This window comes from Cypionkella psychrotolerans, assembly GCF_001294535.1.
GTDB lineage: Bacteria > Pseudomonadota > Alphaproteobacteria > Rhodobacterales > Rhodobacteraceae > Cypionkella > Cypionkella psychrotolerans.
Map to the genome: position 1 here is coordinate 1 of NZ_LGIC01000006.1, position 55,580 is coordinate 55,580.

The window sequence follows — 55,580 nt, forward strand, 5'->3', positions numbered from 1 at the left end:
ACCTAGGATTGCAGCAGAAAATTGACCGCTGTTACCTGCGGTTGCAACGCGGACAGGCACCACAATGATGCCGTTATTTCGCCGGGTTCCTGTCCGCAGTTACTGCAAATTGACCGTTTTGCCGGGCTAGCGCTGCTGCTTGAAAGCCTTGGTTTCTAACCTTTCGTGGGTTGGGATCGAGGCTTTCATTTGTCGAGTCTTGTCTGTTCTTGGGTCAGCCCGCTCAGTCTTCCGTGCAGATCAGGCGCTGATCTTGTTGCTTTCTGGCGTCAGGGCGGCGTCGGAAGTTGCTTCACTTTGTACCAGTAAAGCCCTGATTGTATCATCAGACGCGGGGTTTCGAGATTGAAAACAGTGGGCATCTTGAAAAACGCAGGCTTATCAGGCGTTAGGATCCGAAAGTTGCGACGCTTCGTCGCCCGCAAGCCGCTCCGCTGTTTCCAGAACGGAAACCAGCCAAAACTCCTATACTACCTTAACCATCAGAGAGATTATTTGCCATTCTTTCACCACAATCTCCAAACGCTGTTGCCGAGACGGCGTCAATTCTGCGGTTTGGCGGGAACTGTTCAGGATGACGCTAGGTCAACCGGGGCGATCCTGCGAATCGGCTGCTGATTTTCGCCAGTAAGATGCTCAAAATTAACTATAAAACCGGGTGAACTGCGGGGTGATTCTTGATGTTAACGATGAATCGCCCTAGCTTTGCCACAATCTGAGCGTGCGCAGGGTGGCGATGGCTATTTATAAAGGGAAGTTTGATGGTACGGGCGGCCGGACTCGAACCGGCACTCCTTGCGAAAACAGATTTTGAGTCTGTCGCGTCTACCATTCCGCCACGCCCGCACAGTTCACACTTCTTGGTAGGGGCCGCAGAGCGATCCGAAGTGTCAGGACCAGTGCTTCACTGATCCGAGGCGCGGTTTAGCCGCGCCTCTTGTCCGCGTCAACAGGATTTGCGCAAGCAAATCATCGCTAAAGGTTATTCGTTCTGAACGTGTCACACGCGCTCAGCTGGCCAGAGTTCAGCCCGGTGATAAACCATTTCGAGCGTTGCGCTGAGGTGCCGTGCGTGAAGCTTTCCGGCATCGGCACCTGTCCCGCGTTGCGCTGCAGGGTGTCGTCGCCAATCTGCTTGGCAGCGTTGACGGCTTCTTCAAAATCGCCCTTCTCGATGGTGCCATAAGTCTGCTGCACTTCACGCGCCCAAATCCCGGCCAGACAATCCGCCTGCAATTCGATCCGCACCGAAATCTCATTGCTGTCAGCCTCGGAAGATTGCGCACGAACTTCATTGGCTTTGCTAAGAATCCCCAACTCGTCTTGCACATGATGGCCGATTTCATGCGCCACCACATAGGCCATCGCAAAATCGCCGCCCGCGCCCAACTGGCGCGACATCGTGGTGAAAAAATCTGTGTCTAGGTAGACCTTCTTGTCACCGGGGCAATAAAACGGCCCCGTCGCCCCCGAAGCATCACCGCAGGGCGAGTTTGTCACACCCTTAAAAAGCACCAGCTTGGCAGGCACATAAGTCTCTCCCAACTGCTGCTTGAACACCGTCGCCCAAATATCTTCCGTATCTGCCAGCACCACCGAGACGAATTGTCCGGCCTGCTTGTCGGCATCGCTCATCTCAGCCGGAGCGCCCGTCTGCTGCGTTTGCGTCTGGTTGTCGTTGAGCAGCGGGGTCAGATCGAAGCCCAGAAAATAGCCGATCACCACCACCGCGATCACACCGATCCCGCCCGCACCACCGATGCTGGCCCCACGCGTGCCCCGGACGCCGCGCCGGTCTTCGATATTGCCGCTGCCTCTGCGTCCACGCCATTCCATGACTTCACTCCACCCTGTTTTGGTCAATCTAACTCTCAACGCGTGAAGTGCAATCGGGTTGCGCCGATCCGCCCTCTTGACCCCGAGCCCCGCGCGTGGCCATTGGGCGCAAAAGCGCGGAGAGCCTTGATGTTTCGCAAGCTGTATAATTGGACGCTGCACTGGGCAGGCTCGCGCTATGCCGAACCTGCGATGGGGGCGGTGTCCTTTGTGGAAAGCTCGGTGTTTCCGATCCCGGCGGATGTGCTGTTCATTCCGATGTGCCTGGCGCGGCCGGATCGAGTGTGGCGTTACGCGTTGATCGCCACGATCACCTCGGTTCTGGGCGGCATCTTTGGCTGGATGATTGGGCATTATGCCTTCGATCTTCTCGCCCGCCCGGCGCTGGAATTCTACGGCAAACTTGGCGCGTTTGAGGCGTTGAAGGCGCAGACCGGGGATACCGCCATTTTGGTGATGCTGGTCACCTCCGGGCTGTCGCATTTGCCGCCGATGAAGGTGGTCACGATTCTGTCAGGTGTGGTGTCATTCGATCTGAAATGGTTCATCTTGTCGGCGATTGTGGCGCGGGGGGGGCGGTTTTATCTGCTGGCCTATCTGTTGCAGCGCTACGGGGCGGCAATGGCGGGCTTTATTGAGCGGCGGTTGGCGCTGATTGTGGGCGGCTTGGTGGTGGTTGGCGGGCTGATCTGGCTTGCGACCCGGATGATGTGAGGCTTTGATGACGCGGACTTCTTTGATCTGGATTGCCACGCTGGGCTCGGTGGGTTTGCTGGGCGGGGCGTTTGCGTTCCAGTATTTCGGCGGGTTGATCCCCTGCGTGCTGTGTATCTATCAGCGTTGGCCGCATGGGGTGGCGATCTTGATCGGGCTGCTGGCGCTGCGGGGTCGAGGGGGGGCGCTGCCACTGCTCGGGATGGTTGCCCTGCTGGTCACGGCAGGGATCGGGTTTTATCATGCCGGGGTCGAGCTGGGCTGGTTCGCGGGGCTGGCGACCTGCACGGTCGATACTTTGCAGGGGATCGGCGGCGGCGATCTTTTGAACATGGATATTTCGGTCGGAAAACCGGTGCGTTGCGATGCGGTGCCGTGGGCGATGCTGGGGATCTCGATGGCAGGGTGGAACGCGATTATTTCCGCTGGACTGGCGGGGGTCTGGGGCCTGGCTGCGCGGAAAAGCTGAGTGTCCACGCGCGGACAGGGTTTGCGTGACGTGAAATCAATGACTTACAGATGCCTATTCAGGATTTGTTAAGTTTTGATACGCGTGGCAAGGTGTGATCATGCCTGAACATCCGCCCTCATTTTCTGCCCGATTCCGCGCTTGGCGGGCCCGTTTGGGCTTTTTCGCGCGGCTGGCTTGGCGGATTGCTGGGCGGGCTTTGGCCCTGCTATCACGGCGGAAAGCCCCTGCCCCTGTGACGGCTGATGCGGCGGTGGTCGCGGACTACGATCAGATTATTGAGGCGCTGCAAACCGGGAATACCGGATTTTTGGCGCGGTTGGGGCCGGGATTTGCCGCGAGTTCAGACAGATTTGTCGGCCAGTCTTGGTTGTTCAATGCGGTTGATCTGGGCAATCTCGCTAGCCTGCGCTGGTTTCTGGTGCAGGGCGTGGCGCTGGACGGCACCGACAAGGACGGACGATCCGTGTTGCAGGCGGCGGTCGAGCGTGCCGCTGTACTGGATGAATATGACGATACGCCCGAAGACCCGCTGCCGCTGATTGTGGCTTTGCTTGATGCTGGGGCTGCAATCAACGCGCCATCGGCCCAAGGACTGACGCCGCTGCATGTGGCGGCGGCTTTGGGGTTGGGCGAGGTCGTAGAGGTGCTGCTGTCGCGTGGGGCAGATGCGACTTTGCGCGATGAAGGTTTTGCCCATGCCACGCCGCTTAATTACGCGGTGCAGGCGGGACATCAGGCGGTTGCAGACCTGCTGCGGTAGGATTGGAGCTTTAGCTTTCACATTGGCTTAAATATCCCCGCCGGAGGCATTCGAGGCTGGCCTGAGATGCCTCCGGCGGGGATATTTGAGCACAGAGGATGACCTAAGTGTAGGCTTAGCCCAGCAGTCGTTGCCCCTCTTGTAGGGCGAACCGGTCAGTCATGCCTGCGACGTAATCGGCCACAAGGCGGGCGAGTTCGGTCTCTGTTTGGGCGGCAGTGATGTCGGTGCGCCATTCCTCGGGCAGCATTTCGGGCTGGGCGAGGTACAGCGGGAACAAGCCGTTGACGACTTCGGTGACTTGTTTGCGCATCACGATCACCGAGGGCGCACGATACATCCGGTGGAACAGGAAGCTGCGGATGGCTTTGAGTTCTTGGTAGAGCGGCTTGGAGAACCGGATCACCGTCATTCCAAGGCCTCGGATGTCTTCGACCGACTTCGGTTGGGCAGCATCGAGGCGGTTTTTGGCGACGGCGATCACGTCTTCGACCATGCGGCCAAACACCCGGCGCAGGGCTTCGTGGCGGCGACGCATTTTATCAAGTCCGGGGTAAAGCGCATCAACTTCGGCGAAAGCCGGGCCGGTGACGGGGAGTTGCATCAGGTCGTTTTCATCGAACAGACCCGAGCGCAACCCGTCGTGCAGATCGTGATGCGAATAGGCGACGTCATCGGCGATGGCGGCGACTTGCGCCTCGGCTGAGGCATGGGTGTGCAACTCCAGATCCCACTGGGCGTTCACTTCGGCCAAGGCATAGGGCAAGGGGCCGCTGTGTTTCTCATCGGCATTGGGGCCAGTCACCGGGCCGTTGTGCTTGGCGATGCCTTCGAGGCTCTCCCACGTCAGATTTAACCCATCGAAATCGGCGTAGTGGCGCTCCAGCCGGGTGACGATGCGCAGGGCTTGGGCGTTGTGATCAAAGCCGCCATAGGGGGCCATCAGCAGGGCGAGAGCGTCTTCGCCGGTATGGCCGAACGGGGTGTGGCCGAGGTCATGCGCCAAAGCGATGGCTTCGGCGAGATCGGTGTTCAAGCCCAACACACCAGAGATGGTGCGGGCAACTTGTGCGACCTCGATCGAATGGGTCAGCCGGGTGCGGTAATAATCGCCTTCATGTTCGACAAAGACTTGGGTTTTGTGTTTCAGACGGCGGAAGGCCGATGAATGAATGATGCGATCGCGGTCGCGTTGGAACGGCGAGCGGAAGCTCGACATCCGCTCTTGGTGCAGGCGGCCTCGGGACTGGTCAGGTTGGCAGGCGAAAGGGGCAAGCATATGCGGGGCCGTTCTTGTTGTATGCGTTGGGTTCCCCTATATTCGGATTCAACCGCCAATGGATAGAGAAATGCCATGGAATTGAACTTGCCCCCTCGTGTCACGCCCCGCGCCTTTGCGCGACTTGCCGAGATTGCCGAAATGACTGGCGAAAAGAAGGCGTTGCGGGTCGCGGTTGAGGGCGGCGGCTGCTCGGGCTTTCAGTATGATATCAAACTGGACGAGAAGGCGGCCGATGATCTGGTGATTGAAGGCGATGGGCAGGTCGTGCTGGTCGATCAGGTCTCGTTGCCGTTTCTGGCCAATGCGGTGATTGATTTCAGCGATGAGATCATCGGCGCGCGGTTTGTGATTGAAAACCCGAATGTGGCAAGTGCTTGCGGATGCGGTACATCGTTTTCCGTTTAGGGCTGGATTTCATTCTGTGACAATCTAGTTCACGCTCCTGATCTGGGAGCAAAAATGACATTTGTGCTGATGCTGGGCTCCGCCCCGATGGCTACCGAGACCGCACATTGGCCGCGCGCCTTTGATGCCCTTGTGGCGATCAACAATGCGTGGCGCGTGCGCGCTGATTGGGACTTTTCGATCTACCCGTGGGATTTTCCGCCAGACCGGGTCGCGGTGCCGGGTCAGCATCAGGCTCTTGTGACCGAAGCGGACTTCGTGCCCGCGCAAAACCGGTACGGCGGCTTCGTTTATGCGGGCGCAACGATGGCTTACACGGCGGCGTATTGGGCACTGGATGCGCTGAAGCCTCGAGTGTTGGCGGTGTTTGGCTGTGATATGCATTATCCGGCAGGTCAGACGCATTTCTACGGGGTTGGGACGCCAGATCCTTTGCGTCGCGACATCACGCTGCGCAGTCTGGAAGCGAAGTCAGTGCGGTTGATCGTGCTGGCAGCGCTTCAGGGATGTGCGGTGGTGAATCTGTCAGTGGGGCCGTCTCGGTTGTTGTGCCCGCGGGCGGCTTTGTCGGATCTGGCTGTGGTTCGCCCGTTGGCGTTTGATGCAGGACGGGTGGCTGCGGCGCAGGCGCGCGAGGCGGAGTTGGGGTATTTTGCGCCCTCGGGGCGGTATTGGGAGGATCTTTCGGCCTATGATGTGGCTGAAATTGACCGCCTTGATGCGCTTTGGCTGGCTTGTTTGCCGTAAGGTGGCGGCTTAAGACTGCGGGGTAACCCGGAGGCTTCCCATGAAAATCGCCACCTTCAACATCAATGGCATCAAGGCGCGGATCGAGGCTTTGCCCGCTTGGCTTTCGTCGGCAACCCCCGACGTGGTGTGTTTGCAGGAAATCAAATCGGTGGATGAGGGGTTTCCGCGCGAGATGTTTGAGGCGATGGGCTACCGGGTGGAAACCCACGGGCAGAAATCGTTCAACGGGGTGGCGATTCTGTCGAAACTGCCGCTGGAGGATGTGACGCGGGGCTTGCCGGGGGATGCGGACGACGCGCAGGCGCGCTGGATTGAGGCGACGGTGATCGGGGCAAGGGCCGTGCGCGTGTGTGGGCTGTATCTGCCGAATGGGAACCCAGCGCCGGGGCCGAAATATGACTACAAGCTGGCATGGATGGCGCGGATGCACGCGCGGGTGGAAAGCCTGTTGCCGCTGGAGGAGCCTTTGGTGTTCTGTGGCGACTATAACGTGATCCCGCAGGCCGAGGATGCCGCCAAACCCGAACTGTGGCTAGAGGACGCGCTTTATTTGCCGCAAAGCCGTGCGGCGCTGCGGCGGCTGCTGAACCTTGGGCTGACTGAGGCGTTTCGGGCGCGCAACCAATCGCCGGGGCAGTATTCGTTCTGGGATTATCAGGCGGGGGCGTGGGAGCGGAATAACGGCATCCGCATTGACCATCTGCTGCTGTCACCGCAAGCGGCGGATCTGCTGCAAGACTGCCAGATCGACAAACAGGTGCGCGCGGGCGACAAGCCGTCGGATCATGTGCCGGTCTGGATTGAACTTGACGCCTGAGCGACTTTAGGGTGGGCCAAAGTCGATCACCTGCACGATTTGCGCCACCGGGCCTTTCGCCAGCCGCTGAGCGCTCCGCGCGGTCGAAAGTGCGGGCAGCGCGCGGCGGATCATGTCGATATGCGCGGGCTTGACCTTGTTTCGGGCACAGGCTCCAACCTCTTTCCAGCGGGATTTGGCGATGGGACCGGCGACTGCCGAGGCAATCAACTGTGGGGCGACGTCGTTTGGTGCCACGGTGTTGGTGGCGATCAGGGTCTGGATCACCTCTGCCGCGACGGTCGCCGATTCCGCGAAGGGCATCTGCGCCAGGGCTGTCTGATCGGGATTGGCGCTGTTGTCGTTGACGCATTTGCGCGCCTCGAACAGCCAGTCATGCAGGATATAGGCGGGCGCATAGCCCCAAGGCGAAAACCCCTTGAACACCTGCGCCAAAGCCGGGATCGAGCCGCCGTCGGTATACATCATCTCGGGTTGAATGGTTTTCAGCGTGGCCGAGGGGTTAGCACGCTCAAACCGCAAAGGCGTGGCGGAGGGGACATAGACGAAACGGCCGTCGCCTTCACCCGCTTGGGTTTCGCCCACCCACATCACCAATACGGTGCCGCTCAGCTTGCCGACCGGGGCGTGGTCGTAATCCACGGTGCCGCAGGCCGCCAAAGCGAGGAAAGCCAGAAACCGCAGCATCGCGTCACCTCTGCGCTAGGGGATCAAAGGGAATTGGGGTTCAAAGCGGAGCGTTGGGCAAAACGCTAGCGCAAGCTTGCCTGAAAGCAACTGGAAACAGATCACTGCCGTGCCGTGCAACGCGGGCCATCACGCCTGCCATTTTGCCCAAGGCATTGGCATTGTTGCAGCATCAGGGCCGATTGACACGCACAGGCCAGAGGGCAACAACCTGTGCAACTTGAAGGAACATGCCATGACCCTGCCCTACCCTACGACCTATTACGCGCAAAGCCTGTCCGAGAGCCGCGCCCGCCCTATGCTGCGCGGGGTTGAGGAGGCCGATGTGATCGTGGTCGGCGGTGGGCTGGCGGGGTTGGTAACGGCGCTGGAACTGGCGCGGGGCGGGTTGAAGCCGCTGGTGTTGGAGGCTCAGGCGGTGGGCTGGGGCGCGTCGGGGCGCAATGGCGGTATCGTCTCGCCCGCGTTTGCCTGCGGATCGGAAGATATTACGGCGCGGGTGGGCGTAGAGGCCGCCCGCGCGCTGCATCGTTTGACGATTGAGGGCGTGGATCGGGTGCGGGGCTATATCCGCGATCTGGGTATCACGGGGGCCGATCCGATCTCGGGCCTGTTGAACCTGCGCCGCTTTGACCGTGCCGATGATCTGCACGCTTACGCGGCGGAATTTGCGCAGGATTTTGGCTATGAGCTGACCTATCTCGACCGCGCCGCGATCCGCGAGCGGTTGGTGAGTGATCGCTATTTTCATGGGTTGGCGGATGCTCAGGCGTTTCACATCCATCCGCTGAACTATCTGCGCGGGCTGGCTGCGGAGTTGGAGCGGCTGGGTGGGCGGATTTATGAAGGCTCCCCCGCCACGCAGGCGCAATTCAAGGCCGCGACGAAGGTGGTTACGACCGCGCAAGGCGAGGCCCGCGCGCCGCGCGTGGTGTTTGCGACCGGGGGCTATACCGACGGGCTGGTGCCACGGCTGAAGCGCGCGGTACTGCCGATTGCCACGTATATGATGGTGTCGGAAGTCGCCCCCGATCTGATCGCCAGCGCCATTCGGACCCGCGAGGCCGTGCTGGATGATCGCCGCGCGTCGGATTACTACCGGGTGATCGAAGGCGGCAATCGGCTGCTCTGGGGCGGGCGGATCACCACACGGGCGGCCTCGGCCGCAGGTGTGGCGCAGGAGTTGCGGCGTGAAATGATCGGGGCGTTTCCGCAACTTGCGGGGTTGAAAACCGAGCTCAGTTGGTCGGGGCAGATGGGTTACGCCCGGCATCTGATGCCGCAGGTGGGCCTGATGGAGCCGGACACGTGGCATATTACGGCGTTTGGCGGGCATGGGCTGAACACCACGGCGGTGGCTGGCAAGGTGCTGGCCGAGTCCATCTTGGGCGAAAGCGACCGCTTGGCGATGTTCGCGGGCTTCGGTTTGGACTGGGCGGGCGGGCCTTTGGGCTTGGCTGTGGCGCAGGCGACCTATTGGAAATTGCAGGTGCAAGATTGGTGGCGGGAGCGCTAAGCGGCTTTCATCTTGGCAAAAATACTCCCGCGCGGCGCGCTCCTTAGGTTGGGAGAGGAAGCCTCCGGCGGGGATATTTGAGCACAGAGGATGACTTAAGAGTCAGCTTTGCGTCACGTCGTAGTCGTAAAGCCAGTCGAAGCGTTTGAGGGCGAGGTTGGGGGCGATCAGGCCTCCCAGACGGAGGGCGGTATGGGTGATGCTGCGCTGCAGGCCGGACAGGTGATAGGCTTTGGCGTTGCCATTTGCGGCGGCAACGATGCGGGTGCAGCGGAGTTTGCGGGCGATTTGGTAGGCGGTGAGAGCCTCGGCGAGGGGCAGCTTTGCGAGCCGATCCGCCAGCAGCCATGCATCCTCCAGCGCCATCGAGGCTCCTTGCGCGAGGAAGGGCAGCGTTGGATGGGCGGCGTCGCCGAGGATCACGGCGGCACCTTCGGGCAGGGTTTTGCTCCAGACTTGCGCGACAGGGTGGCGGAACAGGCCCCAGACATAGACATCTTCTGCGCGGTCGAGCCAGCTTTGCGCGCGGGGGCTGAAGTCCTCGAACGCCAGTTTCATCTCTAGGGAATCGTCACGCAGCGACCAGCTTTCTTCGACCCAAGCGTTGCGTTCTTCGACCGCGACGATGTTGCGCAGGGTGCCGCCTCGCAAAGGGTAACTGACCAGATGGCGGCCTGCGCCCATATGGATCTCGGCCACCGGGGCGGCGTCGGGCTCGGCGGCGATGATGCAGCGCCAAGCGACATGGCGGGTGAAGAAGGGGGCTACTTTGCCGTTCAGCGCGGCGCGGGTTTTCGAATGCAGGCCATCGGCACCGATCAGCAGGCTTGGCTGGGATTCAGTCCCGAGGGTGGTCGTGAGGCGGGGGCGGGGGCCAGACAGATCGACGGTTTTAATCTTTTGCAGCAGATGGATTTGCACACCAGCGGCGCGGGCGGCTTTGGCGAGCAGGTCAATCAGATCGGCGCGGTGCAGGAAATGGTACCCCTGTTGCGGGCGCAGGCGGGCGAGGTCGAGGCGCAAAACCAGATCGCCGTCGCGACCATCGCGTAATTCCACCGCTTGCGCACGCATGGAAGCGGCATCAAGGACCGTGCTGAGACCCAATGCGCGCAGCACCGCAGCCCCATTGGGCGAGATTTGCAGGCCCGCACCGATTTCGCGGATGGCGTCGGCTTGTTCTAGCACGGTGACCTGCGCGCCTTTTTGCGCCAAGGCGAGGGCTGTGGCCAGACCGCCAACCCCTGCCCCCAATATCGTGATCGGTTGCCCTGCGATTGCCATGCTATCCCCCAAACGAAAACGCCAGACCCTGCGGTCTGGCGCTATCTGTTTCGTATTGCCGGGCGGGCCGCAAGCGGCTCAATCGTCGCGGTGGACCTTCTCGCGGCGCTCGTGCTTTTCTTGCGCTTCCAGCGTCATCGTGGCGATCGGGCGGGCGTCGAGGCGTTTCAAGCTGATCGGCTCGCCGGTCATTTCGCAATAGCCGAACTCGTTGGCGTCAATCCGGCGCAAAGCGGCGTCGATCTTGGACACCAGCTTGCGCTGACGGTCACGGGTGCGCAACTCCAGCGCGCGGTCGGTTTCCTCCGAAGCCCGGTCGGCAATGTCGGGCACGTTGCGGCCAGAGTCTTGCAGATTGTCGATGGTCTCGGCGGATTGGCCCTGCAGCTCTTGCTTCCAAGTCAGCAGCTTGCGGCGGAAATATTCCAGCTGCCGGTCGTTCATGAAAGGCTCATCCTCGGCAGGACGATAATCGTCTGGCAAGAAGGTTTCGGCTTTCATTGCGGCACTCTCCCATTTCTCAGGATGCGCTGCCAGGTGGGCTGTGGTCATGACGCGCTCCTGCATGGGCGTGCATCTAAAGGAATCGGAAAGGATTGTCACTAGCGGTTGCGACAAATTCGCGTGGGCTTTAAGGTTTGTCCGACCTTTATGCAGTGGCTTGGAAATCTTATGAAATTTGACTCAACCGACCGCTATATTGTTGCCGACGATCTGGCGATTGCGGTCAATGCGGCGGTGACCTTGCAGCGGCCTTTGTTGGTGAAGGGTGAGCCTGGGACGGGCAAGACCGAACTCGCGCGGCAGGTGGCGCGTGCATTGGAGATGCCGCTGATTGAGTGGCATGTAAAATCCACAACTAAGGCGCAGCAGGGCCTCTATGAATACGATGCGGTCAGCCGTTTGCGTGACAGCCAGTTGGGCGAAGCGCGGGTGCATGACGTGGCCAACTACATCCGGCGCGGCAAGCTGTGGCAAGCGTTCACCGCCCCTGCCCGCGTGGTTTTGCTCATTGATGAGATCGACAAGGCCGATATCGAATTTCCCAATGATCTGTTGCAGGAACTCGACCGGATGGAGTTTCACGTCTACGAGACCGGCGAGACGGTGCAGGCGCTGCATCGCCCGGTGGTGATCATCACCTCAAACAATGAGAAAGAACTGCCGGATGCGTTTTTGCGCCGCTGCTTCTTTCACTACATCCGCTTTCCCGATGCCGATGTGCTGGCGGCGATTGTGAAGGTGCATTTCCCCGACATTAAGCCTGCGCTGCTGACCACCGCGCTGACGCAGTTCTTTGAGATCAGGGAGACGCCGGGGTTGAAGAAGAAGCCCTCGACTTCAGAAGTGCTGGATTGGCTGAAGCTTCTACTGGCGGAAGATCTTGCGCCCGAGGATCTGAAACGGGATGGCAAGCATTCTCTGCCGAAACTGCACGGCGCTTTGCTGAAGAATGAACAGGACGTGCATCTGTTTGAACGACTGGCGTTTATGGCGCGCGGTCAACGTTAGAGCGCCGCGCGCCGCACCTCCCCCGCCGCCCCGGATCAAGTTCGGGGCGGCGGGGGAGGTGTGGCGCGCACTCTGCACGTACAGGGACAATCCCGGATGGCGTGTCAGATTGTGTAGCAAGAATCGAGAATCTGGCGATTCTGCCGTGCTTTAGCCATAGTCTTGCCGCAATTAAGTAACGGAAACTGATATTTTTGAAATATATTGAAATATATTGCGAGTGATTTGTGGATAATATGGCGTTTCCGCTTCGGCAACCATCCATAGGTAGTTTCGATGATTTTGTGCGGAATCCTAAAGATTGACATGATCATGCCCGAAAACCGACACTGCAAGCCTGTTGTCTCGCCTTTAGAGTGAGCTTCCTAACTGCAATGAGTTCCAATGACTTACGCCCTGCCTTTGTTCCCTTGCCAAGCTGTCCTGAATGGGCAGCGGGCGTTGGGCAAAGCGGCTGTGGCTTCGGTGATCTGCCACCGGATGCGCGCGGCGCAGAGCAAAGGTCAGGCCAATCTGCCGCTGCTCGGTGGATTGGCGATCATTGCAGGCAGGAGGCCCATGACGGAAGGCGGAGGCGCTACGGGACGCGCGTTTTGCTTGCCAAACCGGGCTTTTCTTCCCTCCACAAACGTCGGTCTGCTCCGGCGCGCGTGGCTTGGGATGAGGAGTGACGGCGCGGGGGATACGCGAGCTTTGAGCCGGTCAGGCAAGGCTTTGGCGGCGGATGCGGGGGCATTTGTCGTCAAAGGTCTGATCAGCGTTTTGCGCGCGTCCCGCCACGCTTCGCCAACTGAGATGGGGCCGCTGCGGCCCTTGAAACCTTGTATGAATGGTCTGCCAGCCCATGCGCCTGTTACCCTTGATCGCCGTTATCGGCCTCTCCGCTTGTATGCCTTCCCAACAAGCGCAGGTGTCGAAAAATTACACTGAAGCCGGGGGCAATGGCCTCGGCCTGCCCGCTTTGCAAAGCTTTGGCGCGGTAGCCACAACGGCGACCTCCCGCCCCAATGCCGAGATCGCGCGCGATTTCCTTGATCTAGAGTTTCGCATGGAAAGCGGGCGGGCGATTCCCAGCTTTTCGCGCTTTGAAGGCCCGATCACGGTGCGGCTGATGGGCGATGTGCCCGCCACCGCCAATACCGAAATGTCACGTCTGATCAACCGTTTCCGCGCCGAAGCTGGACTGCCGATCAGCTATGCCAAGCCGGGTGAAAGCGCCTCGATCACCGTGGAATTCCAGCCGCGCGCCCAAATGGCACGGGTCGTGCCGATGGCCGCCTGTTTCGTGGTGCCGCGGGTGCAATCCTGGGCGGAATACAAGGCCGAGCGCAATGGTCCGAAGGTGGATTGGACCACGATGACCTCGCGCGAGCATGTGGCTATTTTCGTGCCCTCGGATGCCGCGCCGCAAGAGATCCGCGACTGTCTGAACGAGGAAACCGCCCAAGCGATGGGGCCGTTGAACGACCTCTATCATTTGCCCGACTCGGTGTTCAACGACGACAATTTCAATTCGGTGCTGACCGGGTTTGATATGCTGATGCTGCGGATGCATTACGCCCCCGCCCTGCGCAACGGCATGAACGAGGCCGAGGCCGCCAAACATGTGCCTGCCCTGCTGGCGCAGATGAATCCGCGTGGTGCAGGCGGTGTGGCTGACATCAAATCCATCGCACCGCGGTCGTGGGTGGCGGCGGTCGAAGGCGCGTTTGGCCCACGGGGCGGCAATGTGTCGCGGCTGCGCGCGGCAGAGATGATGCGGTCGATTGCGATGGCGCAGGGCTGGCATGATGGCCGTCTGGCGTTCAGCAATTATGCGGTGGGCCGCTCGCTGGCCAGCACCGATCCGGCGCAGGCGGTGGTGGCGTTGTCGGAAGCCGGGCGGATTTACCGCGGTATTCCGGGCGCGCAGGTGCATGTGGCGCATGTCGATATGCAACTGGCGGCGATTGCGCTGGCGGCAGGACAGTCGGATCAGGCGATTGCCTTTGCCGACCGCGCCATGCCGGTGGTGAAGCGGGCCGAGAATGCGTCCTTGCTGGCGACCCTGATGCTGATCAAGGCTGAGGCGTTGGAGAACGAGGGGCGTGTCGCGGAAGCGCGGGGCTTGCGTCTCGACAGTCTGGGCTGGGCGCGTTATGGCTTCGGCTCGGAACGTCAGGTGCGCGGGCGGATGGCTGAAATTGCCAATCTGGGCGCGCGCGGGCATCGGGGATAATTTCGGGGCATTGGTCTGTTGCGGCCTGTCCCAGCAAAGGGGCAGGCCGTGATCGTTTTGGCTGGGTTACTGATCGGTGCGATCTATGGCGCTTTCAGTGCCAAACGGCGCGGCGGCCGTGGTTTGGATATGCTGCAATATGGCGCGGCCTATGCGATCATGCTGGCGCTGATCGGGCTGTTCCTGACGATCTATCTGCACCGGACCTTGGCGGGGTAAGCGATGTTCCTGCCCTTCTTTCAGGCGTTGCGGAAAGAAGGCGTGCCCGTCAGTTTGCGCGAATATCTGGCGTTTCTCGAAGGGCTTGCGGCGGGTCTGGTGACTTATGATGCGGACGGATTCTATCATCTGGGCCGTCTGACCATGGTGAAAGATGAGCGGCACATAGATCGCTATGATCGGGCTTTCGCGAATAGTTTCAGTGGCTTGGATGCTGTTTCTGAAGCGGAGGTTTTGCAGGCTTTGGATCTGCCAGCGGCTTGGCTGGAAAAGCTGGCGGAAAAGCACCTAACGCCCGAAGAACGCGCTGGCATTGAGGCTTTGGGCGGCTTTGACAAGCTGATGGAGACGCTGAAGCAACGCCTGGCCGAGCAAAAGGGCCGACATCAGGGCGGCAATAAATGGATCGGCACGGCGGGGACTTCGCCCTTTGGCGCTTATGGCTATAATCCGGAAGGCGTGCGGATTGGCCAAGCGGAAAGCCGTCACCAGCGCGCGGTGAAGGTCTGGGACAAGCGCGAATTTCGCAATCTGGACGATCAAGTTGAACTCGGCACCCGCAATATCAAGGTGGCACTGCGCCGGTTGCGGAAATGGGCGCGGACGGGGGCGGCGGAGGAGTTGGATCTCGACGGCACCATTCGCGCTACGGCGGAACATGGCTGGCTGGATGTGCAGGTGCGGCCCGAGCGAAGAAACGCCGTCAAGGTGTTGATCTTCTTCGATATTGGCGGCTCTATGGACCCTTATATCAAGGTGATGGAAGAGTTGTTTTCGGCCGCACGCGCCGAGTTCAAGCATCTGGTGCCGTTCTACTTTCACAACTGCCTGTATGAAGGCGTGTGGCGCGACAACGCGCGGCGCTGGGATGCGCAGACCTCTACCGCCGAGGTATTGCGGACCTATGGCGCGGATTACAAATGCATTTTCGTCGGCGATGCCTCGATGAGCCCCTATGAGATTCTGCATCCCGGCGGGGCGAATGAGCATTGGAACGCCGAACCCGGCCAAACATGGCTGCAACGCGCCTGTGATCGCTGGCCGAACCATTTGTGGATCAACCCGGTGCCCGAGGTGCATTGGGGCTATACCCAGTCGATCCGGCTGATCGGGCAGATTTTTGCGGGAAAGATGGTGCCGATGACGCTGGACGGGATTGCGCGCGGGATCAAGGAGTTACGCTGATGTCAACTCGCTGCCGCCGCCCTTCACATGAAATCAATCAAGCGCGGCTTGCAGCACTGCGCCCCTGCCCCATATTGGGGACATGTTGAAGTTTCTCCCCTTTCTGCTGGCGATTGGCTATGGCCTGCTGATGATGCGCTTTTCGGTTTGGCGCACCAAAAAGATGCTGGCCGAGCAAAGCCAGCCTTTGCGCGATCCAGGGCTGTTGGCTTTGGCGCAAAAGATGGCGGTGGCGTTGGAATTGCCGCAGATCAAGGTCAATGTCTATCAGATTGAAGCGGTGAATGGCCTCGCCGCCCCGGATGGGCAGATTTATCTGACGCAGGGGTTTTTGGACCGTAAGGCGAAGGGTGAGGTTTCGGATGCCGAGCTTGCCTCGGTGATCGCACACGAGTTGGGGCATGTGGCGTTGGGTCACACACGGCGGCGGATGATTGATTTCACCGGACAAAATGCGGTGTTCGTGATGCTGTCGGCGCTGTTGAATAGGTTCCTGCCGGGGATTGGGGTGTGGATCGCTAATATGATTTCGGGCGCGTTGATGGCGCATATGTCGCGGCGCGATGAGTTTGAGGCCGATGCCTATGCGGCGGCTTTGCTGGTTAAGGCGGGGATTGGTGTGGGGCCGCAAGTGTCGCTGTTTCGCAAGCTTTCGGCGCTGACTGGCGCTGCGGGGGCGGGCACCCCGGCTTGGCTTATGAGCCATCCGAAAACCGATGACCGGATCGCCGCGATTGAGGTTTTGGACGCACGTTGGCGGGAGGCGTAGGGTGGGTTTCAACCTACCGTTCCGAAACCCACCATTCCGCAAGGTGGGTTAAAAACCCATCCTACACATCGGCGAGAATCGCCTTGGCGAGCTTCGGCAGTTGCGCGCGTTTCAACAGGGATTTCAGGGGGATAGCTTCCCCCTTCATTGCTTCGGCGGTGGCGTGGACGTGGGCTACCACCTCGGCCACGTCACCGGGATGGAACGACCACAGCTGCCAGAGCAAGCCGTCAGGGTCGCGGCGCTCTAGCCCTTCTTCGGACAGCAGATGGCGCGGGAAATCCTTGGCGTTGAAGGTGACAATGCAATCGGCGTGGCCCGCGATGGCGATGGCCAGCACATGCACATCATTGGGGTCGGGCAATAGCAGGCGGGATTCGATATTGGGCTGCTCGCGCACGCAACCACGCGGGAAGGCGACACGCAGCAGGGTGGCTTCGGTTTCCGCCAGCGCCTGCGCTTCGGGGCCAAGTTTGGCGGTGGCGCGGGTCCATTCGCGCAGGATGCGATCAGACCACAGCGCCTCGTACAGCCCCTTCGCCGCCACGCCCAGCAGGATTTCCCGCAGGACGGTGGGGTATAAGACGCAGGCGTCGAGGACGGCTTTCATTTAGTCGAGCCGGAAGAACAGGGCCTTGAGATAGCCGCTTTCCGCCAGTTGCGGCAGCATCGGGTGGTCTGGTCCGGCAAATCCGGTGTGCAGAAGTTGGCCTCGACGGCCACCGCGCCCGATGCCACGGGCAGAGGCGTTACGGAAGGATGCGAGGTCTGCGGCATGGCTGCATGAGCAGAGCACCAGATAGCCGCCGGGGGCGACCAAGGGTGCTGCAAGGCGGGCGATACGTTCGTAAGCGCGCAGGCCCGCTTCCAGCGCAGGCTTGGCCGGGGCAAAGGCGGGTGGGTCGCAGATCACCAGATCGAATTGCGCGCGCTCTGCGCCCAAGCTTTCCAGCACGTCAAAGGCGTCACCTTGGCGGGTGATGAAGCGGTCGGCAAAGCCCGAAGCCTCGGCACCCTGCCCTGCCAGCGCCAAGGCGGGGGCCGAGGCATCCACCGCCAGCACCGAAGCCGCGCCATTGGCCAAAGCCGCAAGGCCAAAGCCGCCGACATGGGCGAACATATCCAGCACTTTGGCACCCTTAGCAAAGCCCGCCGCGAAGGCGTGGTTCGGGCGTTGATCGAAGAACAGCCCGGTTTTCTGGCCTCCGGTGACATCCGCCAGATAGATAGCCCCGTTCATCGGCACTTGGATCGGCGCGGAAACACCCCCCACCAGCACCAGATTTTCCTCGTTCAAGCCTTCCAGCCCGCGCGAGCGTCCGGTGGCGTTTTTCACCACGGTTTGAACGCCGGTCACCGCCTGCAAGGCCGCGACCAGCACGTCCAGATGCGCCTCGGCCCAAGCGGCGTTGGGTTGGATCACCGCCACATCGCCGAAACGGTCGATGACAATGCCGGGCAGGCCATCGGCTTCGGCATGCACCAAGCGGTAGAACGGCTGGTCATAAAGACGGTCGCGCAAGCTGAAGGCGCGGCTGAGTTTGGCCTCAAACCACGCTTGATCCAATTCCGCCTCGGGGTTGCGATCCAGCATCCGGGCGATGATTTTGGAGTTGGTATTAACCGTCACCAGACCCAGATCGCGGCGATCTCCATCCACCAAAATCGCCAAAGCGCCGGGGGCGAGGTTATTGGTGCGGCGGTCCGTCACCAGTTCATCGGCGTAAACCCATGGGAAGCCGTGGCGCAACGCCCGGGCCTCGGCCTTGGGACGCAGGCGGACGATAGGATAGCGGCGCGAGACGGTCTCAGAACCGGTGTCGGCGGCATCATCGGAGGTGTTCGGGGCGGGGGTATGCGAAATGGGGGAGCTCATGCCCCCCCATACTAAGATATTGCGTCTGTGAAAAGGCCTGCGTTTTTCAGCGCGGCCGGTTATTGAAGGCTGGCCAGCTGCGCCGGAGTACCGTCAAACCGCGTCACCACCGCATCAGCGGGCAGCACAGCGATCGGCGCGGAAAGCTCACGCCGCAGCACTTCGGTCAGACGGTCGGTCACCACCACCTTTTGCGTGCGACCCGCTTGTTCTTCGGCCACAGCGCGGTTGCCGCCTGCACCTTTCACATCCGCGACAATCAGGCGCGGGCCCTGCAGCACCACTCCGGTTGCAGCGTCGCGCACCGTCATCATGAAATGCAGCGAGTGGACGCCACCAACGGTATAGCGGGTTTTCTCGGTCAGGCAGTGAAAGCGTACCACTTCCAGATCAACCACGACGGGCTCGCCGGTGTGCATCGTGGCGGTGCTGCGGGCGGCGGCGTCATCGAAAATCGCCTTAACTTGGGCATAGCGGTCGCCCGGCAGATCGCCGCGCCAGACGATATCAGCGGAGGGATGGAAAGTGTTGGCTTCGGAGACTTTCAGCGTGTGAGGCACCAAGACATTGACGGCCTTCACGTCATATTCGGCTTGCAGCATCACCGGGCCGCGCGGGCCGGGGGCTTGCGGCAGGCGCGAGGCCTGCGACAGATCCGACGACACTTGGTTTTGCGACGACATGGAGGTGGTTTGCGCGCAGGCCGAAAGGCCCAAGGCCAGCACCAGAATGGAAATCGAAGTCATCTTCATAGCTTCACCCTTTGGTTGCTCCGCCGCCTTTAGACTTATCGGGCGTTAACCAAACAAAGCCCTGTAAATGTGGCAGGTTTTTGGTGAATATCGCGCCAAATCAAGGTATGATGCGGGTGCATTCACGACTGTGGCCGGATTGCATCGGACCAAAGAGGTCCGGCCTGCGCCCTACACCTGTGGCCAGAATTTGTTTGCGCCAGCAGCAGAACCGGGTTGTTAGCGCTAACATCATCTGTTACAACTAAAACACGCCGCTATTGCAGCTTTCTTGCCAAGCCTGAGGTGCCCGATGTCGTTGAACTCTACCATTGACCGCGTGACTGACCGCATCCGCGAGCGGTCGGCTCAAACACGCGGCGATTATCTGACACGGCTGGCAGCAGCGGCAGCGCAGGGTCCGACGCGCGCGCATCTGTCTTGCGGCAATCAGGCGCATGCCTATGCGGCGATGGGGGCGGATAAAGACGCTTTGGCGGCAGGCCGGGTGCCGAATATCGGCATCGTCACCGCCTATAACGATATGCTCTCGGCGCATCAGCCCTATGAGGACTATCCCAAACTGATCCGCGACGCCGCCCGCAAGGCTGGCGCTACGGCGCAGGTCGCGGGCGGGGTTCCGGCGATGTGTGACGGCGTCACCCAAGGTCAGGCCGGGATGGAGCTGTCGCTGTTCTCACGCGATGTGATTGCATTGTCGGCGGGCGTAGCCTTGTCGCACAACACCTTCGATGCGGCTTTGTTTCTGGGAGTGTGCGATAAGATCGTCCCCGGTCTGGTGATGGCGGCGGCGGCTTTCGGCCATATCCCGGCGGTTTTCGTGCCTGCGGGGCCGATGACCTCGGGTTTGCCGAATGACGAAAAATCCAAGGTGCGCAATGCGTTTGCCACCGGGGCCGTTGGGCGCGAGGAGCTGATGGCGGCTGAAATGGCCTCTTACCATGGCCCCGGCACCTGCACGTTTTATGGTACCGCCAACACCAATCAGATGCTGATGGAGTTCATGGGCCTGCACCTGCCCGGCGCGTCTTTCGTCAACCCGAACACGCCGCTGCGCGAGGCTTTGACCACCTATGCGGTGGAGCGCGCCGTGGCGATCACCGCTTTGGGCAATGATTTCCGCCCTGCTGGGGAAGTGTTGGACGAGCGCGCCTATGTCAACGGTTTGGTCGGGCTGATGGCGACGGGCGGCTCGACGAATTTGGTGTTGCATCTGCCTGCGATGGCGCGCGCCTCGGGCGTGCTGCTCGATCTGGCGGATTTCGATGAGATCAGCCAAGCAGTGCCTTTGATGGCAAAGGTCTACCCGAATGGTCTGGCCGACGTGAACCATTTCCACGCGGCGGGCGGGCTGGGCTATATGATCGGGCAGCTGTTGGATCACGGGCTTTTGCATGGCGATGCCAAGACGGTGGCGGGCGAAGGCTTGCGGCATTACCGGACCGAGCCGAAGTTGCTCGATGGGCGGCTGACCTGGACGCCGGGTTCGAACCACACGCTGAATGACAAAATACTGCGCCCCGCCTCTGATCCGTTCCAACCGACCGGGGGGTTGCGTCAACTGTCCGGCAATCTTGGGCGCGGCGTGATTAAGGTGTCTGCTGTGGCACCAGAGCGCCATATCATCGAGGCACCTTGTCGGATTTTCCACGATCAGAACGATGTGAAAGCGGCGTTCAAGGCTGGCGAGTTCACTTCTGACACCATTGTCGTCGTGCGCTTCCAAGGTCCGCAAGCCAATGGGATGCCGGAATTGCACTCGCTGACGCCGATGCTGTCGGTCTGCCAAGATCGCGGGTTGAAGATGGCCTTGGTGACGGATGGCCGGATGTCGGGGGCTTCTGGCCGCGTGCCTGCGGCGATCCATGTCTCGCCCGAGGCTGCCAAGGGGGGGCCGCTTGCGCGGCTGCGCAATGGCGATATTGTGCGGCTGGATGCGGTGGCGGGCACTTTGTCGGTGTTGGCCGCCGATTTCGACGCCCGCGAGCCTGTCACCGCTGATCTGTCCGCCAACCGTCACGGCATGGGACGCGAGTTGTTCGAGGCGTTCCGCCGCAACGTCGGCACCTCGGAAACTGGTGCTGCCGTGGTAATCTAAGTTTTCGCCTGCCGCGCGGGAGTATTTGAGAAACAGCAGGTCATCCTCTGCGCTCAAATATCCCCGCCGGAGGCATCCTCACTTTCAACCTGCCCCGCAAGATGGGGATGGAGACGCCAATGAAACCGAGCAAACAATCCCGCCTTGCTGCCGAAATATGCGGCCTTGCCCCGGTGGTGCCGGTGCTGGTGATCGACGATATGGCCCATGCCAAACCCCTCGCCGAAGCCTTGGTGAAGGGCGGCCTGCCCGCCTTGGAAGTCACCCTGCGCACCGCTTGCGCGCTGGATGCGATCCGGGCGATGTCCGAAGTGCCGGGCGGTGTGGTTGGCGCGGGCACCTTGCTGACGCCTGCGGATGTGAAAGCGGCCAAAGCGGCGGGGGCGAAATTTGGCGTCTCTCCGGGGGCGACCGAACGGCTGTTGGACGCCTGTGCAGAATATGAATTGCCGCTGTTGCCGGGGGCTGCGACGGCGTCCGAGATCATGGCGCTGCTGGAACAGGGCTACACGGTGCAGAAATTCTTCCCAGCCGAGCAGGCTGGCGGTGCGGCTTATCTGAAATCCATCGGCTCCCCCATTCCGCAGGTGTCGTTCTGCCCAACCGGTGGGATCAGTCTGAAAAACGCGCGGGATTACCTTAACTTGAAGAACATTCTGTGTATCGGCGGCTCGTGGGTTGCCCCGAAAGAGGCGATGGCCAAGGGCGATTGGGCGGCGATCACGGTGCTGGCTGCCGAGGCGGCTGCTCTGCGTGGTTAGACAATACGTTTTGACATGCAAAAGTCAGCCTCCTAACCTTGCCATAGAATGTGCGGGTTGGGGGGTGCCATGGCGCAAATTCGCCAGAATATTTTAGGGCGCGCGCGCGAGATCTGCGCGGCTCTGTTTCTTGCGAATCTCGCTTTGCCAGCAACCGCGCAGGACTTCGGTGGCTTAGGCAAATTCCTGAAAGAACCGATCAACGCGCCCGGTAGTTACAAAGTGATTGCCGATCCAACCGGCGCAGGCCCTACGGCGAAAGTGCATCGCTTTGTGATCGACGCGGGGGCGTGTTCTGGCAAAAAATACAGCAACGGCGACAGCGACTGCAGCTTCAATTCTGTGCGCGCAAGCCTGTGAAAACGGCAAAAGGCAGCCAACCGAGGCGTGATATGGCTGGTGGATCTATCTGGACGCTGGCTTTCCTTTAGGCAAGGCGCAGCAGGCTGGCGGCACCTATTCTTTCGCCTATTGGCACAATGGCGAATGTCCCAATCTGGATATTGGTGTGGCAGAGAACTCGACAAAACTGTTCTTGCAAAACAATATTTTCGACGGACCGGGGCAGTGCAACCCGGATCAGCGCATTGGCTTGGGGGATGCGGCGGCTTTGCGGGGGGGCTGGCATCGCTTTGAGTCTCATATCAAATGGAGCGCGGGTAGCGACGGGTTGGCGGAGGTGTTTGATGATGGACGCAAGGCAGCCGTGCTGCAAGGTCGCAACATTTCGCGCGCGGCACCGAAACCGAATTACTTCAAATTCGGAATTTATCTGCATGGCACGCAAGGCACCGAATTGATCACGCCCGCCCGCGTCTATTTTGCGGGCTTGGCGCGGTCGGAAACACGCGAAGGCTTGTCGCAATGAAATGGGGCCAATGATGCTTGATCCAAAACAAGACCCGGAAATCTCAACCTGTCTGTGGTTTGACGATCAGGCCGAGCCGGCGGCGCGGCTCTATTGCAGTCTGTTTGATGACGCCGAGATCACCAACATATCCTACAAAGGCCGCGATCCAGCGGCAGGTGCGTTCATGGTCGCCTTCACCTTGATCGGGCAGAAATATTGGGGGCTGAACGGCGGGCCACATTGCAAGCTGTCGCCCGCCGCCTCGATCAGCGTCACTGTCGACACGCAGGCCGAGGTGGATCGGCTGTGGGCTGCGCTACTGTCGGGGGGGGGCGTGGAAAGCCGCTGCGGTTGGTTGACCGACCCGTTTGGTCTGTCGTGGCAGATCATCCCGCGCGCGCTGCCGCGATTGCTGACGGCAGACAGATCAGGCCGAGTGATGCAGGCGATGATGGGCATGGTCAAGCTAGACATTGCCGCGCTGGAAGCTGCCGCTCGGGGTTAGATGGGCGCTAAGGGTTCGATGGAAACCGCGCCGCACGACCGCCCCGGCGTTTGGGGTGTTCGGGGGCGGTCAAAGCTTCGGTCAGCACGCGTGTCATGGGGTGGTCGGGGTTGGGGATGCCGTAATGCGCCAGCAAGGCGCGGATGCAATCGGGCGTGTTGACCACCGCAGGCAGGCTCAGCACCCAGTCGATGAAGATCTGGCCGCACTCACCATAGCTGATGCCCTCGATGTTGTAGCTTTCGCGCACCAACCCTTTCGGGTCTGCTTCTGATAGATCCACCGCGCGTCTCCCCATGCATCACCCGTTCAGATGGGCCGAAATTACCTGCTCTGCAAGCGCTGCCCGCCGCACCAGCAGTTCGGTCAGCGCCTCGGTGCTCGTTTCCCCCGCCTCACGCAGCAAAAAAGCCACGCCGCCGAGCCCCAAGGTTGCGGGATCCAGCGCCTTGTCAGACAAAAGTTTGCTTGCCGCCTGCATTTGCCAGCACAGCCTATAGGCGTCGAGCAGCGCCGACTGATCCGAATGCGACAGTTTAGCCAGCGTTCCGCCCGTGATTTTGCCTGCAATCTGGCCTCCAGCCGCGATCTGGCGTTCCACCCCGCGCGCTGGGCTGGCGGTTTGCAGGGCGACGGTTTGCGCCAAAAGTTCAATGTCCATCATCCGACCGGGGCCGAATTTCGCATCCCAACCGCCCGCTCCCGGCTTCGCCTCGGCCAGACGGGCGCGCATATCCGCTACGTCTTTCAGCACCGTTGCCCCCTGCCCCTTGCTGGCGATGGTTTCCCGGCGAAACGCTTCGACCTCAGCAGCGAGCGTAGGCTCCCCCGCCAGCACCCGCGCGCGGGTCAGGGCGAGGTGCTCCCATGTCCAAGCCTCATTGCTCTGGTAGTTGCGGAAACTTTCGATTGAGGTCGCAACCGGGCCCTGCCGTCCCGAAGGACGCAGGCGCACGTCCACCTCGTAAAGCCGCCCTTCGGCCATTTGCGCCGACAAGGCCGTGACCATCGCTTGCGTCAGGCGCGCGTAATAGGGCCTAGCTGCGAGGGGGCGTTTGCCGTCGGAACTCTCTACTCCAGCGGCGTCGTAGATCATGATCAGATCAAGGTCGGAGCCTGCATTCAAGCGGCCAGCGCCCAGGCTGCCCATGCCAAGAACCACCGCGCCTCGCCCCGGAGCCTGCCCATGCTTCGCGGCGAAATCGGTGCAGACCACGGGCCAAATCGCCGCGATCACCGCCTCGGCGAGGTCAGCATATTGTTTGCCCGCCTCAAAGCCATCAATCAGCCCGCGCAGATGGTGGACACCGATGCGGAAATGCCATTCCTTCATCCAGCGCCGCGCGGCGTCGAGTTTCCGCTCATAGTCTGGGATATCGTCGAGGCGTTTGGACAGTTCGGCGGTGAGGGCAGCGGTTGTGGGCCAAGCCGCGAAGAACGAGCCGCCGATCACCGCATCCAGCACGCTTGCGTTGCGCGACAGATACCGCGCCAAGGCGGGGGCGGTGCCTGCGATGTCGATGATCAGATCGACAAGTTGCGGGTTGGCCTCAAACAGCGAGAAGATTTGCACGCCGGACGGCAGGCCCGCAAGGAAGCCATCCAGCGCAACGAGGGCCTCATCGGGGTTGGCAGCGCGGGTCAGGCGTTTCAGCAGCACCGGGCGCAGACGCAGGAAGATCGCTTGGGCGCGGTCAGAACGCAGGGCGGGATAACTGCTCCAGCCTTTGACGATCTGGGCCGCGTGATCAGAGAGGTCGGGGCCGGATTCCACAGCACTGGGGGCAAAGAAGCCTTCGGTGAGGCGGTCGGTGCGGGCCAAGCGGTCGAGCAGGTTTCCGCGGAAGTTCGCTTCGTCCTGACCGCAGAAAGCGGCGATGCGGGCGATGCCCTCGGGGGAGGTCGGCAGATTGTGGGTCTGCTCATCATTCACCATCTGGATGCGGTGTTCCAACTCGCGGTGTCGGATATAGAGCGTGGAGAGGTCAGTGGCAACTTCGGGCGGCAGCCAGTCTTTCGCCGCGAGGGCCGCCAAGCCGCCTAAGGTGGTGCGGTCGCGCAGGGCAACATCACGGCCCCCGGCGATCAGTTGGCGGGTTTGGGTGAAAAATTCAATCTCACGGATCCCGCCTTGACCAAGTTTCATATTGTGGCCTTCGACCGTCACAGCCCCATTCAGGCCCCGGTGTTCGCGGATACGCAGGCGCATGTCATGGGCGTCTTGAATGGCGGCGAAATCGAGGTGTTTGCGCCAGACAAACGGTGTCAGGGTTTTCAAAAAGCGATTACCCGCCGCAATATCGCCCCCACAGGGGCGGGCTTTGATATAGGCGGCGCGCTCCCATGTGCGGCCTTGGGCTTCATAATAGGCCTCGGCGGCGGCGATCGAGAGACACACCGGCATCACAGAGGCATCCGGGCGCAGGCGCAGGTCGGTGCGAAAGACATAGCCTTCCGCCGTAACCTCTGACAGCATCGCGGCCATTTTGCGAGTGACGCGAATGAAGGCGGCCCGGGCGTCTTGCCAATCATCGCCGTAGCGGTCCTGATCGAACAGGCAGATCAGATCAATGTCGGAGGAGTAATTCAACTCCCCCGCCCCCATCTTGCCCATCGCCAAGCTGATCATGCCGCCCGCCGTGGCCACATCGTCGGGGGTGGCGCCGGGCAGCTTGCCGCGGCGGATTTCATCAGCCACCAAGCGCTGCATCGCGAGGTCAACGGCGCGGTCGGCCAGATCGGTCAGCGCCCCGGTCACCTGCATCAGCGACCACACTCCGCCCAGATCGGCAAGCGCCGTCAGCAAAGCCGCACGGCGCTTGGCTTGGCGCAGCTCGGTTGGCAGTTGCTCGAGGGCCACGTCGTTCAGCGCCACCAGCACCCCGGCAAAGACGGTTTCCGGCGCGAGGCTAAGGGCGACGCGCAGCCATTGCGCCTCGCGCAGCATCAGGGCTTTCAGATAGGGGCTGCACCCAGCGGTATTGGCCAGCAGACCGCGCAGATCGGGCGCGAGGTCGGCAAAGCTGGTGGCAATATCGGCGGCCTGATCGCGGTCAAAGGCGATGGGCTGGCGGGTCATGCGGGCGGCGAAATTCTGGCTCATGGCGGTAATTTGCGGCGGGTTGCGGGCGGGGTCAACCGGCAGACTTGCTCTGCAGCGGAGCTTTGTCGATAAAGCCGGAAAACGGAGGCGGTGATGAGCAAAAGTCTAGCGCGGGTGGTGGCTGCCATGCAGGCGGCGGGGGTCACTGGCACTCCGCTTGAAATGCCGGGAGAAACCCGGACCGCAGCGCAAGCGGCTGCGGCTGCGGGCTGCGCCTTGGATCAGATTGTGAAGTCGATCATCTTTGGAGGCCAGCGCGGGTTGTATCTGTTTCTGACCGCAGGCGGCAATCAGGTGGATGCTCCCCGCGCCAGCGCTTTGGCGGGCGAGGGTTTGGGCCGCGCCGATGCCAATCAGGTGCGCGCGGTGACGGGGTTTGCGATTGGCGGGGTGTCGCCCTTGGGGCATCTGACGCCGCTGCCGTTGTGGATGGACCCTTGCTTGCTCACCTACGCAACCGTATGGGCCGCGGCGGGAACGCCCCGGCATATTTTCGCGATCCCGCCCGCGCAGTTGCAGCAGATCACCGGAGCGATTGTGGCGGAGTTCACCGCTTAATGGTCAGGTGGGTTGAACGGTCCCAATACCCCCCGCCGCCCCGGACTTGATCCGGGGCCTCTTTTCCTCGTGTGACCTTCCACTTTGAGGCGCCGGATCAAGTCCGGGCGGCGGCGGCATGGATTAGGCGGGTTTTCGCGTGTTTTTGAAGCTCGAACCGGTCTTATGTAAATATCATTCACATAGCCCTTGAAAGCGAACCCGACACAGCGCATCTTGGCTCATGTGAAAGGCATTCACATAGGGTGATACGCTGACACAACAACCGAAACACGGGAGTCCGCCGATGAATACCAGTTCGACCACCGCCCCTTCCTCCGGCGGAATCTTTTCTATCCTGCGCCGCGCCGAGGCCTGGCTTGATGATCGCGGCAGATTTGCCTGGATCGCCGCCATGGTGCTTGGCTTCATCTTCATCTGGCCCGTGGGCCTGGCCTTTCTGGCCTATATGATCTGGAGCAAACGTATGTTCAGCCGTTCTTCTTGCGCGGAACGCCGCGCCCGCCACTTTGAGCGTCACGCGCATCACTGGGGCGGCCACCATTCGGCGATGCGCCCCTCGGGCAATGCCGCTTTTGACGCCTACAAGACCGACATGCTGCGCCGTCTGGAGGATGAGCAGACCGCATTCGAGTCCTTCCTGCAACGTTTGCGCGAAGCTAAGGACAAGTCGGAATTCGACAGCTTTATGGAAGACCGCGCGCGTGCCGCCTCTGCCCCTGCCGCACCGACCGAAGTGGCACGCCCCGGCGAATACTGATCCTCGGGCGGATCGTCTGACCCCAAAGCCCCCCGGTTTGCGCCGGGGGGCTTTTGTTTGCGCAAGGTTTCCGCTGGCTTGCCCGGCGCGGATCGCGCTTCTGATTGCGCTTGGCGGCGGCGCTTAGCCTTGCTAGGGTACGCTATCCCTAACCTTGCAGCCCGAGATAATGCGCCACACCGTTCCGATTGCGCCCCAATTCTATGTCACGGCCCCGCAGCCCTGCCCCTATCTGGAGGGGCGGATGGAGCGGAAATTGTTCACCGCCTTGCAGGGTGATCAGGCGCAACGGTTGAATGACTCGCTGTCGAAACAGGGCTTCCGGCGCTCGCAGAATGTGCTCTATCGGCCGTCTTGTGCGGAATGTTCGGCTTGTCTGTCGGCGCGGATCAGGGTTGCCGATTTCAAACCCAGCCGCACCCAGCGCAAGATTATGAAGAACGCCGCGCATCTGCGCCGCAACGCGACCAGCCCTTGGGCGACCGAAGATCAGTTCAGCCTGTTCCGGCGTTATCTGGATGCCCGCCACGCCGATGGCGGCATGGCCGATATGGATGTGTTTGAATTTGCCGCGATGATCGAGGAAACCCCGATCAAAAGCCGGGTGATTGAGTATACGCGGGCAGCTGGTCCGGGCGAGCGCGGGCGACCTTTGGCTTGCGTCGCGCTGACCGATGTTTTTGATGACGGGCTGTCGATGGTCTACAGCTTTTATGACCCCGATATGATTGATCTGTCTTTGGGGACATTCGCGATTTTGGACCATATCGCCATCGCGCGTGAGGCTGGGCTGCCCTATGTCTACCTCGGCTATTGGGTGCCCGGCAGCCGCAAGATGGGCTACAAGGCCGGCTTCAACGCGCTGGAGATTTTCAAGCACGGCGCTTGGCAGGATATTGGCGATCCTGCCGATCACCGGGCCGAGTTGCATCCCCTGTCCGTTGACCCGATTGCCGAGCAAGTCGCCCGCATCACTCTGCCCGAAGCGCGCAGCGTACTGCGGGAATGATTGGAGCGCTGGCGCTGGTGGTGCCGGATTATGATCAGGCGATCCGGTTCTTCTGCGACGGCTTGGGGTTTACACTCACCGCCGACATAGATCAGGGCCGCAAGCGTTGGGTGACGGTGCAGCCTGCGGGTGGCGGCGTGCAACTGGTGCTGGCTCGGGCGACAGGGGCGCGACAAAGTGCTGCAGTGGGGGATCAGGCGGGCGGGCGGGTCTGGCTGTTCCTGCACACCGATGATTTTGCCCGTGATGCGGCGCGGATTGTCGCGGCGGGTGGGGTGTTTGAGCAAGACCCGCGCGTAGAGGAATACGGCACGGTGGCGGTCTGGCGCGATCCTTGGGGCAACCGTTGGGATTTGCTGCAACCGATTTAGCCGCGCCACGCGTGGACAGATTTAGGCGCTAAGAAAATCAAGGGCTTGTGCGCCCCCATTCAGGCTTTGTTAATCTTTGCACCGCTTGATGCGGGGGCCAGGATGTTTCTGCCAAAAATCGGTTTCACGACACGGGTGGTGGCGACTCGGGAGGGGCATCGGGCGGTGCGAGATGCAAAAGTTGCGAAAATTACCCATTGATCCACTAATTTGTAATTAAAGTTCAAAAAACTAGCCTCTGGCGACATATTTCATGTCGATTTGCAGTTGACGGCCCTGTCCCGCCGCCCTAGTTTCCCCCTCGAAGCTCAAGGGGTCTGTAATGCTCAGCATTCTAGTCGTCGTAAGGATAAAGCGCATGGGCCGGTAACGGTTTGACCATCAGGTTTCCCATGCGCCCCCGAGTAATCTCCGGGGGCTTTTTGTTGGCCGCAAGGGCGAATGCCCGAACTTCTATTGACCAAAGGGCCTAAGGCCCAAACGTAGGAAAAGATCATGACGCGTCAGATGACCGGAGCACGAATGGTGGTTCAAGCCCTGAAGGATCAGGGTGTTGAAGTCGTATTTGGCTATCCGGGTGGCGCTGTCCTACCGATTTACGATGAGATTTTCCAGCAAAACGACATTCGGCATATCTTGGTGCGCCATGAACAGGGCGCGATCCATATGGCCGAGGGCTATGCCCGCTCTACCGGCAAGGTGGGCGTGGCTTTGGTCACTTCCGGTCCGGGCGCCACCAATGCCGTGACCGGGTTGACCGATGCGCTGCTGGATAGCATCCCCTTGGTGGTGCTGACTGGGCAAGTGCCGACCTTTATGATCGGCACCGATGCGTTCCAAGAGGCCGATACCATTGGCATCACCCGGCCCTGCACCAAGCATAACTGGCTGGTGAAGGACACCGAGAAGCTGTCGGAAACCATCCATCAGGCGTTTCACGTCGCCTCGCATGGCCGCCCCGGCCCAGTGTTGATCGACATTCCGAAAGATGTGCAGTTTGCCACCGGCACCTATACGCCGATGGAGAAAACCCGGGTGTCGCATTACCAACCGCGCGTGAAGGGCGACCCTGAGGCGATCGCGGCGATGGTTGAGATGATGGAAACCGCTGAGCGTCCGGTGTTCTATACCGGCGGTGGCGTGATCAATTCGGGCGTGAAGGCCAGTGCTTTGCTGCGTGAGTTTGTGGCGGCGACGGGGTTTCCGATCACCTCGACCCTGATGGGTCTGGGGGCTTATCCCGCGAGCGGCACCGCTTGGCTGGGGATGCTGGGGATGCATGGGTTGTATGAAGCCAACCTCGCGATGCATGGCTGCGATCTGATGATCAACATTGGCGCGCGGTTTGATGACCGCATTACTGGGCGTATCCCGGATTTCAGTCCGCACTCGAAAAAGGTGCATGTCGATATCGACCCATCCTCGATCAACAAGGTGATCCGGGTGGATGTGGGCATCGTCGGTGATATTGCGCATGTGCTGGAGGAGGCATTGGCTTTGTGGAAATCGCGCGGGAGCCGTGTGAACAAAGTCGGCCTTGCGAAGTGGTGGGCGCAGATTGCCACTTGGCGGGCGGTGAAATGTCTGGGCTACAAAGGCTCGACCAAGGTGATCAAGCCGCAATATGCACTGGAGCGGCTGGAAGCGCTGACCAAAGGCATGGATCGCTACATCACCACCGAAGTCGGCCAGCATCAGATGTGGGCGGCGCAATATCTGGGCTTTGAGGCGCCGAACCGTTGGATGACTTCGGGCGGTTTGGGGACGATGGGCTATGGTTTGCCCGCGAGCATTGGTGTGCAGATTGCGCATCCTGACAGCTTGGTGATCAACGTCGCTGGGGAAGCCTCGTGGCTGATGAACATGCAGGAAATGGGCACCGCGATGCAGTTCCGGGCCCCGGTCAAGCAGTTCATCCTGAACAACGAGCGGCTGGGGATGGTGCGGCAGTGGCAGGAATTGCTGCATGGCGAGCGCTATTCGCAAAGCTGGTCGGAGTCGTTGCCGGACTTCGTGAAGCTGGCGGAAGCGTTTGGCTGCAAGGGCGTTCAGGTGACCGACCCCAAGGATCTAGATGATGCGATCATGGAAATGATCCGTTATGACGGGCCGTTCATCTTTGATTGCCGGGTCGAGAAGCACGAGAATTGCTTCCCGATGATCCCGAGCGGAAAGCCGCATAACGAGATGCTGTTGGGCGATGCGGATACCCAAGGCGTGATCGGTGCCAAGGGCGCGGTTTTGGTTTGAGATGTCGTACCGGGGGGCTCGCCCCCCGGACCCCTGAGGATATTTTTACACAGAGGATGACCAAAGATGTCTCCGCTAAACATCAAGAAAAGCGCGTCCAGCCATTCGGCTTATGAGTTGCGCGACCCGAATGCGCCGGTGATTGAGACGCATACTCTGGCGGTGATCGTCGAGAATGAGCCGGGGGTTTTGGCGCGCGTGATCGGCTTGTTCACCGCGCGCGGCTATAACATCGACAGCCTGACCGTGGCCGAAGTGGATCATACCAGCCATCGCAGCCGGATTACCGTGGTGACGACGGGGACACCGGAGGTGATCGTGCAGATCAAGGCGCAGCTGGCGCGGATGGTGCCGGTGTATGAGGTGCATGATCTGACGGTCGAAGGCCCCGCTGTGCAGCGCGAGTTGGCGCTGTTGAAAGTGGCAGGCAAGGGCGAGGCGCGGATTGAGGCTTTGCGTTTGGCCGAGATTTTCCGGGCGCATGTGGTGGACAGCACCTTGGAAAGCTTCGTGTTCGAGATGACCGGGACGCCCGAGAAGATTGACTCGTTTGCCGAATTGATGCGGCCTTTGGGGCTGCGTGAGATGGCGCGCACCGGGGTGGCGGCACTGTCGCGCGGGGTGTAACGCGGCGTTTTGGCGTCAGTCGGATAAAGCACGCCAAAAGCCCGCATAATGCCCCTGAACACGCCTGCGCGACATGTTCGCGCAGGCCATTTCCGCCAGCAGCAATCTGGCCTATACCGATAGCCAATCGGGAGGCCGCGATGATCATTGAATTTGGACATTTCACCTTGGTGCTGGCCTTTGTGGTGGCGCTGGTGCAATCCACCTTGCCGCTTTGGGGGGCGTATCGCGGGGATGCGCGGTTGATGGCGCTGGGCGATCCGGCGGCGGTGGTGCAGTTCTTGCTGATCGCCACCAGCTTTGCGGCGCTGACCTATGGCTTTGTCACCTCAGACTTTTCGCTGAAACTGGTGGTGGAGAATTCGCACACTGCCAAGCCGATGCTGTATAAATTCGCAGGCGTCTGGGGCAATCATGAGGGGTCTTTGCTGCTCTGGGTGCTGATCCTGTCGGGGTTTGGTGCTTGTGCCACTTGGTTTGGCGGCAATCTGCCGATGCGGTTGAAGGCGCGGGTTTTGGCGGTGCAGGGCTCGATTGGCGTGGCGTTCATGGCGTTCATGCTGTTGACCTCGAACCCATTCGTGCGACTGGAAAACCCACCGATGAATGGCAATGATCTCAATCCGTTGCTGCAAGACCCCGGTTTGGCGTTTCATCCGCCGTTTTTGTATCTGGGCTATGTCGGGCTTTCGATGAGCTTTTCCTTCGCCATTGCCGCGCTGCTGGAGGGTCGTGTCGATGCGGCTTGGGGCCGCTGGGTGCGACCCTGGACGCTGGCGGCATGGATTTTCCTGACCATCGGCATCGCGATGGGGTCGTGGTGGGCCTATTATGAACTCGGCTGGGGCGGGTTTTGGTTTTGGGACCCGGTGGAGAACGCAAGCTTCATGCCGTGGCTGATCTCGGCGGCCTTGTTGCATTCGGCGATTGTGGTGGAGAAACGTGAAAGCCTGAAGGCTTGGACGATCCTGCTGGCGATCTTGGCGTTTGGGTTTTCGCTGACGGGGACGTTTATTGTGCGCTCCGGTGTGATCACCTCCGTGCATGCCTTTGCCAATGATCCGGCGCGGGGGGTGTTTATTCTGGGCATCCTCGGCGTGTTTATGGGCGGATCTCTGACGCTATTCGCGTTCCGCGCCAGCGTGTTAGAGGCCAAAGGCGTGTTTGCCGTGGTCAGCCGGGAAACCGCGCTGGTGGCGAACAACCTGCTGCTGGCGGTTGCGGCCTTTGTGGTGTTCACCGGCACGATCTGGCCGCTGATCGCCGAGTTGGTGTTCGCGCGCAAACTGTCGGTGGGACCGCCCTTTTTCGATGCAGCGTTCACGCCGTTCATGGTGGCGCTGGCGGTTATTCTGCCTGTGGGCGCGATGCTGCCGTGGAAACGCGCGGAAATCCGGCGAGCGATCCGGCCTTTGCGTGGCGCTTTGGTGCTGGCTTTGGCGGTTGGGCTGCTGGTTTATGCGGTGCAGACCGGCAAATCTGCTTTGGGTCCGGTGGGCGCCGCCTTGGGCGCTTGGGTGGTGATGGGCGCGCTGATTGACCTTTGGCAGCGGCTGGGGCGGGGTTCGGTTTCCGCGCGGCTGGGCCGTTTGACCCGCCTGCCCCGCGCTGATCTGGGCAAGATGCTGGCGCATTCCGGTATGGGGGTGACGATTTTCGCCGTCGCCGCGATGACGGCTTGGGTGACCGAAGATATTCGCACCGTGAAAATCGGCGAAAGCTTTGCCTTGGGCGGCTATGACGTGACCTTGCAGGCGGTGAACAAGGTCGAGGGGCCGAATTACCACTCGACCATGGCGGATATGATCGTGCGCAAGGCGGGCGTGCAGGTGGCAAGTTTGCATCCCGAAAAGCGGATGTATCCGGTGGCGGGGATGCCGACGACCGAGGCCGCGATTGATCAAGGGGTGTTTCGTGACCTCTATCTGGTGATCGGCGATGCCCAAGACGACGGTGGCTATGCGGTGCGCAGTTACATCAAGCCGTTTGCCAATTGGATTTGGGGCGGCGCGTTGCTGATGGCATTGGGCGGGATGCTCAGTCTGTCAGATCGGCGGTTCAGGGTGGCGGCTGGCGCGCGGCGGTCTGAGGCTATCGCAGTGGCCGCGGAATGATGCGGGCGGTTCTCTTGGCGCTGCTGCTGGTGGCCTCGCCTGCCTTTGCGGTGCAACCCGATGAAATGCTACAAGATCCGGGGCTAGAGGCGCGGGCGCGCGAGATTTCGCGCAACCTGCGCTGTCCGGTGTGTCAGGGCGAGGATATCGACGATTCCAACGCCCCGATCAGCCGGGATTTGCGGCTGGCGGTGCGCGAACGCTTGGTGGCGGGCGACAGTGACGCGCAGGTGGTCGATTACGTCGTGGCGCGGTACGGCGAGTTTGTGCTGTTCACCCCGCGCGCGGAAGGCTCCAGCTTGATCCTGTGGCTGGCGGGCCCTGCGATGCTGCTGGCCGGGGCTGGGATTGCTTTGGCGATGAGCCGCCGTCGCGCGGTGGCGGCTGAGGCGGAAGGTTTGACCGAGGCCGACAAGACGCGGCTGGCGGAGCTGCTGGACAAGTGACGCTGGGTTTCGCTGGCCCGAGGCCCCTGCCCTGATAGTCTGCGGGCAATCAGGGGGGCTTTGATGTATCAGACGATTTCCTATCAGGTCGAGGCGGCCGTGGCGGTGATCACGCTCAATCGCCCCGAAGTGATGAACGCTTTATCCTCGCTTTTGCGCGCCGAAATGCTGGCGGCGGTGTTGCGCGCGGGCGCTGAGGCGCGGGTTTTGGTGATCACCGGGGCCGGGCGGGCGTTTTGCTCGGGGCAGGATTTGGGCGATGCGTCTGGGCCGCTCGATCTGGAGCGGGTGCTGAACGAGGAATATGTACCGGTGCTGAAGGCGATCACCGATTGCCCGATCCCGACGATTTCTGCAGTGCAGGGGGCGGCTGCGGGGGCTGGGGCGAATCTGGCGCTAGCGGCGGATGTGGTGATTGCCTGCGAGAGTGCGTCATTCATTCAGGCGTTCACCCGGATTGGTTTGGTGCCGGATGCCGGCGGCAGTTACTGGTTGCCGCGTCAGATCGGCCTTGCCCGCGCGATGGGGGCGGTTTTGTTTGCCGACAAGATCAGCGCGCGGCAGGCGGCGGATTGGGGCATGATCTATGAATGTGTGCCGGATCAGGAGTTTAGTGCGCATTGGCAGGCGCGGGCTTTGAGTTTGGCGAATGGGCCGACGCTGGCTTATCGCGGGGTGAAAACCGCATTGCGGGCGTCGTTTGGCAATGATCTGGATCAGCAACTGGCGCTCGAGGCGCAGTTGCAGGGCGCTTGTGGGGCGACGGAAGATTTCCGCGAAGGCGTCGCGGCGTTTCTCGAGAAACGTGCGGCGAAGTTTCGCGGAGCTTAGCGTCGCCCCGCCTTGCGGGTGGATAACAACAGGTTGGTTTCCGAGGTCAGCACACCGTCGATGTTGCGGATACGGTTGATCACCTCATCCAGTTCGATCAGAGTCTGCGTAGAAATCTCGGCGATCAGGCTCCATTTGCCATTGGTCGAATGCACCGCCATCACCGCAGGGATACCCGCCAGCCGCGCCATCACCTTTTCGCCACCCTTGCCCTCGATGATGATCATCATCAGCCCGCGCACCGGCGCTTCGGCGACATCCGAGCGGGTCAGCACGGTGAAACCGGCGATCTCTCCCTTGGCAGTCAACCGCTCCATCCGGGTTCGGACGGTGGCGCGCGACAGGCCCAAGCGTTCGGAAAGGTCGGACAAAGCCGCGCGGCCATCGCGGCGCAACTCGGCAATCAGGCGGGTATCGGTTTCGTCCAACATGGTCAATTTTCCTGCCATTATGCGAGGTGGCTTATGCGGATCGCCATAAATATCTGTATGATTCGACGCAAGATGGAAAGAGTATCGCGCCAAAGGAGAATCTCATGCCCAACACCATTCTGATCGGTGCGCCGATTGACGAAGGCCAACGCCGTCCCGGTTGCGTGATGGGGCCGACCGCTTACCGCGTGGCGGGATTGGCGCAAGCCATCCGCGAATTGGGCCATGGCGTGGAAGATTGGGGCGATATGGTGCTGCCCGCGTTGCAGGCGGTCAGCTGCCCGAACCCGGCGGTACACAGCTTGGCGGAAGTGCTGGGCTGGACCGAAGTGTTGGCCGACAAGGTCGATGATGCGCTGAGCAGCGGCGGTTTGCCGATCATTCTGGGCGGCGATCATTCGCTGGCTTTGGGCTCGGTTGCCGGGGCTGCAGCCTATGCCACGCGGCAGGATCGTCCGCTGTTCCTTTTGTGGTTGGATGCCCATTCCGACTTTCACACGCCTTTAACCACGCAAAGCGGCAATTTGCACGGCACGCCCGTGGCCTATATCGCCGGACGTGAGGGGTTTGAGGCGTTTCCGGCCTTCCCCGCACCGATTCCGGCGTCGCAGATTTGTCTCTATGGCATCCGCTCGGTGGATCCGGCAGAACATGCCGCACTGCTGAAACATGACATCGCGATCAATGACATGCGGGTGCTGGACGAGCGTGGCATCGTGGCCCCGTTGCGAGAATTTCTCGATATGGTGCGCGATGCGGGCGGGATGCTGCATGTGTCTTTGGATGTAGATTTCCTCGATCCTTCGATTGCGCCTGCGGTGGGCACCACCGTTCCGGGCGGCACGACGTTCCGTGAGGCGCATCTGGTGATGGAGCTTTTGCACGAATCCGCACTGGTGACCTCGCTGGATCTGGTCGAGTTGAACCCGTTTCTCGATGAGCGTGGCCGCACCGCCAAACTGATGGTCGACTTGGTGGGCAGCCTGATGGGTCGCAAAGTCTTCGACCGTCCCACCCGGAGCTTCTGATGCGCCGCAATCTGCTGCAAGCCCCCGAAGCGGTGGTGATGATCCGCCCGCACGCTTTCCATTCCAACCCCGAAACCGCCGCCGATAATGCGTTTCAGCGTAAGGGCGACGGGGCGGCCAGCGTCCTTGCGGCTCGCGCTTTGGCCGAGTTTGATCTGTCGGTGAAAACCTTGCGAGATCAAGGTGTTGTGGTGCATGTGTTCGAGGATGACGGCAGCCGCGACACGCCGGATTCCGTCTTCCCGAACAACTGGTTTTCCACCCATATCGGCGGCCGCATCGCGATCTATCCGATGCACGCGGTGAACCGTCGTCGTGAGCGCCGCAGCGATGTGATTGAGATGCTGAAGGCGAAATATCGCGTGCAAGATGTGATTGATTACTCGGGGCTGGAGGCGGATGGCATCGCGCTGGAAGGCACAGGGGCGATGGTTTTGGATCATGTTGGCCGCATCGCCTATACGGTGAAATCCAACCGCGCCGATCCGGTGGCGCTAGAGCGGTTTTGCACACATTTTGGCTACGAGCCGATGGTGTTTGACGCGCATGACGAACAGGGCCGCGAAATTTACCACACCAATGTGCTGATGTGCATCGGCACCGAACTGGCGATGGTCGGGCTGGCGAGCGTGGTGAATCCGGCACGGCGGGCCGAGATTTCGCAGCGTCTGGCCGAGGGTGGGCGTGAAGTGATTGACCTGTCGCCCGCCGAAATCGCCGGTTTTGCCGGCAATGCGATTGAGCTTTCCGGCGATCACGGCCGCTTTCTGGCTTTGTCGCGCACGGCTTTTGACAGCCTGACCCCGGTGAACCGCGACCGCATTGATGCGCTGCTGCCCTTGGTGCCGCTAGAGGTGCCCACTATCGAACTTGCCGGGGGATCGGTGCGCTGCATGATCGCTGGTATCCATCTGACACCTCGGAGCTAAGGAAGCCCCATGAACACGCCGTCGCATCAGGCCTATGTGCCCTTCGTCTCTGTCGATAACATGCTGAAACTGGTGCTGCATCTGGGGGTGGAGCGGGTTTTAAGCGACCTTGCCGCCGAGATTGAGGCCGATTTTCACCGCTGGCCGTTGTTTGACAAGACGCCTCGGGTGGCGTCGCATTCCGATGTCGGCGTGATCGAGTTGATGCCGACCTCGGATGGCGAAACCTATGGCTTTAAGTATGTCAACGGCCACCCCAGCAACATGAAGCAAGGCTTGCAAACCGTTACAGCCTTTGGACTTTTGGCCGATGTGGCGACGGGTTATCCGGTGCTGTTATCCGAGATGACCATCCTGACGGCTTTGCGCACGGCGGCAACAAGCGCCATGGCAGCGAAGTGGTTGGCTCCGGCTGGGTCGACGACGATGGCGCTGATTGGCAACGGCGCGCAGTCGGAATTTCAGGCTTTGGGCTTTAAAGCGATCTGCGGGATTACCGAGGTGCGGTTGTACGACATTGATCCCGCGGCGACGGCGAAATGTGCTTCGAATTTGGCGGGACGTGGTTTGAAGGTGGTGGCTTGTGCGACGCCGGAAGATGCGATTTTGGGCGCGCAGATCATCACCACGGTGACCGCCGACAAGCAATATGCCACGATTCTGACGGATAACATGGTGGGTTCCGGCGTGCATATCAACGCAGTTGGCGGCGATTGCCCCGGCAAGACCGAGCTGCACAAGGATATCCTGCTGCGCTCCTCGATCTTCGTCGAATATCCCGAGCAGACCCGGATTGAGGGCGAAATTCAGCAGTTGGACGCCGATCATCCGGTGATTGAGCTGTGGCAGGTGATCAATGGCCAAGCCAAGGGGCGGACGGACGCGCGCGAGATCACGTTGTTTGACAGCGTTGGCTTTGCGGTCGAGGATTTCAGCGCGTTGCGCTATGTGCGCAGCAAACTGGCGGAAACCGGGTTGTTCACCCAGTTGGATATGATCGCCGATCCCGATGATCCGCGTGATTTGTTCGGGATGATCTTGCGCGCGGGCTAAGCGGGATCGCTGTAGCGGTGCCGCCTGCCCTGCCAATCGGTGATTTGGTAGGCGTCGCCTGTGGTCTCCACATAGCCTGGTCCAATTGGCACTTTGCCAAATCCGCCAGGAATATCCAGCACATAGGTCGGCAGGCCAATGCCGGACAGCCTGCCGCGCAAGGCGGCCATGATCGCCTGACCCGCCGCAATCGTGGTGCGGAAATGGCTGGTGCCACGGGCAAGATCGCAGTGATGCAGGTAATAGGGCGTCACGCGATGGCGCAGCAGGGTGCGGAACAGGCTTTCCAGCGTGGCGGCATCGTCGTTGATGCCTTTCAGCAAAACGGTTTGGGATAACAGCGGAATCCCGGCATCGGCGAGACGTTTCAGGGCAGCTTCAGCCGCTGGCGTGATTTCCTGCGCGTGGTTGGTGTGCAGCACGAGATAAGTGGTGGGGCGGGCGCGCAAAGCTTCGATCATCTCCGCCGTGATCCGTGCGGGGGCAACCACCGGCATGCGGGTGTGAAAGCGGATAATCTCGACATGCGGAATGGCGGATAGCCGCTGCATCAGCGCACTCAGGCGGCGCGGCGACAGCACCAAGGGGTCGCCGCCAGTCAAAATCACTTCCCAAATCGCGGGGGTGGCGGCGATATAGGCCAGCGCCGCTTCCAGATCGGCCTCGGGCAAGGCGCCCTCTTCGCCCACCGCCTCACGGCGGAAGCAGAAGCGACAATAGACCTCGCAGGTGTGAGTGGCGGCGAGGATCACGCGATCCGGGTAGCGATGGGTCAGGCCGGGGGTGGGGCTGTAGGTGGTGTCACCGATCGGGTCGTGCAGTTCCTCGGGGCGGATGGTTAACTCAGCCGTATCGGGCAGGAATTGGCGAGCGATTGGGTCATCGGCACGGATCATAGCTGCCTGCATCTCGGGCGAGACACGGATGCGAAAGGCCTCAGCGACCTGCTGCAAGGCATTGGCCTGATCGGCGGGGGCGAGCCCGGCCTCGATAAGATCTTCAACCCGCGTCAGGGCGCGCTGTGGCAGAATTGTCATTGTGGCCGCCTGCAAAACTCCAGCGGCGCTTATCCGCGCGCCGGGGCGGAATGGCAAGTCCGCCTAATGCAGCCGAAATTCGCCTACCACATTGCGCCATTCGCCTGGTGCTATCAGTTTGCGATGGGTGAATCGCACCGAATGCAGCGGCCCTTCGATCTGGCTTTGCCAAAACTCGATAAAGCCGAAAAGCTGCGGATAATCCGGGGCAAGATCATAGTCTTGCCAAGTGAAGCTATTGAGAACATTGCGATAATCTGGCATCCGGTAGTATAACTCTGCTGTTGTCAGCCCGTAACCTTTCAGCATCAATTCCGTCTCAGTGGCGTGCATGGGTTGCCTGCCTTTCCAAAGCCCACAAGCATATCCTGCGCCATACATATTAATTTTCAATAAAAACAGTATGTTATCACTCACACACCCCTGCTGCCAAAGCCATTTACGCACCTGCCTTGCACCCCAAATGCGGGATAGTGTAAGGTAGCGGCAACCATATCTAGACCCTATACAGGAAGGCGCGGCCCCAGTGACCGACACTCCGGAAACCCCTGAAACGGCAGACGAAAAACCGATCCGCATGCACCATGACGGGCCGCAGATCGACATCGCCGCCGAGATGAAAACCGCCTATCTCGATTACGCGATGAGCGTGATCGTGTCGCGGGCGATCCCTGACCTGCGCGATGGCTTGAAACCGGTGCATCGGCGGATTTTGTTCGCGATGCACGAAACCAACAACGGCCACGACAAGCCTTACCGCAAATCGGCGCGCCCGGTTGGCGATACGATGGGCAAATACCACCCGCACGGCGATTCTGCGATTTATGATGCGCTGGTGCGGATGGCGCAGCCGTTCTCGATGAGCCTGCCGCTGCTGGATGGGCAAGGCAACTTCGGCAGCATGGATGGCGATACCGCGGCGGCGATGCGCTATACTGAAGTGCGGATGGACAAGCCCGCGGCGTTCCTTTTGGCGGATATAGACAAAGACACCGTTGATTTCCAAGACAATTATGACGGCAAAGACCGTGAGCCCACCGTTCTGCCGGCACGCTTTCCCAACATGCTGGTCAATGGCGCGGGCGGTATTGCCGTGGGCATGGCCACCAACATTCCGCCGCATAACTTGGGCGAAGTGATTGACGGCACCTTGGCGATGATCGCCAATCCCGACATCAGCATTGAGCAGTTGATGGAGATCATCCCTGCCCCGGATTTCCCGACGGGGGCAACTATTTTAGGTAGGGCTGGCGCGCGCAAGGCCTATCTGGAGGGCCGTGGTTCGGTGATTATCCGCGCCAAAACCCGGATTGAGGAAATTCGGTCTGGCCGCTTTGCGATCATCATCGACGAGGTGCCCTATCAGGTCAACAAGGCCCGGATGATTGAGATTATCGCCGAGCAAGTGCGCGAGAAGAAGATCGAAGGCATCGCCCATGTGCAAGACGAATCCGACCGGATCGGCGTGCGGGTGGTGATTGAACTCAAGCGCGATGCGACGGCGGATGTGGTTTTGAACCAGCTCTATCGCTTCACGCCGATGCAAACCTCGTTCGGCTGCAACATGCTGGCGCTGAATGGCGGGCGGCCTGAACAGCTGACTTTGGCCGATTTCCTTAGACATTTCATAACCTTCCGCGAGGAAGTTGTGGCGCGCCGCACCGCCTATGAGTTGCGCCGCGCCCGTGAACGCAGCCATATCCTGTGCGGTCTGGCTGTTGCGGTTTCCAACGTCGATGAGGTCGTGGCAACCATCCGTTCCTCGGCGGACCCTGCGGAAGCGCGCGAGCGGCTGATGACCCGGCGCTGGCCTGCGGGGGAAATCATCCCCTATATCAAGTTGATTGATGATCCCTCCCACCCGATCAACGACGATGGCACCTATAATCTGTCAGAACTACAAGCCCGCGCCATTCTGGATCTGCGCCTGCAACGCCTGACCGCGATGGGTGTGAAAGAGATCACCGACGAGTTGCAAGAACTGGCGGGTAAGATCAAGGATTACCTTGAGATTCTGGGCTCGCGCGAACGCATCATGGCGATCATCTCGGATGAATTGCGCGAAGTCCGCGCGATGTTTGCGGTGCCACGTCGCACCGAAATCGTCGACTGGGCCGGCGATATGGAAGACGAAGACCTGATCGAGCGCGAAGATATGGTCGTCACCATCACCTCTGGCGGCTATATCAAGCGCACCCCGCTGATCGAATTCCGCAGCCAGAACCGCGGCGGCAAGGGTTTGTCCTCGATGGCGACCAAAGAAGACGACGTTGTAACGACGCTTTTCGTCGCCAACACTCATACTAACCTCTTGTTCTTCACCACCGATGGCATGGTCTACAAGCTGAAAACCTGGCGGCTGCCCTTGGCAGGACGGACGGCGAAGGGTAAGGCGATGGTCAACATTTTGCCGATCACCCAAGGAGTTAGCATTGCGGCTTTGATGCCGGTGGATGCGCCGGAAGCCGAATGGGAAGACCTGCAAATCGTGTTTGCCACCAGCGACGGCGATGTGCGGCAGAACGATCTGTCGGATTTCACCAATGTGATGCGCAACGGCAAAATCGCGATGAAACTGCCCGAAGGCGTGTTCTTGGTGAACGCCGCGATTGCCGATGAGAACGACGATATCATGCTGGTCACCGCCTTGGGCCGCGCGATACGCTTCCCGACCACGGAAATCCGCGTGTTCAAATCGCGCGGCTCGACGGGTGTGCGCGGAATCCGGGTCGGCGCGGGCGACAAAGTAGTGTCGATGTCGATCATCCGGCATTTTGAGGCCGATCCGGCTGAACGCGAGGCTTACCTCAAGCAACGACGCTTGATGGCGGGTGCTGTAGATGAGGTTGAGGCAGATGACGACGAAGCAGCGGTAGAGGTGGGCCAGCTTTCCACCGAACGCTATGCTGAAATGTCTGCGGCCGAGGACCTGATCCTGACCATCACCACCTCTGGTTCCGGTAAGCTCAGCTCCAGCCATGATTATCCGGTGCGCGGGCGGGGCGGTATGGGCGTCAAAGCCATGGACGGTGCGATGCGTGGCGGGCCGCTGGTGGCCTCGTTCCCGGTCGATCTGTCAGACCAAATCATGCTTGCAACCTCCACGGGGCAATCCATCCGGGTGCCCGTTGATCAAATCTCATTCCGTTCGCGTTCCGCAGGCGGGGTGAAGGTATTCAACACCGGAAAAGGTGAAGAAGTGGTTTCCGTCGCACGGGTTGCAGAACAGGGCGATGAATAATCTTGAGGCGCGGCTGGCCGAACTGGCCGCGCTTCAGCAGACCAGCACCTACGGCGCACTGGCGCGCGATCTGGCGATTCCCGGCCCCGGCGCGATTGCCAAACTAACGCAAGCGCTTGAAATCCTGATGGAAACCGATGCCGCCGCAAACCAACCGTTGCGTGCGGCGCTCTGTGCGGGGCGGTTGGCGCAAGGCTTGCCCGCCCCCGGTTTTTTCGAGAAAGCCGCAAGTCTGGGATATGATCTGGGCGATAATCCCGCAGCATTTGTGCAACAGCATCGCCTGAAGCTTTGGGCGCGCCCCAAAAACTGACCGATTCTCTGTGCATCAGCGCAGATCACAAGCGCGCTGATACCTATTTAATGCATAACTGCTGCAGGTTAAGCCCATTCAAATGCCGAAACCCAATATGGGGCTTGGCCCTAGCAAACGGATATCAGGATTAATCATGGATAAACTCTCTCCCTACGCCCCGCTGGTTGCCCGCATCTTGATCGGCGCACTGTTTTTGATCGCTGGTTTTGGCAAACTGAGCGACGTTGCCGGATTTGCAGGCTATATGGCCTCGGCTGGCCTGCCGACGATCTTGGCTTGGCCTGCGATTATTTTCGAATTGGCCTTGGGTGCGTCGATTGTTCTCGGCTTCCAGACCCGGATTATGGCGCTGCTGGGCGCTGGGTTCTGCATCGTCGCGGCTATGTTGTATCACAACAACTTCGCGGACCAGAATCAAATGACCCACTTCTTGAAAAACTTCGCGATTGCAGGTGGTCTTCTGATGCTGTTCGCGCATGGCGCGGGCGCTGTGGCTATCGACAAACGCTAAATTTGGCGAAAATTGGCGGATGGGCCGGGGGAAACCTCGGCCCTTTTCATGCCGGATTAACGGCTTGGCAAGCAATTGCTGCTTTTCTGATCGCGATCGGAGGCGGCATGAACATCTATCATTGCATGATCGAGTTGAAAGACGGCGCCCGCGCTTTGGCCTTTGCGGCGGCTGTTGAGGCTTGGATGAGCTATCTGCAAGCCCAAGGGTTGATCCTGAACTGGCGGTTGTTGCGGCGAAAATTCCGGCTGGCCTCTGGCACGCATACCGATTTCCTGCTGGAAATTGACGTCGGGGGCTTGGCAGACCTCGATGCGGCGTTCGCAGCGCTCTCTACCCCCGATGAAGCCGCCGAGCGACGATATGACCATATGCATCAGATGATCGCGCAGATTGAGGTTGGGCTTTATCGCCGCTTCCCCGACGCGGCACTACGCGAACGCATCGCCTTGATCTAAAGCCCGCACAGGGCTACATCGCCCCTATGACACAAGAATTGCACATCATCGGCGGCGGCATGGCCGGATCGGAAGCGGCTTGGCAAGCGGCGGAACAAGGCGTGCGCGTGGTAATCCACGAGATGCGGCCTCAGGTGGGTACTTTCGCGCACCGGACCGGAAATTTTGCCGAAATGGTCTGCTCAAATTCGTTCCGCTCGGATGATGATGAACGCAATGCAGTCGGGCTTTTGCATTGGGAGATGCGGGCGGCCAATGGTTTGATCATGGCGATGGCCGAGACGCATCGTTTGCCCGCAGGCGGCGCGCTGGCGGTGGACCGTGACCCGTTTGCCGAGGCTGTCACGGCAAAGCTGAACGCGCATCCGCTGATTTCTTCCTCGTTTGAGGAAGTGACCGAACTGCCCGACGAAGGCAGTTGGATCATCGCCACCGGCCCGTTAACCTCAAGCGCGTTAGCGCAAAGCATTCGTGCCGCGACCGGGGCTGATGCTTTGGCGTTTTTCGATGCCATCGCGCCGATTGTCTATGCCGAGTCGGTGGATATGTCGCTGGCTTGGATGCAAAGTCGCTACGATAAGGGCGAGACGGTTGAAGAGCAGACCGCCTATATGAATTGCCCGATGACCAAGGACGAATACTACGCCTTCATCGACGCCCTGCTGGCGGCCGAGAAAACCGAATTCCATGAGGGCGAAACCGCAGGCTACTTCGACGGCTGTCTGCCGATTGAGGTGATGGCGGAACGCGGGCGTGAGACGTTGCGGTTTGGGCCGATGAAGCCGGTGGGGCTGACAAACCCGCATAACCCGATGAAGCCCTATGCCGTGGTGCAACTGCGCCGCGACAACAAACTCGGCACACTTTACAACATCGTCGGCTTTCAAACCAAGATGAAGTACGGCGCGCAAACCGCTGTTTTCAAAATGATTCCCGCGCTGCACAAAGCCAGTTTCGCCCGGTTGGGCGGCATCCACCGCAACACCTTCATCAACTCTCCCACCTTGCTGGATGATCAGATGCGGCTGAAATCGCGGCCCAATATCCGCTTTGCAGGCCAGATCACCGGGGTGGAAGGCTATGTCGAATCCTCGGCGATGGGTCTGCTGGCGGGCCGGATGGCCGCCGCCGAATTGCAGGGGCGGGTTTTACCGCCGCCGCCGCCCGACACTGCAATGGGCGCATTGATCACCCATATCACCGGCGGGGCCGAGGCGAAAACCTTCCAACCGATGAACGTCAACTTCGGGCTGTTTCCGCCGATTGACGCGCGCGGGGGCCGCAAGGGGCGCAAAGATCGCTACAAAGCCTACACCGACCGCGCGAAAGAATCGTTCACGGCATGGCTTTCGTAACCCGCTTCGCCCCCTCGCCCACCGGACCGTTGCATCTGGGCCATGCCTATTCGGCGCTGCTGGCGCATGACATGGCGCGGGCAGAGGGCGGCAAATTTCTACTGCGGATCGAAGATATCGACCGCAGCCGCTGTCGGCCCGAGTGGGAATGCCAGATTTATGATGATTTGCAGTGGCTTGGCCTACGGTGGGATGCTGTGCCGTTGCGCCAATCAGATCGCCGCGATACATATCAGAAAGCGTTAGATGAGCTATGGGCGCTTGGTCTGATCTACCCTTGTATTTGCTCCCGCCGCGACATCGAGACAGCACAAGCTGCACCCCAAGAGGGCGCCAGCTTGCTTTTTGGGCTAGACGGTATGCCCTATCCTAGGACCTGTCGCAGCCGGATGGCCTACGAACGCCGCTTTCCTGAACAGTATCCAAGACCAACTAATACGACGCTTAGAATTGAACTCGATCGCGTAGCCGATTCGGTTTTTGAACATCGAACCAACAGCGTGGGCAATGATTGGCAGAGTTATGCCTGCTACCATGAAACGGGAATTGGACCGCAGTTGACTCGTGGTCTTATTGAATTCTCACGAGAAGAACTTGGAGTCTTTGTCGGCGACTTTGTGATCGCAGGCCGCGATACAAATACATCATATCACCTGTCTGTGGTGCTGGATGATGCAGCACAGGGCGTAACGCATGTGGTACGCGGAGCTGATTTAACAGAATATACAAAAATACATGCGCTTTTACAACGGCTTCTGGGTCTGCCCACCCCCATCTACCACCACCACCGCCTGATCCGTGATGATCAGGGCAAGCGTTTGGCCAAGCGAGACGACGCCCGCGCTTTGTCGAAATACCGGACAGAGGGCGCGACGCCCGCAGATATTCGCCGGATGGTCGGGCTATAGCGGCTCAGAAATCACCACGTCAACGCCATCTCGCACCGCCGTGTAAAAGCAACTGCGCCGATTGGTATGGCAGGCCGGACCCACTTGCGTCACCAGCGCTAACAGACAATCGCGGTCGCAATCAACCCGCAGCTCCACCAAACGCTGCACATGGCCGGAGGTTTCACCTTTCGCCCAAAAACTGGCTCGCGACCGCGACCAATAGGTCATCGCCCCCGTTTTCAGGGTGCGGGCCAGCGATTCCGCACTCATCCACGCCATCATCAGCACCTCGCCCGAGGCGTGATCCTGCGCGATGCAGGGAATCAGGCCGTTGGCATCGTAAGTCAGCGTTGTGGGGTCGAATTGCATCGGCTGCTCCTTGGCGAAGGCGTGCTGTCGGCTTATCTTGTGGGTAAGAAAAGGGGAAGCCATGAGCGACAGCGATCTCGTCAAACTCTACTCGGGGCGGATTTTGGCGCTGGCGGCCGAGATTCCGCATTTGGGCCGCCTGCCCGCCCCTACGGGAAGCGCGCGCAAACGCTCGCCGCTGTGTGGGTCAACCGTGACGGTTGATGTGGTGATGAAAGCGGGGCGGGTTGCGGATTTCGCCCAGGATGTGAAGGCCTGCGCGTTGGGCCAAGCTTCGGCTGCGATTTTAGGCGGGGTGATTCTGGGTCGCAGCCTTGCCGAGCTTATTGCCGCGCGCCAGATGCTGCTGGCGATGTTGAAAGACAATGGCCCAGTGCCTGCAGCACCGTTTGACGGTTACGAAGTATTAATCCCGGCGCGCGAATATAAGAATCGCCACGCCTCTATTCTTTTGGCGCTGGACGCCGCCTGCGAAGCTGCCGCCCAGGCAGAGGCCGCATAAAAAAACCGCCGCGCATCCCATCGGATGGCGGCGGAAAGTGGCGTTCTTTCACCAAGGCAGTGGCAGGGCAGCCACGCGGCGCATCACTTGGGGACAAATGCGCAGGCCCGGTTCAACAAGACCGCAGGCAGAACCTTCAAAGCGTGCCAGACATTCCCAATCCGGCGAAAAGCAGGGCAAACAGCGACACGACGCCAACGGCATCAGCGACAAGGCTGGTGTTGGAGCGTTTCAGGATTTCGATAATCTCGGTGAACATTGCGACCTCCGTTTGCTTGTTGCCATATTGTTCTCACACTCTTTACCACCTGTAAAGAACTTTATGGGAACATTTGTGAACTTAGGAGAACATAGCCCACGTGCGGTGCTTTGGTTCCCAGACCACAGACACAAGATTGTGAGGTTTCAGCCGACAGAAATCAGTTTTATCGCACGATCTTGATCAAGCAGCCACAAAAGCACTCGGGCAGCCTTGCCGCGCGGGCTGCTCAGATCGGGGTCAATCGCCAACAACGCCCGCGCGTCTGATTGTGCAACCGCCATTAACCCCGCTTGCCGCTCCAGATCCGCGACGCGAAAGCGCGGCAAGCCTGATTGCGCGGTGCCAATCAGATCACCCGCGCCGCGCATCGACAGGTCTTCTTCGGAGATGCGAAAGCCGTCTTCGGTATCACGGATCACTTTTAGCCGCCGCTCACCACTTTCCGAAAGCGGCGCTTGATAGACCAGCAAGCAGGTAGACTCCACGCTGCCGCGCCCGACCCTGCCGCGCAACTGGTGCAACTGCGCAAGGCCAAAGATTTCGGCGCGCTCGATCACCATGATCGAGGCATTCGGCACGTTCACCCCGACCTCGATCACCGTGGTGGCCACCAAAATCTTGGTCACCCCGCTGACAAACCGCGCCATCGCGGCGTCTTTTTCGGCCACCGGCATCTGGCCATGCACCAGCCCCACCACATCGCCCAAAGCCGCGCGCAGGGACTCGAAGCGTTCCACCGCGCTGGCGTAATCGACCAGTTCGGATTCCTCGACCAAAGGGCAGACCCAATAGGCCTGCCGCCCCTCGGCGACCGCACGGGCGAGGTGGCCCACCACCTCATCCATCCGCGCGCCCGAAATCATCACCGTCTTGATCGGCTTGCGCCCGGCAGGCTTTTCATCCAACACTGAGACATCCATATCGCCGTAACTCGCCAGCGCCAGACTGCGCGGGATCGGTGTAGCGGTCATCACCAGCACATCTGCGGCCTGGCCTTTCGCGCCAAGCTCCATGCGTTGTGAGACGCCAAAGCGATGTTGCTCATCGACCACGGCAAGGCGAAGATCTTGAAAATGCACATCCTTTTGAAACACCGCATGGGTGCCCAGCAGGATCTGGATTTGACCATCCTGCAATGCCGCCAGTTTGGCCGCACGATCTGCGCCCTTGTCGCGCCCGGTCAACAACTCCAACCGGATGCCTGCGGCTTCGGCCAAAGGCAGCAGGCCCTCACGGTGCTGGCGCGCCAAAATCTCGGTGGGCGCCATCAGCACGCCCTGCCCGCCCGCCTCAACCGCCGTCAGCAGCGCAAGGAAGGCCACCAAGGTTTTGCCAGAGCCGACATCGCCTTGCAGCAAGCGGTTCATCCGGAGCGGCTCGGCCATATCCTGCGCGATCTCGGCCACGGCGCGGGTTTGTGCCGCAGTCGGCGCATAGGGCAGCGTGGCCAAGACTTTTGCGTGAAGCGCCCCGGTCCCGATACTTGCCACGCCGTTGCCCCGTCGCAGATGCGCGCGGGCCAGTGACAGGGTCAGTTGATGGGCAAAAAGTTCATCATAAGCAAGACGTTGCCGGGCGGGATGGGTGAACGCCAAGCCCGCTTGATCCTGCGGCGCATGGGCGGTTTCCAAAGCCGTGCGCCAATCCGGCCATGCCTCACGCGCCTTCAGGTTGGGGTCGATCCACTCTGGCACCAACGGAGCCCGTGCCAGCGCCGAGGCCGCAGCCTTGGCAACCTGCCGTTGGGTGACGCCAGCGGTCAGCGGATAGACCGGCTCAAACAGCGGCAGATCATCGGCTTCCTCGGGGCGCAAAACATGATCCGGGTGGACCATTTGCGCAATATTATCAAAGAGTTCCACCTTTCCGGATACCAAGCGGCGCTGGCCAGTCGGCAGAATCTTTTGCAGATAGTCGCCGCGCGCATGGAAGAACACCAGTTGGAACTCCAACGCCGCATCGCGCACCATCACCCGGTAGGGGCGGCCCTTTTGCCGGGGCGGGAAATGGCTGCCAACCTCGACCTCGACCGTCACTGTGCAGGGCGGCACCACATCGCGGATTGAGGCTTTGCGGCTGCGGTCCACGGCGGAATGTGGCAGCAAAAACAGCAGGTCCTTCGGCTTTTCCACCCCCAAAAGCGCAAAGGCCTGCGCGGTTTTCGGGCCGACGCCGTCCAAAGTCTCTAACCCGGCAAACAGCGGAAACAGAATTTCCGGGCGGCTCATGCCTGACCTATCAGGGTAAGCCATTGATCTTCATCAATCACCGTAACCCCATGTTTTTCGGCATCTTTCGCCTTCGATCCCGCCCCTGGTCCGGCAATCAGCAGATCGGTTTTGGCCGAGACCGAGCCCGCAACCTTCGCCCCCAAAGCCTCGGCCCGCGCTTTCGCTTCCGCCCGCGTCATCTTTTCCAGCGTGCCCGTGAACACCACGGTTTTCCCGGCCACCGGGCTGTCCACCGGCGCGCGGGCTTGCACCGCTTGCACGTCAAGCTGCGCCACCAAAGCGTCAATCGCCGCGCGTTCCGAGCTGTTTTGAAATGCCGCCACCAGCGAACCCGCCAGCACCGCCCCCACACCGTCAATCGAAATCAGGTCCGCCCATTCCGCGCTGCCCGGCAAAGCATGGGTGATCGCGGCCTCGAAGCCGTCCCATGTCGAATAATGTCGCGCGAGCAGGCTTGCCGCGGCCTCGCCGACATGGCGGATGCCAAGGCCAAAGATCAGCCGATCCAGCGGAATGGTGCGCTTGGCCTCAATCGCAGCAAACAGTTTCTTTGCGGAAACCTCGCCAAATCCATCGCGATTCTTCAACCGTTTCAGCCCATTGGTCGCATCCCGCGCCGCCAGCGTGAAAATATCGGCAGGGGTTTTCACCGGCAGATCTGCATCATGAAAAAACATTTCAACCTGCTTGGCACCCAAGCCTTCGATGTCAAAAGCCCCGCGCGCGACAAAATGCTTCAACCGCTCGACCGCTTGCGCGGGGCAGATCAGACCGCCCGTGCAGCGGCGCACCGCATCGCCGGGTTCGCGATGCGCGACTGAGCCACATTCCGGGCAAATGTCAGGAAAAACATAAGGTTGCGCATCATCGGGGCGACGCAGCAGATCGACATCGGCAATCTTCGGGATCACATCCCCCGCACGATACACCTGCACCCAATCGCCGACGCGAATATCGCGGCCCTCGCGGATCGGGTTGCCCTTGGCACCGCGTCCGGCGATGTAATCTTCATTGTGCAGCGTCGCGTTCGACACCACGACCCCGCCGACCGTGACCGGAGACAGCCGCGCCACGGGCGACAGCGCCCCGGTCCGGCCGACCTGAATGTCAATCGCCTCAAGTCGGGTCCAAGCCAGTTCCGCCGGGAATTTATGCGCAATCGCCCAGCGGGGGGTGGCGGAGCGGAACCCCAGCCGCGCTTGCAAGCCAAGATCGTTGACCTTGTAGACAACGCCGTCGATGTCATAGCCCAAAGTCGCCCGATTGGTCTCTATATGGTGATACTGCGTCAACATCTCCTCGGGGCCTGCGCAAAGCACGGTGAGAGGATTTGTTTGAAATCCCAACTGGTTAAGTCGCTCAATCGCGCCAAATTGGGTAGCTGCCAGCGGCGTTGACAAGGCCCCCCAAGCATAGGCGAAAAACCGCAACGGGCGCGCGGCGGTGATGCTGGCGTCCAGTTGCCGCAGACTGCCCGCTGCGGCATTGCGCGGATTGGCGAACAGTTTGTCGGTCTTTGCCGCCTGTCTTTGGTTCAAAGCGGCGAAATCGGCGTGGCTCATGTAAACCTCGCCGCGCACTTCCAAAAGCTGTGGGGCATCGGTCAGCTGCTGCGGAATATCCGCGATGGTGCGGGCATTCTCGGTGACATTCTCGCCAACCTCGCCATCGCCGCGTGTGGCCGCCTGCACCAGCACGCCATTTTCATAGCGCAAGGACAGCGACAGACCGTCAATTTTGGGTTCGGCGGTATAGGCCAAAGCGCTATCGCTGCCGAGATACTTGCGCACGCGTTCATCAAAATCGGCGATGTCGCTGTCTTCAAACGCATTCTCCAACGACAACATCCGAACCGCGTGCGCGACTTTGCCAAAGCCGTCGGCCACGCCACTGCCGACCTGCTCGGACGGGCTATCGCTGCGTTTCAAGGCCGGAAACCGCGCCTCAAGCGCCAGATTCCGACGTTTCAGCCCATCAAACTCGGCGTCCGACATCTCGGGTGCATCCAGCGTATGATAGGCGCGGTTGGCCGCCGCAATCGCTTCGGCCAGCCGGGCGAGTTCCGCCCGGGCTTCGGCCTCGGTCAACTGCTCAAGATCCACCGCCATTGCCGCCCCCATTTCCGTTTCGCCCAAGTTATGCGGCGGGCCGGAAATGGGCAAGCGCAGGCAAAGGCTCGATCAAGCGCTGGCGGCGAGGCGCGGAGCCAAAGCTGGGCTCGGATCGCGCAGCACATAGCCGCGACCCCAGACAGTTTCGATGTAATTGGTGCCACCGGTCGCCTCTGCCAGCTTTTTGCGCAGCTTGCAGATGAAAACGTCGATGATCTTCAATTCAGGCTCGTCCATGCCGCCATAGAGATGATTGAGAAACATCTCTTTGGTCAGGGTGGTGCCTTTGCGCAACGAAAGCAGCTCCAACATCTGATATTCTTTGCCGGTCAGATGCACCGTTGAGCCTTCGACATCCACCGTCTTGGCATCAAGGTTCACATTGACCCGGCCGGTCTTGATCATCGACTGGCTGTGGCCTTTGGAGCGACGAATGATGGCATGAATGCGCGCCACCAATTCTTCGCGGTGGAACGGTTTGGTGAGGTAGTCATCGGCGCCAAAACCAAAGCCTTTGATCTTGTTCTCGGTATCGTCAGACCCCGAGAGAATCAAAATCGGCGTTTCGATTCGCGCAAGGCGGAGTTGCCGCAGCACCTCATGCCCGGACATATCTGGCAGGTTAAGATCCAAAAGAATCAGATCGTAATCATAAAGTTTCGCCAAATCGATGCCATCTTCACCCAAATCGGTGCAATAGACATTCAAGTTGGCGTGGGTCAGCATCAATTCGATACTACGGGATGTGGTGGGATCGTCCTCAACCAATAAGATTCGCATTCTGGGGGCTCCGGTCACAGGGTCTTGTTCGTTAATGACTTTGGCTGGCAATGGTTAACTACACGTTACTGTGACCATATGAATCCCAAAAACAATCTAAAGTTGTCGATACTTTTGAAGTGTTGTGACGCGCAGGGCTTTTTCGCCATGGGTTTCAACCGCTTGCCGCCAGAGCACGAATTCTTCTTCCGATAAGGCGTAGCGTTCCAAGGCTTCACCCTCAGAAATCAGGCCGTAGATCACGGCCTTGACCACCACGACCTTCCGGCTGGCCACCCAACGTTGGGTGTCGGCCGGCGGTAAATCAGCGCGCGACAGGATGCTGCCGTCGGGCAGAGTGACCTGCCGGGGGCCGTCAACTTTCTTGAGATACATCTTGGGTTCCTCGTTCATACCAAGCCAGTTTGGCGGAACGGGCTTAAACAAGCGTAAAGCCGGGGGTTGAGAGTAGGTGGCATTTTCCTATATTGCGATCTAATGGCCTTAATGCCGCCCCATTCCCCGGAATTTTCGATGTTTGATCAGCCGCTGAACTCGCTTGGTTTCGCCAAGCCGCCTTCTGAAACCCGTGTCGTGGTGGCGATGTCGGGTGGTGTGGACAGTTCGGTTGTGGCCGCACAGTTGGCCGAAGAAGGCTATGACGTGGTCGGCGTGACCTTGCAGCTGTACGATCATGGAGCGGCGCTGGCGAAAAAGGGCGCGTGCTGTGCGGGGCGCGATATTCACGATGCGGCACGGGTTGCCGAGGTCATGGGGTTTCCGCATTATGTGTTGGATTACGAAAACACCTTTCGCGAGGCGGTGATCGAGGAGTTTGCCGACGCATATCTTGCGGGGGCGACGCCAGTACCCTGTATTCGTTGCAATGAGCGGGTGAAATTTAAGGATCTCCTCGCCACCGCGAAGGATCTGAACGCGGATTGTATGGCGACCGGGCATTATATTCAGCGCAAAGTTGGCGATGGGCCAGAGTTGCACATGGCAACGGATGCGAACCGGGATCAGAGCTATTTCCTGTTCTCAACCACGGCGGAGCAGTTGGATTATCTGCGGTTTCCACTGGGGCATCTGGGATCGAAGGCGGAAACGCGGGCTTTGGCTTTGAAGTATGGGTTGTCGGTGGCGGATAAGCCGGACAGTCAGGATATTTGCTTTGTTCCCAACGGCAATTATGCGGCGGTGATTGAGAAACTGCGGCCCGGCTCGGCTGATCCGGGGGATATTGTGGATCAGGCTGGCCGCGTGCTGGGGCAGCATCGTGGGGTCATTCATTACACGATCGGGCAGCGTAAAGGCTTGGGGATTGGGGGGCTGGGTGATCCGCTTTATGTGGTCAAGCTGGACCCGGCTTTGCGGCAGGTGATTGTTGGGCCGAAAGAGGCTTTGTCGACCCGGACGATTCCTTTGCGTGAGATCAACTGGTTGGGGGATGAGGCGTTTGACAGCCGCGGTGAGTGGCATTTGAATGTGAAGGTGCGCTCGACGCGGCCACCTCGGCCCGCGGTGGTGCGGCCGATTTCGGCGACCGAGGCGATGGTGGAGTTGCTCGACCCGGAGGATGGGGTGTCGCCGGGGCAGGCTTGTGTGTTCTATGCGCCCGAAGGCAGCCGGGTGTTTGGTGGCGGCTGGATTTGGCGGGGGCGGTGAGGGTCCCAACTCGGGACCATTGATAATATTGGGTTATTTCGGTGACACGGGTTCTTGGTTAACAAAATTTCTCAGTTTTCGCGCCTTTGGCTGGCCTTAGCCGGGGGTTTCACACCCCCGGACCCCTGTGGGATATTTTCGCCAAGATGAAAGCAATTTTAGATAAAGTTTAGCTACTTTGGCAGCACGGCAAGGACGGATTTTGCGGCCCGCAGGCCGGGGGGCTCGAAGCCCTGCCCCAAGCGCTGCATGGTGAGATGCATCGCTGCGTCTTGGCTGTGCGGGTTTTCCAGCAGGTTGAGCAGCGCTGGGGCGATCAGAGCGGCTCTGCAGTTTTCGCCGATGAATTCCGGGACGGTGCGGGTTTCTGAGACGAGGTTGACCAGCGTCACGGTGTCGATCAGCGCGGCGCGGCGCATCAGCCAGAGCGTGAGCGGATGCATGTCGTAGGCGATCACCATCGGGCAGCTGTTGGCCGCAAGTTCCAGCGAGACGGTGCCAGAGGCGGCAATCGCCACGTCTGCCGCAGCGAAGGCGGCGCGTTTCAGGGCGGGGTCGGTGATGATCTGTGGTTGGATCGGCCAAGTGGCGGTCAGGCTGCGGACCAGATCGGCGACGCCTCGTACGGTGGGCAGGGCGACGCGGGCGTTGGGGTGTTGGGCTTTGATCAGGGCGAGGACCTCGCCGATGACTGGGGCGAGGCGGGTGACTTCGCCTTTGCGCGAGCCGGGAAGCGTTAGGATCAGCGGGCCCTGGCCTGCGAGTTGGGCGATTTCCGCTGGCGTGGCGAGGGGTTCTGACACCACCGGATGGCCGACGAAATCGCAGCTCATACCTGCGGCGGTCATATAGGGCGGCTCGAACGGCAACAGGGCCAGAACGTGGTCGATGACTTTGGCCATTTTGGCGGCACGTCCCGGGCGCCATGCCCAGACCGAAGGCGCGACGTAATGGATGGTGCGCAGCTTGGGGTTCGCCGCTTTGACGATCTTGGCGACGCGCAGACAGAAGTCGGGGGAGTCTATGGTGATCAAGGCGGCGGGGCTGGCGGCGAGGGCGGCGGCTGCGGTCTCGCGGATACGGCGTTTGAGG

At 60.5% G+C, this 55,580-nt stretch carries 57 protein-coding genes and 1 tRNA gene (1 of these 58 running past the window's edge); 37 read left to right on the forward strand and 21 right to left on the reverse strand.

Annotation, left to right across the window (positions count from 1 at the left end):
- Positions 1–762 precede the first annotated feature (762 nt).
- Positions 763–846 (reverse strand) — tRNA-Leu (locus tag AKV04_RS00490).
- 129 nt (positions 847–975) lie between these two features.
- The gene (gene ypfJ / locus AKV04_RS00495; RefSeq protein ID WP_054004530.1) at positions 976–1,836 is read right to left on the reverse strand and encodes a KPN_02809 family neutral zinc metallopeptidase; all 861 of its coding nucleotides are present in this window, start codon (positions 1,834–1,836) and stop codon (positions 976–978) included.
- Between the two features lie 129 nt (positions 1,837–1,965).
- On the opposite strand from ypfJ, the gene AKV04_RS00500 reads away from it, so the two are divergent.
- The 3 genes from AKV04_RS00500 (at position 1,966) to AKV04_RS00510 (ending at position 3,782) form a co-directional block, all read left to right on the forward strand.
- Positions 1,966–2,550 (forward strand): YqaA family protein, encoded by a 585-nt coding sequence (locus tag AKV04_RS00500; RefSeq protein WP_054004531.1) that lies wholly within the window; start codon positions 1,966–1,968, stop codon positions 2,548–2,550.
- Positions 2,551–2,557: 7 nt separating this feature from the next.
- Positions 2,558–3,019, forward strand: coding sequence for a disulfide bond formation protein B (locus AKV04_RS00505; protein WP_054004532.1), 462 nt, complete (start codon positions 2,558–2,560; stop codon positions 3,017–3,019).
- 100 nt (positions 3,020–3,119) lie between these two features.
- A complete protein-coding gene (locus AKV04_RS00510; protein ID WP_054004533.1) occupies positions 3,120–3,782 on the forward strand; it encodes an ankyrin repeat domain-containing protein in 663 nt (220 codons plus the stop codon).
- 115 nt (positions 3,783–3,897) lie between these two features.
- On the opposite strand, the gene AKV04_RS00515 is transcribed toward AKV04_RS00510, so the two are convergent.
- On the reverse strand, positions 3,898–5,061 hold the full coding sequence (locus AKV04_RS00515; protein ID WP_054004534.1) for a deoxyguanosinetriphosphate triphosphohydrolase: 1,164 nt from the start codon (positions 5,059–5,061) through the stop codon (positions 3,898–3,900).
- Between the two features lie 81 nt (positions 5,062–5,142).
- On the opposite strand from AKV04_RS00515, the gene AKV04_RS00520 reads away from it, so the two are divergent.
- The 3 genes from AKV04_RS00520 to xth are packed head-to-tail and all read left to right on the forward strand — an operon-like array spanning position 5,143 to position 7,036.
- The gene (locus AKV04_RS00520; RefSeq protein ID WP_054004703.1) at positions 5,143–5,469 is read left to right on the forward strand and encodes a HesB/IscA family protein; all 327 of its coding nucleotides are present in this window, start codon (positions 5,143–5,145) and stop codon (positions 5,467–5,469) included.
- A 54-nt stretch (positions 5,470–5,523) separates the two neighbouring features.
- A complete protein-coding gene (locus AKV04_RS00525) occupies positions 5,524–6,216 on the forward strand; it encodes a hypothetical protein (RefSeq protein ID WP_054004535.1) in 693 nt (230 codons plus the stop codon).
- Between the two features lie 40 nt (positions 6,217–6,256).
- Positions 6,257–7,036 carry an exodeoxyribonuclease III gene (gene xth / locus AKV04_RS00530; RefSeq protein WP_054004536.1) on the forward strand — a complete coding sequence of 260 codons (780 nt, stop codon included), beginning with the start codon at positions 6,257–6,259 and terminating at the stop codon, positions 7,034–7,036.
- 6 nt (positions 7,037–7,042) lie between these two features.
- Here xth and AKV04_RS00535 read toward each other — a convergent pair whose 3' ends face one another.
- Positions 7,043–7,723 (reverse strand): hypothetical protein, encoded by a 681-nt coding sequence (locus AKV04_RS00535; protein ID WP_054004537.1) that lies wholly within the window; start codon positions 7,721–7,723, stop codon positions 7,043–7,045.
- Between the two features lie 235 nt (positions 7,724–7,958).
- Here AKV04_RS00535 and AKV04_RS00540 point away from each other — a divergent pair, with 235 nt between their 5' ends.
- Complete coding sequence (locus AKV04_RS00540) at positions 7,959–9,239, forward strand: NAD(P)/FAD-dependent oxidoreductase (protein WP_235815491.1); 1,281 nt, start codon at positions 7,959–7,961, stop codon at positions 9,237–9,239.
- Between the two features lie 102 nt (positions 9,240–9,341).
- On the opposite strand, the gene AKV04_RS00545 is transcribed toward AKV04_RS00540, so the two are convergent.
- Both AKV04_RS00545 and dksA read right to left on the reverse strand, forming a co-directional pair.
- Positions 9,342–10,523, reverse strand: a complete 1,182-nt coding sequence (locus AKV04_RS00545) for an FAD-dependent monooxygenase (RefSeq protein ID WP_054004538.1) — start codon at positions 10,521–10,523, stop codon at positions 9,342–9,344.
- Between the two features lie 78 nt (positions 10,524–10,601).
- A complete protein-coding gene (dksA, locus tag AKV04_RS00550) occupies positions 10,602–11,024 on the reverse strand; it encodes an RNA polymerase-binding protein DksA (protein ID WP_054004539.1) in 423 nt (140 codons plus the stop codon).
- Between the two features lie 171 nt (positions 11,025–11,195).
- Between dksA and AKV04_RS00555 the strand changes: the two genes are divergently transcribed.
- The 5 genes from AKV04_RS00555 to AKV04_RS00575 all read left to right on the forward strand — a co-directional run bounded on the left by AKV04_RS00555 (position 11,196) and on the right by AKV04_RS00575 (position 16,426).
- Complete coding sequence (locus AKV04_RS00555) at positions 11,196–12,035, forward strand: AAA family ATPase (protein WP_054004540.1); 840 nt, start codon at positions 11,196–11,198, stop codon at positions 12,033–12,035.
- 844 nt (positions 12,036–12,879) lie between these two features.
- Positions 12,880–14,253 carry a DUF2927 domain-containing protein gene (locus AKV04_RS00560; protein ID WP_054004541.1) on the forward strand — a complete coding sequence of 458 codons (1,374 nt, stop codon included), beginning with the start codon at positions 12,880–12,882 and terminating at the stop codon, positions 14,251–14,253.
- A gap of 48 nt (positions 14,254–14,301) precedes the next feature.
- Positions 14,302–14,472: a hypothetical protein gene (locus AKV04_RS26595; RefSeq protein WP_054004542.1), complete on the forward strand. Its 171-nt coding sequence runs from the start codon at positions 14,302–14,304 to the stop codon at positions 14,470–14,472.
- A 3-nt stretch (positions 14,473–14,475) separates the two neighbouring features.
- Positions 14,476–15,657 (forward strand): vWA domain-containing protein, encoded by a 1,182-nt coding sequence (locus AKV04_RS00570; protein WP_054004543.1) that lies wholly within the window; start codon positions 14,476–14,478, stop codon positions 15,655–15,657.
- An 82-nt stretch (positions 15,658–15,739) separates the two neighbouring features.
- Positions 15,740–16,426 carry a M48 family metallopeptidase gene (locus AKV04_RS00575; RefSeq protein WP_054004544.1) on the forward strand — a complete coding sequence of 229 codons (687 nt, stop codon included), beginning with the start codon at positions 15,740–15,742 and terminating at the stop codon, positions 16,424–16,426.
- A gap of 61 nt (positions 16,427–16,487) precedes the next feature.
- Here the strand turns inward: AKV04_RS00575 and AKV04_RS00580 are convergent, their stop codons facing one another.
- The 3 genes from AKV04_RS00580 to AKV04_RS00590 are packed head-to-tail and all read right to left on the reverse strand — an operon-like array spanning position 16,488 to position 19,054.
- The gene (locus AKV04_RS00580; protein ID WP_054004545.1) at positions 16,488–17,036 is read right to left on the reverse strand and encodes an RSP_2648 family PIN domain-containing protein; all 549 of its coding nucleotides are present in this window, start codon (positions 17,034–17,036) and stop codon (positions 16,488–16,490) included.
- Complete coding sequence (locus AKV04_RS00585; RefSeq protein WP_082351469.1) at positions 17,037–18,302, reverse strand: RSP_2647 family RNA methyltransferase; 1,266 nt, start codon at positions 18,300–18,302, stop codon at positions 17,037–17,039. It lies immediately after the preceding gene.
- Between the two features lie 59 nt (positions 18,303–18,361).
- Positions 18,362–19,054, reverse strand: coding sequence for a DUF6778 family protein (locus tag AKV04_RS00590; RefSeq protein WP_054004546.1), 693 nt, complete (start codon positions 19,052–19,054; stop codon positions 18,362–18,364).
- 292 nt (positions 19,055–19,346) lie between these two features.
- On the opposite strand from AKV04_RS00590, the gene edd reads away from it, so the two are divergent.
- The 5 genes from edd (at position 19,347) to AKV04_RS00615 (ending at position 23,268) form a co-directional block, all read left to right on the forward strand.
- Positions 19,347–21,152, forward strand: a complete 1,806-nt coding sequence (gene edd, locus AKV04_RS00595; RefSeq protein WP_054004547.1) for a phosphogluconate dehydratase — start codon at positions 19,347–19,349, stop codon at positions 21,150–21,152.
- Positions 21,153–21,271: 119 nt separating this feature from the next.
- Positions 21,272–21,913 (forward strand): bifunctional 4-hydroxy-2-oxoglutarate aldolase/2-dehydro-3-deoxy-phosphogluconate aldolase, encoded by a 642-nt coding sequence (eda, locus tag AKV04_RS00600; protein WP_054004548.1) that lies wholly within the window; start codon positions 21,272–21,274, stop codon positions 21,911–21,913.
- 69 nt (positions 21,914–21,982) lie between these two features.
- Positions 21,983–22,273 (forward strand): hypothetical protein, encoded by a 291-nt coding sequence (locus tag AKV04_RS00605; RefSeq protein WP_156317282.1) that lies wholly within the window; start codon positions 21,983–21,985, stop codon positions 22,271–22,273.
- Between the two features lie 43 nt (positions 22,274–22,316).
- The gene (locus tag AKV04_RS00610; protein ID WP_082351470.1) at positions 22,317–22,781 is read left to right on the forward strand and encodes a heparin lyase I family protein; all 465 of its coding nucleotides are present in this window, start codon (positions 22,317–22,319) and stop codon (positions 22,779–22,781) included.
- Between the two features lie 13 nt (positions 22,782–22,794).
- Entirely contained in the window at positions 22,795–23,268 is a 474-nt protein-coding gene (locus AKV04_RS00615) for a VOC family protein (RefSeq protein WP_156317283.1), read from the forward strand.
- 7 nt (positions 23,269–23,275) lie between these two features.
- Here the strand turns inward: AKV04_RS00615 and AKV04_RS00620 are convergent, their stop codons facing one another.
- A complete protein-coding gene (locus tag AKV04_RS00620) occupies positions 23,276–23,551 on the reverse strand; it encodes a hypothetical protein (RefSeq protein ID WP_054004707.1) in 276 nt (91 codons plus the stop codon).
- A gap of 18 nt (positions 23,552–23,569) precedes the next feature.
- Positions 23,570–26,371 carry a [protein-PII] uridylyltransferase family protein gene (locus AKV04_RS00625; protein ID WP_054004551.1) on the reverse strand — a complete coding sequence of 934 codons (2,802 nt, stop codon included), beginning with the start codon at positions 26,369–26,371 and terminating at the stop codon, positions 23,570–23,572.
- A gap of 93 nt (positions 26,372–26,464) precedes the next feature.
- On the opposite strand from AKV04_RS00625, the gene AKV04_RS00630 reads away from it, so the two are divergent.
- The 9 genes from AKV04_RS00630 to AKV04_RS00670 all read left to right on the forward strand — a co-directional run bounded on the left by AKV04_RS00630 (position 26,465) and on the right by AKV04_RS00670 (position 35,337).
- Positions 26,465–26,929 (forward strand): YbaK/EbsC family protein, encoded by a 465-nt coding sequence (locus AKV04_RS00630; protein WP_054004552.1) that lies wholly within the window; start codon positions 26,465–26,467, stop codon positions 26,927–26,929.
- Between the two features lie 286 nt (positions 26,930–27,215).
- Positions 27,216–27,689 carry a DUF2852 domain-containing protein gene (locus tag AKV04_RS00635; RefSeq protein ID WP_054004553.1) on the forward strand — a complete coding sequence of 158 codons (474 nt, stop codon included), beginning with the start codon at positions 27,216–27,218 and terminating at the stop codon, positions 27,687–27,689.
- Positions 27,690–27,858: 169 nt separating this feature from the next.
- Positions 27,859–28,698, forward strand: a complete 840-nt coding sequence (locus AKV04_RS00640) for an arginyltransferase (protein ID WP_054004554.1) — start codon at positions 27,859–27,861, stop codon at positions 28,696–28,698.
- Complete coding sequence (locus AKV04_RS00645; RefSeq protein WP_054004555.1) at positions 28,695–29,069, forward strand: VOC family protein; 375 nt, start codon at positions 28,695–28,697, stop codon at positions 29,067–29,069. The genes AKV04_RS00640 and AKV04_RS00645 overlap by 4 nt, the downstream gene beginning before the upstream one ends.
- 495 nt (positions 29,070–29,564) lie before the next feature.
- The gene (locus AKV04_RS00650; protein WP_054004556.1) at positions 29,565–31,319 is read left to right on the forward strand and encodes an acetolactate synthase 3 large subunit; all 1,755 of its coding nucleotides are present in this window, start codon (positions 29,565–29,567) and stop codon (positions 31,317–31,319) included.
- Positions 31,320–31,385: 66 nt separating this feature from the next.
- A complete protein-coding gene (gene ilvN, locus AKV04_RS00655; protein WP_054004557.1) occupies positions 31,386–31,946 on the forward strand; it encodes an acetolactate synthase small subunit in 561 nt (186 codons plus the stop codon).
- A gap of 140 nt (positions 31,947–32,086) precedes the next feature.
- Entirely contained in the window at positions 32,087–34,060 is a 1,974-nt protein-coding gene (locus tag AKV04_RS00660; protein ID WP_054004558.1) for a heme lyase CcmF/NrfE family subunit, read from the forward strand.
- On the forward strand, positions 34,057–34,506 hold the full coding sequence (locus AKV04_RS00665; protein ID WP_407638393.1) for a cytochrome c-type biogenesis protein: 450 nt from the start codon (positions 34,057–34,059) through the stop codon (positions 34,504–34,506). The genes AKV04_RS00660 and AKV04_RS00665 overlap by 4 nt, the downstream gene beginning before the upstream one ends.
- Positions 34,507–34,566: 60 nt before the next feature.
- On the forward strand, positions 34,567–35,337 hold the full coding sequence (locus AKV04_RS00670) for an enoyl-CoA hydratase-related protein (RefSeq protein WP_054004559.1): 771 nt from the start codon (positions 34,567–34,569) through the stop codon (positions 35,335–35,337).
- Here the strand turns inward: AKV04_RS00670 and AKV04_RS00675 are convergent.
- The gene (locus AKV04_RS00675) at positions 35,334–35,765 is read right to left on the reverse strand and encodes an Lrp/AsnC family transcriptional regulator (protein WP_054004709.1); all 432 of its coding nucleotides are present in this window, start codon (positions 35,763–35,765) and stop codon (positions 35,334–35,336) included. The two genes, AKV04_RS00670 and AKV04_RS00675, sit on opposite strands and share 4 nt — an antisense overlap.
- 107 nt (positions 35,766–35,872) lie before the next feature.
- On the opposite strand from AKV04_RS00675, the gene rocF reads away from it, so the two are divergent.
- Genes rocF through AKV04_RS00690 form a run of 3 tightly spaced genes read left to right on the forward strand, consistent with a single transcriptional unit; the run spans position 35,873 to position 38,778 of the window.
- Positions 35,873–36,796: an arginase gene (gene rocF, locus AKV04_RS00680; RefSeq protein ID WP_054004710.1), complete on the forward strand. Its 924-nt coding sequence runs from the start codon at positions 35,873–35,875 to the stop codon at positions 36,794–36,796.
- Entirely contained in the window at positions 36,796–37,725 is a 930-nt protein-coding gene (gene ctlX / locus AKV04_RS00685) for a citrulline utilization hydrolase CtlX (RefSeq protein WP_054004560.1), read from the forward strand. The genes rocF and ctlX overlap by 1 nt, the downstream gene beginning before the upstream one ends.
- A gap of 9 nt (positions 37,726–37,734) precedes the next feature.
- Positions 37,735–38,778 (forward strand): ornithine cyclodeaminase, encoded by a 1,044-nt coding sequence (locus AKV04_RS00690; RefSeq protein WP_054004561.1) that lies wholly within the window; start codon positions 37,735–37,737, stop codon positions 38,776–38,778.
- On the opposite strand, the gene AKV04_RS00695 is transcribed toward AKV04_RS00690, so the two are convergent.
- Positions 38,775–39,815, reverse strand: a complete 1,041-nt coding sequence (locus tag AKV04_RS00695) for a lysine-2,3-aminomutase-like protein (protein WP_054004562.1) — start codon at positions 39,813–39,815, stop codon at positions 38,775–38,777. The two genes, AKV04_RS00690 and AKV04_RS00695, sit on opposite strands and share 4 nt — an antisense overlap.
- Before the next feature lie 63 nt (positions 39,816–39,878).
- Positions 39,879–40,148 carry an usg protein gene (locus AKV04_RS00700; RefSeq protein ID WP_054004711.1) on the reverse strand — a complete coding sequence of 90 codons (270 nt, stop codon included), beginning with the start codon at positions 40,146–40,148 and terminating at the stop codon, positions 39,879–39,881.
- 193 nt (positions 40,149–40,341) lie between these two features.
- On the opposite strand from AKV04_RS00700, the gene gyrA reads away from it, so the two are divergent.
- From gyrA to gluQRS, 6 genes are all read left to right on the forward strand, one after another.
- Positions 40,342–43,056: a DNA gyrase subunit A gene (gene gyrA / locus AKV04_RS00705; RefSeq protein ID WP_054004563.1), complete on the forward strand. Its 2,715-nt coding sequence runs from the start codon at positions 40,342–40,344 to the stop codon at positions 43,054–43,056.
- Positions 43,049–43,369, forward strand: coding sequence for a hypothetical protein (locus tag AKV04_RS00710; protein WP_054004564.1), 321 nt, complete (start codon positions 43,049–43,051; stop codon positions 43,367–43,369). Before gyrA ends, AKV04_RS00710 begins: the two co-directional genes overlap by 8 nt.
- A gap of 136 nt (positions 43,370–43,505) precedes the next feature.
- Positions 43,506–43,883, forward strand: a complete 378-nt coding sequence (locus AKV04_RS00715; RefSeq protein WP_054004565.1) for a DoxX family protein — start codon at positions 43,506–43,508, stop codon at positions 43,881–43,883.
- Between the two features lie 107 nt (positions 43,884–43,990).
- Positions 43,991–44,341, forward strand: coding sequence for a DUF6614 family protein (locus tag AKV04_RS00720; RefSeq protein WP_054004712.1), 351 nt, complete (start codon positions 43,991–43,993; stop codon positions 44,339–44,341).
- A gap of 26 nt (positions 44,342–44,367) precedes the next feature.
- A complete protein-coding gene (trmFO, locus tag AKV04_RS00725; RefSeq protein WP_054004566.1) occupies positions 44,368–45,696 on the forward strand; it encodes a methylenetetrahydrofolate--tRNA-(uracil(54)-C(5))-methyltransferase (FADH(2)-oxidizing) TrmFO in 1,329 nt (442 codons plus the stop codon).
- The gene (gluQRS, locus tag AKV04_RS00730; protein WP_054004567.1) at positions 45,684–46,604 is read left to right on the forward strand and encodes a tRNA glutamyl-Q(34) synthetase GluQRS; all 921 of its coding nucleotides are present in this window, start codon (positions 45,684–45,686) and stop codon (positions 46,602–46,604) included. Before trmFO ends, gluQRS begins: the two co-directional genes overlap by 13 nt.
- On the opposite strand, the gene hisI is transcribed toward gluQRS, so the two are convergent.
- On the reverse strand, positions 46,599–46,955 hold the full coding sequence (hisI, locus tag AKV04_RS00735; RefSeq protein ID WP_054004568.1) for a phosphoribosyl-AMP cyclohydrolase: 357 nt from the start codon (positions 46,953–46,955) through the stop codon (positions 46,599–46,601). The two genes, gluQRS and hisI, sit on opposite strands and share 6 nt — an antisense overlap.
- 61 nt (positions 46,956–47,016) lie before the next feature.
- On the opposite strand from hisI, the gene AKV04_RS00740 reads away from it, so the two are divergent.
- Positions 47,017–47,457 (forward strand): iron-sulfur cluster assembly scaffold protein, encoded by a 441-nt coding sequence (locus AKV04_RS00740; protein WP_054004569.1) that lies wholly within the window; start codon positions 47,017–47,019, stop codon positions 47,455–47,457.
- A 136-nt stretch (positions 47,458–47,593) separates the two neighbouring features.
- On the opposite strand, the gene AKV04_RS27465 is transcribed toward AKV04_RS00740, so the two are convergent.
- The 5 genes from AKV04_RS27465 to sciP all read right to left on the reverse strand — a co-directional run bounded on the left by AKV04_RS27465 (position 47,594) and on the right by sciP (position 53,216).
- Positions 47,594–47,716: a hypothetical protein gene (locus tag AKV04_RS27465; protein ID WP_268871764.1), complete on the reverse strand. Its 123-nt coding sequence runs from the start codon at positions 47,714–47,716 to the stop codon at positions 47,594–47,596.
- 146 nt (positions 47,717–47,862) lie between these two features.
- Positions 47,863–49,947, reverse strand: a complete 2,085-nt coding sequence (gene recG, locus AKV04_RS00745) for an ATP-dependent DNA helicase RecG (RefSeq protein WP_054004570.1) — start codon at positions 49,945–49,947, stop codon at positions 47,863–47,865.
- On the reverse strand, positions 49,944–52,058 hold the full coding sequence (ligA, locus tag AKV04_RS00750; RefSeq protein WP_156317284.1) for an NAD-dependent DNA ligase LigA: 2,115 nt from the start codon (positions 52,056–52,058) through the stop codon (positions 49,944–49,946). The genes recG and ligA overlap by 4 nt, the downstream gene beginning before the upstream one ends.
- Before the next feature lie 72 nt (positions 52,059–52,130).
- Complete coding sequence (ctrA, locus tag AKV04_RS00755) at positions 52,131–52,841, reverse strand: response regulator transcription factor CtrA (RefSeq protein ID WP_054004572.1); 711 nt, start codon at positions 52,839–52,841, stop codon at positions 52,131–52,133.
- 96 nt (positions 52,842–52,937) lie between these two features.
- A complete protein-coding gene (gene sciP, locus AKV04_RS00760) occupies positions 52,938–53,216 on the reverse strand; it encodes a CtrA inhibitor SciP (RefSeq protein ID WP_054004713.1) in 279 nt (92 codons plus the stop codon).
- A gap of 138 nt (positions 53,217–53,354) precedes the next feature.
- On the opposite strand from sciP, the gene mnmA reads away from it, so the two are divergent.
- The gene (gene mnmA, locus AKV04_RS00765; protein ID WP_054004714.1) at positions 53,355–54,488 is read left to right on the forward strand and encodes a tRNA 2-thiouridine(34) synthase MnmA; all 1,134 of its coding nucleotides are present in this window, start codon (positions 53,355–53,357) and stop codon (positions 54,486–54,488) included.
- A gap of 173 nt (positions 54,489–54,661) precedes the next feature.
- On the opposite strand, the gene lpxB is transcribed toward mnmA, so the two are convergent.
- Positions 54,662–55,580: the 3' portion of a lipid-A-disaccharide synthase gene (lpxB, locus tag AKV04_RS00770; protein WP_054004573.1), read on the reverse strand. 212 nt of this gene lie beyond the right edge of the window; the window shows 919 of its 1,131 coding nt (coding positions 213–1,131); its start codon lies beyond the right edge, outside the window; it ends in the stop codon at positions 54,662–54,664.

Coding starts and splice junctions, on each gene's coding strand:
- ypfJ (WP_054004530.1), bottom strand. CDS start 1,836: ATGGAATGGCGTGGACGCAGAGGCAGCGGCAATATCGAAGACCGGCGC.
- AKV04_RS00500 (WP_054004531.1), top strand. CDS start 1,966: ATGTTTCGCAAGCTGTATAATTGGACGCTGCACTGGGCAGGCTCGCGC.
- AKV04_RS00505 (WP_054004532.1), top strand. CDS start 2,558: ATGACGCGGACTTCTTTGATCTGGATTGCCACGCTGGGCTCGGTGGGT.
- AKV04_RS00510 (WP_054004533.1), top strand. CDS start 3,120: ATGCCTGAACATCCGCCCTCATTTTCTGCCCGATTCCGCGCTTGGCGG.
- AKV04_RS00515 (WP_054004534.1), bottom strand. CDS start 5,061: ATGCTTGCCCCTTTCGCCTGCCAACCTGACCAGTCCCGAGGCCGCCTG.
- AKV04_RS00525 (WP_054004535.1), top strand. CDS start 5,524: ATGACATTTGTGCTGATGCTGGGCTCCGCCCCGATGGCTACCGAGACC.
- xth (WP_054004536.1), top strand. CDS start 6,257: ATGAAAATCGCCACCTTCAACATCAATGGCATCAAGGCGCGGATCGAG.
- AKV04_RS00535 (WP_054004537.1), bottom strand. CDS start 7,723: ATGCTGCGGTTTCTGGCTTTCCTCGCTTTGGCGGCCTGCGGCACCGTG.
- AKV04_RS00540 (WP_235815491.1), top strand. CDS start 7,959: ATGACCCTGCCCTACCCTACGACCTATTACGCGCAAAGCCTGTCCGAG.
- AKV04_RS00545 (WP_054004538.1), bottom strand. CDS start 10,523: ATGGCAATCGCAGGGCAACCGATCACGATATTGGGGGCAGGGGTTGGC.
- dksA (WP_054004539.1), bottom strand. CDS start 11,024: ATGAAAGCCGAAACCTTCTTGCCAGACGATTATCGTCCTGCCGAGGAT.
- AKV04_RS00555 (WP_054004540.1), top strand. CDS start 11,196: ATGAAATTTGACTCAACCGACCGCTATATTGTTGCCGACGATCTGGCG.
- AKV04_RS00560 (WP_054004541.1), top strand. CDS start 12,880: ATGCGCCTGTTACCCTTGATCGCCGTTATCGGCCTCTCCGCTTGTATG.
- AKV04_RS00570 (WP_054004543.1), top strand. CDS start 14,476: ATGTTCCTGCCCTTCTTTCAGGCGTTGCGGAAAGAAGGCGTGCCCGTC.
- AKV04_RS00575 (WP_054004544.1), top strand. CDS start 15,740: ATGTTGAAGTTTCTCCCCTTTCTGCTGGCGATTGGCTATGGCCTGCTG.
- AKV04_RS00580 (WP_054004545.1), bottom strand. CDS start 17,036: ATGAAAGCCGTCCTCGACGCCTGCGTCTTATACCCCACCGTCCTGCGG.
- AKV04_RS00585 (WP_082351469.1), bottom strand. CDS start 18,302: ATGAGCTCCCCCATTTCGCATACCCCCGCCCCGAACACCTCCGATGAT.
- AKV04_RS00590 (WP_054004546.1), bottom strand. CDS start 19,054: ATGAAGATGACTTCGATTTCCATTCTGGTGCTGGCCTTGGGCCTTTCG.
- edd (WP_054004547.1), top strand. CDS start 19,347: ATGTCGTTGAACTCTACCATTGACCGCGTGACTGACCGCATCCGCGAG.
- eda (WP_054004548.1), top strand. CDS start 21,272: ATGAAACCGAGCAAACAATCCCGCCTTGCTGCCGAAATATGCGGCCTT.
- AKV04_RS00605 (WP_156317282.1), top strand. CDS start 21,983: ATGGCGCAAATTCGCCAGAATATTTTAGGGCGCGCGCGCGAGATCTGC.
- AKV04_RS00615 (WP_156317283.1), top strand. CDS start 22,795: ATGCTTGATCCAAAACAAGACCCGGAAATCTCAACCTGTCTGTGGTTT.
- AKV04_RS00625 (WP_054004551.1), bottom strand. CDS start 26,371: ATGAGCCAGAATTTCGCCGCCCGCATGACCCGCCAGCCCATCGCCTTT.
- AKV04_RS00630 (WP_054004552.1), top strand. CDS start 26,465: ATGAGCAAAAGTCTAGCGCGGGTGGTGGCTGCCATGCAGGCGGCGGGG.
- AKV04_RS00635 (WP_054004553.1), top strand. CDS start 27,216: ATGAATACCAGTTCGACCACCGCCCCTTCCTCCGGCGGAATCTTTTCT.
- AKV04_RS00640 (WP_054004554.1), top strand. CDS start 27,859: ATGCGCCACACCGTTCCGATTGCGCCCCAATTCTATGTCACGGCCCCG.
- AKV04_RS00645 (WP_054004555.1), top strand. CDS start 28,695: ATGATTGGAGCGCTGGCGCTGGTGGTGCCGGATTATGATCAGGCGATC.
- AKV04_RS00650 (WP_054004556.1), top strand. CDS start 29,565: ATGACGCGTCAGATGACCGGAGCACGAATGGTGGTTCAAGCCCTGAAG.
- ilvN (WP_054004557.1), top strand. CDS start 31,386: ATGTCTCCGCTAAACATCAAGAAAAGCGCGTCCAGCCATTCGGCTTAT.
- AKV04_RS00660 (WP_054004558.1), top strand. CDS start 32,087: ATGATCATTGAATTTGGACATTTCACCTTGGTGCTGGCCTTTGTGGTG.
- AKV04_RS00665 (WP_407638393.1), top strand. CDS start 34,057: ATGATGCGGGCGGTTCTCTTGGCGCTGCTGCTGGTGGCCTCGCCTGCC.
- rocF (WP_054004710.1), top strand. CDS start 35,873: ATGCCCAACACCATTCTGATCGGTGCGCCGATTGACGAAGGCCAACGC.
- ctlX (WP_054004560.1), top strand. CDS start 36,796: ATGCGCCGCAATCTGCTGCAAGCCCCCGAAGCGGTGGTGATGATCCGC.
- AKV04_RS00690 (WP_054004561.1), top strand. CDS start 37,735: ATGAACACGCCGTCGCATCAGGCCTATGTGCCCTTCGTCTCTGTCGAT.
- AKV04_RS00695 (WP_054004562.1), bottom strand. CDS start 39,815: ATGACAATTCTGCCACAGCGCGCCCTGACGCGGGTTGAAGATCTTATC.
- AKV04_RS00700 (WP_054004711.1), bottom strand. CDS start 40,148: ATGCACGCCACTGAGACGGAATTGATGCTGAAAGGTTACGGGCTGACA.
- AKV04_RS00710 (WP_054004564.1), top strand. CDS start 43,049: ATGAATAATCTTGAGGCGCGGCTGGCCGAACTGGCCGCGCTTCAGCAG.
- AKV04_RS00715 (WP_054004565.1), top strand. CDS start 43,506: ATGGATAAACTCTCTCCCTACGCCCCGCTGGTTGCCCGCATCTTGATC.
- AKV04_RS00720 (WP_054004712.1), top strand. CDS start 43,991: ATGAACATCTATCATTGCATGATCGAGTTGAAAGACGGCGCCCGCGCT.
- trmFO (WP_054004566.1), top strand. CDS start 44,368: ATGACACAAGAATTGCACATCATCGGCGGCGGCATGGCCGGATCGGAA.
- gluQRS (WP_054004567.1), top strand. CDS start 45,684: ATGGCTTTCGTAACCCGCTTCGCCCCCTCGCCCACCGGACCGTTGCAT.
- hisI (WP_054004568.1), bottom strand. CDS start 46,955: ATGCAATTCGACCCCACAACGCTGACTTACGATGCCAACGGCCTGATT.
- AKV04_RS00740 (WP_054004569.1), top strand. CDS start 47,017: ATGAGCGACAGCGATCTCGTCAAACTCTACTCGGGGCGGATTTTGGCG.
- AKV04_RS27465 (WP_268871764.1), bottom strand. CDS start 47,716: ATGTTCACCGAGATTATCGAAATCCTGAAACGCTCCAACACCAGCCTT.
- recG (WP_054004570.1), bottom strand. CDS start 49,947: ATGAGCCGCCCGGAAATTCTGTTTCCGCTGTTTGCCGGGTTAGAGACT.
- ligA (WP_156317284.1), bottom strand. CDS start 52,058: ATGGCGGTGGATCTTGAGCAGTTGACCGAGGCCGAAGCCCGGGCGGAA.
- ctrA (WP_054004572.1), bottom strand. CDS start 52,841: ATGCGAATCTTATTGGTTGAGGACGATCCCACCACATCCCGTAGTATC.
- sciP (WP_054004713.1), bottom strand. CDS start 53,216: ATGTATCTCAAGAAAGTTGACGGCCCCCGGCAGGTCACTCTGCCCGAC.
- mnmA (WP_054004714.1), top strand. CDS start 53,355: ATGTTTGATCAGCCGCTGAACTCGCTTGGTTTCGCCAAGCCGCCTTCT.